Source organism: Cohnella boryungensis, assembly GCF_042651945.1.
In the GTDB taxonomy this organism is placed as follows: Bacteria; Bacillota; Bacilli; order Paenibacillales; family Paenibacillaceae; genus Cohnella; species Cohnella boryungensis.
The window spans coordinates 576,715-619,786 of sequence record NZ_JBHSED010000003.1 but is presented as its reverse complement, the minus strand read 5'-3'; the positions used below and the strand labels follow the sequence as shown (position 1 = coordinate 619,786).

Below are 43,072 nucleotides of genomic sequence, written 5' to 3'. Positions count from 1 at the left end.
TAGGGCTCCTTCTTGGTGGTGTCGCAATCCCGAGGATACCCTACTTTTTTGTGTTCTGGTAAGACTCCAGATGTTGGTACACAGACTATTTTACGTCGCCAGGTGAGGAGAGGAATAGTGCTGCAAAGTCGAACTAACGGCCAGCACGGAGCAGGTGAGGAGAGGAATAGTGCTGTAAAGTCGAACTAACGACCAGCACAGAGCAGGTAACCAGCATACCCGTCGATCGATCCCCGGGAATAGGTGTCTATCGCGCGTTGAAGCGATTCAGGCAATCCTTGCAGACGCAGGCTTTATTCCTCAGCTCCTCCGGGAGCTCGTCGAAGAGCTCCGGCGGGAATACGACGCTGCTGCACCAGCAAGAGCCGTGCGGCGGCAATTCCGCAAGATTGCCGCACGCATTGTTCTGTCCGCACAGCGGACACTTGCCCGGATGAAGCTTTCCGTCCCCCATATCCGCAGCCCCCTGTCGCGTTCTTCCTCTCTCATCCACTTTAACAAATTCCCGCCCGGCAAGCACGCTCAGCCCCGCGCAAAAACGAACGGACCGGATACGGCTCGGCCCGTTCGTTCGCTTTCACGACACAATCCTTTTGGCGTATACAACCAGGCGCTCCTGATGCTCGCGTTTTTTGCGGCTGTACTTTCCCGAACAGGTAATCAGGTTCAGCCGCGATTCTGCGGATGGACCGAAGATTTGGCGAATGGGGGCTTCGGACGGCTTGTAGGACTTCACTTCGTCTACGACGAATGCGATTGCCCGTCCTGCAACGTTCTTGACGACGACTTGATCGCCCTTCTTGAGATAACGCAATCCGTAGAATACGGCCGGGCCTTTGTAATGGTCTACGTGACCTGCCATAACCGCATTGCCCGCCGCGCCCGGCAGCGCTCCCCCTGCAAGATAGCCGACCGACTCCGTATCGGCGGGAACGCCCATTTGCCCATTGTCCAGAACGCCTACGGGCTCAATATCGGCATGCAGATCGAGGGAAGGAATGTACAATCGCGTCGGCACGATGCCTTGCTCATGCGAAGGATTGGCTTCAGGCCGCAAGGGAAGCTTGACTTCCTTGCGGTTGCTTTCCGACGGCAGCAAGCCCGGGTCCGTAGCAAGCTTTGGCGCTTCCGGGCGGACGGGCGCCGTATGCTGTCGGATTTCCTTGTCTTGCTTGATTATAGGCGCGCACCCGGCGCAGGAAAGCGCGACGATGAGCGCGAGTATAAATACGGATCTTTTGGCCATAATCATGAAAGAAAAGAGGAGCCGTTAAAGCTCCTCTTCACCCTTATTCCGTTTGCTCGCTGGCGCCGCCGAAGCCAGTTTTGGGCAATTCCGTAACATCCTTCGCTCTCAGGCTTTTGGCATGCAGGCCTTTGGCCTTCATGCTTTTGCTTTTCGCATGAAGCTTGCTCTTGTGGCCGTGCATGGATTTGGCATGCATTTTCTTCTCATGCATCTTGTGCTCGTGCATTTTGTGCTCATGTTTCTTTTCCGCTACAGGAGCAGCGTAAGCGGCGGAACCGGCAGATACAAGCAAGCAAGCGGAAAGGACGGCCACAGCCATTTTCTTCATGTTTTATTGCCTCCTAGAAATGATGAATGTGTGGGTTGCCCCTTCATCATGATGTCCTTCACACGCCTTCGCTATTAGTGAGAGTTTGTCCCAGTTCCCCTGCCGATTCGGATTAATGACCGTCCCTTCTCAAGCGCAAAGAACTGCACCTCCAATGTTGGATCGTGTCCAACCCTTGGAGGTGCAGTTCAGAAGGGGCGGTCTTCAGCCTTGCATTCTGGCCTTCAGAAATTTCACGGCTGCCGCGATGTCCGCTTCGGGATTCGTGCCGACCTCCCGCTCGATCGTCAAGTATCCGCCATAGCCGATATCGCGCAACGCCTTCAAGTAGGCGTCCCAATCGACTCCGCCCTCGCCTAGCGGCAGCTCGCGGAAAGCATTGCCCGACTCGGCGTCCTGCGCGATCTTGTCGTGATCGAGCGGATCGAAGCCCAACGCGCCATAGATCAGCCGGGGATCGACCTCGCGCAGACGGATGCCGTCCTTCGCGTGCGTGTGGACGATGTAATCCCTCAGGTTGTACACGCCTTGCACAGGATCGTCACCGGTAACCATAACCATATTAGCCGGATCGAAGTTCACGGATACGCCTTTGGTGCCGAGGCCAGCCAGGAAGCTCTTCAAATGCGCCGACGTTTCCGGTCCGGTCTCGATGGCGAAATAAGCATTCATGCTCATCGCATAGCGGCTGAGCTCGTCGCAGGCGAGATGCATCGCCTCGTACACCTCGCCATCCTTGTCCTCCGGCACAATCCCGATGTGCGTCGTGACAACGTTCGTCCCCAGCTCCACAGCCAGATCGAGAATGCGCTTCGACTTCTCGATCTTAGCCGGATTAGCGTGCCTGTCCTGAAATCCGTGACCCCCGAGATCCCCGACCAACGCCGAAACCTCCAGGCCCAGAGAAGCAATGTAAGTTCTCCATTCCTTGCGGGCGGCAGCGGATAGATTGTCCGGGTCCATCTCGCCCGATACGGCATAGATTTGTACGCCGTCCGCGCCTGCGTCGCGCGCTTTTCCCAATCCCGCTCGAACCCCTGCTCTAAAACTGTCCACGATCACTCCGATTTTCCAAGGCTTTACGATACCCGACATGCTCTCCACTCTCCTTATTCCATCTCTGCCCACATTCGTCGAACGTTATCGAGCGCGATCTTCGTCGCTTGCATGCACGGCTCCATGCCTTCGATCTCGATAGAAACATAGCCGTTAAAGCCGGCGTCCCGTATAGCGCGCAGCGCCGCCCGGATGTCGAGATCCCCGTGACCCGCAATCGCTCCGCGCAAATACGTCCCGCCCGAGGACCTGAACCAGCCCTCTCCCGGATCGGCGGATTCCGGTCGGATATAGAAATCCTTGACGTGAACGATGGATGCCAGCTTCGTATTGTTTCGAACGCCGACCAGCGGATTCTCGTCCACGCACAGGAAGTTGCCGATATCGAGCGTCGTTCGGAAGTTGTCCCTCCCCACTTCGTTCACGAGGGCCTGCACGCGATCGCTGGCCTGCACGTAATATCCGTGGTTCTCGACGCTAGTCGTGATGCCGTATTGCGCTGCATAATCCGCAATCTCTCGGCAGGCTTTCGCAAGCGCGGGCAGATCCGCCATGAAGCGCCGAATCGACGTATCTTCCGAGCTTGCCGCATCATGCCGCATCAGTTTGACGCCAAGCGCAGCCGCGACATCCACCTCCCGCTTCACGCGCTCAATCTCCATCTCGAAGGATGCCGGGTCCAATCCGGCAAAATTCGCTCCGATCGCATAGTTGGAAATTTCGATGCCCGCTTCCTCGGCTTTCCTCCTGATCGCCGTCACCAGCTCAGGATGGCCGACGAGCTCGAAGCCCAGCGGCACGATCTCCACGTGCTCGCCTCCCAATTCCGCTATTCGGCCGACAGCCTCGACGATGTCCATGTCCCCGCTTTGCATCGCCTGCCACAAGCTATATGAGCTGACCCCGAGCTTCACAGCCGAATCTCCATGCCTTTCGTCGCCGATTCATAGATGCCGCACAGAATTTTCATCATTTCAACGCCGTCCTCGACCGGACTGATCGGCTTCGTTCCGTTCGTGATGCATTCGATGAAATGATCGATCTCATTCTGGAATGCCGCTTCTCCTGAAAATCCGGCCTTGCTGTCCGTCTGAGGCTGAATGTTCAGGATCGTATTGTGCTTCTCGGCTACCATGAGCACCTCCGGATCTATCTCGAACCCGCCCTTTTCTCCGTAAAGCCTGACGCTGCCTTCGTCTTTCTTCGCATGCAGAGAGAAGCTGACGTCCACCAGCAAGGAAGAGCCGTTCTCGAAACGGATCAATGCATTCGCCATATCCTCCACCGTGTTCTTGGAAGCGTCGTAATCCGCCGCCTTGTAGAAGGACAGATGCTGAATATGAGAGCGATTGCCCAGCCGCCGGTAGGTGTTCGCGCTTACCGATACCGTTTTTGGCTTGCCCATCAAATACCAGCATAGGTCGATAACATGGACGCCGATGTCGATCAAGGGGCCTCCGCCGGAGCGTTCGATATCGGCAAACCATCCGCCCGGATTGCCAAGACGGCGAATCGTCGAAGCCTTCGCATAATACAAGGGGCCGAACTCGTCTTGATCGACGAATTCCCGCAGCATCCTGACATTCGGATCGTATCGCCGCACATAGCCCACCTGAAGCAGCTTGCCGGTCTCGCGAACGGTCCGTTCGATCTCAAGCGCCTCCTCCACGGTTCGGCAGAGCGGCTTCTCCACCAGCACGTGCTTGCCCGCTTTCAGCGCGGCGATGCTGATCTCCGCATGAGTGTTATTCCAGGTGCAGATGCTCACCGCATCGATGTCCGAACTCGCCAGCAGCTCGCGATAATCGGTGTACGACTTGTCCGCCCCGTATTTCTCCGCCACCTGAAGCGCTCTTGCGCCGTTCACGTCGCAGATGGCCGCAAGAGATACGGCGGGGTTTTTCTTGTACGCATTCAAATGCATTTCCGAGATCGATCCCGTGCCGATGACGCCGATACGAATGTTCCGCACTTCCCCAACACTCCCTATGCTCACATTTATTCTCAATTCGTATTATAATGGGATTACTCGGCGACACCATGTAAAAGCATGCTCATTATTTGCACAATCGTGCGGTCTTGGAGGGACATCTATGGACAAGCAAGCTGCATTTCTAGAACCGATGCCCATGCCTAATCCCGCTTTCCCGATCAAGGTCCATCCTCGACATGTCCATAAGATGGTTGTAGGAGAGACGTTGTTTCCCCATCATTGGCACGAGCACTTGGAGTTTTTGTACTTCGAGTCCGGAAGCGCCGTTATCGAATGCGGCTCCCAATCGTTCCATTGTCAAACGGGCGACCTGTGCGTCGTGAACAGCAACGAGCTTCACTACGGCGTCAGCGCATCCGAGGATTTATCCTATTATGCGATGATCTTAGATATCTCCCTGTTGCATAGCCATGCCGTCGATGCGGTGGAGACCAAGTTCATCACGCCCATTACCCGAAATCGCATCCTGTTTCAGAACCGCATCTCCAAAGACGACAGCGTCAATCGCTGCATGCTGGCCATCATTCACGAATTAGAGCGTCAGGAGCTGGGCTACGAGCTTTCCGTCAAGTCTCATCTTTACGGCTTGCTCACCCAGCTTGTGCGCAAATATGTCGCAACGCCGACCGAGTTGGACGAATACCGCCACAGGCTGAAGGAGCTTGAGCGGCTTGCGCCGGTGTTCTCCTATATTAACGAGCATTATCGGGAGAAGCTGACCGTTCAGAGGCTGGCGAATATCGCGGGACTGAGCCGGTTCCACTTCAGCCGATTGTTCAAGCAATTGACGGACAAGTCGCTTGTGGAGTACGTCAACCTGATCCGCATCAACAAATCCGAAAACATGCTGCGCAACAAAGCGCTGAATATTTCGGAGATTGCCCTCTCTACGGGGTTTAGCGACATCTACTATTTCAGCCGCACATTCAAGAAGCTGAAGAACGTGTCGCCCTCGGAATGGAGAAGCCGGGACGGCTGGCATTGAGAGCTAGGGAAACGTGTCGGACGAATGATCGCGATGCGTGTTTGAATAAGGACAGATGCGGTTAAGGATACGTTAAAAAGGAAAAGGAGCGGATGCTATGGACACAACGACGACCGTTATTCTCGTTATCGGAGCCTTTTCCCTCGCGACTGCCGCAATTATTATCACGAAGGCGTTCGGCGCAATCTCGCTCCATAGAGCAGAGCTGCGCGAAAAAAATTCGATCATAGAAAACGGGCTGCCCGGCAAAGCCGTCATCGAATCCATTCAGCCGACCAACGCCCAGCTGGACGACCACCCGATCGTGACGATGGAGGTGACCGTCACGGCGGAGAACGGGGAAGTCTTCCGCGCTCCGCTCCGCACGGCAGTGCCGATCATAAGGGTTCCCGAATTTCAGCAGGGGCGGACAATTGATGTGAAATACGCTGTCGTCGAAGGTCGAATGAAGGTCGTGGCCGTCGGCGCCTATCATCCTTAAGTGAGCTTCGGATGGGATAAGGCGGGCGCCTTCGCCGGTTCCATTCATTGCTTCGTGTAACGGTTCGCATAGGATGAAGCCACGCAGGCCTCCGGCTTGACTCGCGGAGCATACAGGCCCATCGACTCGACCCGCTCCACCATCTCTTCCACGTATGCGGCCGTCTTGTTGCTCGCGGGCTTTATGCCCGCGTCGATGTCGATGAAGGTATCCAGCAGCGAGCCTTGCCTCGCATAAGGCAGCAGGATTTGCTCCATGCGCCTCAGCGCGGTCTCGTCGAAATAAGTGGCCACCCGCTGGGAGAAGGACGTTTCCAGCAGCAGCTTTTCTCTGATCGAAGTCAGCTGTCTGGGAACGGCCATCTGCCGATAACAGGCCCACGCGCCTCTTCCGACGCGATGAATGACGATGCCCGTTACGAATTTCGTATGCTGCCGGTGGACCTGACTGTCCGTTCCGATAATAAATTGATAGACGCCTTGGGGGTCCTTCGCGATGAAACGAAGTATTCGCTCTTCTACCTGATCGAGATACAGGCCGCTCTCCGTCAAGTTCTGAAAGCATAGATCATCCCACTTGGAGATGGCCCTCATCATAGCCATTATACGTTCACCTCTGCGCCGCTTGCTGCGATTCCATAAGCTATTGTATGGCGCGATCTGCCGGACTCGAACCCCAAACGGCGAAAAGCCTCCAAACCCGCGAATCAATTCCGCCATTCGGCTCCGCCCGATTTTACTCCCTGACCGACGAGGACTATAATAAGTGAAACGATAACTGCCCACCCGAAGGGAATAGCCTATGAATAAAATTCTGATCCTGACCGCCGTCGAGGCGGAAAAAGAAGCTGTGCTGAAGGGGTTGCAAGGAAATGCCCGATTTGAGGTGCGGGCTGGGGGCGTCGGCCCGGTGGAGGCTGCTGTAAGCGCGACAGCGGCGCTATGCTCGGAAGCCGCATCCTATGACTTGGTCGTAAGCGCGGGAATCGGCGGCGGCTTCCCCGGCGTGGCGGAGATCGGCTCGATCGTCATAGCCGACTCCGTCGCGCTTGCGGATTTGGGCGCGGAGACGCCCGACGGGTTTGTCGGCGTGGACAAGCTCGGATTCGGGTCCAATCGCCTTCCCGTTGAGGAGGCATTGTCCGTACGGCTGGTCGAAGCCCTTCGCGCACGCGGACAATCCGTTCATTACGGGCCGATCCTCACCCTGTCTACGGTTACGGGCTCCGCTCAATCCGCGGCCGAGTTGATCCGGCGGGTTCCGGGGGCTGCCGCGGAAGCCATGGAGGGCTATGGCGTCGCATCGGCGGCCCGCCGCAGCGGCATTCCTTTTCTCGAAATTCGCGGAATATCGAACACGGTAGGTCCCCGCGATCGCGCCGCTTGGCGAATCGGAGACGCGCTCGCCGCGCTTGAGACAGCAGCAACACGATTATCGGAGGTTGTTCCAACATGAAGATCGCTTATTCGCCATGCCCCAATGATACGTTTACTTTCCATGCTCTGGTTCATGGACTTATTCCGGGAGCTCCTTCATTCGACGTCAAATATGCGGATATCGATGTCACGAACAATTTGGCTGTCAACGCCGGAGAGCTCGACATTTTGAAAATTTCCTACGCCGCGCTGCCCTGGATCTCACCCGAGTATAAGCTCGTTCCCTGCGGCGGCGCGCTTGGCAGAGGCTGCGGTCCTCTGGTGCTTCAAGCGGGCGGCAGCCTTCGAGACGACGGCGCTCAAGCGGAGCCTGCTGCATTGTCAGGAAAACGGGTCGCCGTTCCGAGCGAGCGGTCGACCGCTTATTTGCTGTTCCGGCTTTGGGCCGCGCAGAACGTGCCGGGGGGCGTAGGCGAGATCGTCGTCATGCCGTTTCACGAGATTATGCCCGCCGTTCGAGACGGCCTCATAGATGCGGGACTCGTCATTCACGAAGCCCGCTTTACCTACCGCAATTATGGCCTCTCGCAGGTGGTCGACCTTGGACAATGGTGGGAAAGCGATACGGGCTTGCCTATTCCGCTCGGAGCGATCATCGCGCGTCGCTCTCTCGATCTGGCGCAAATCCGCGAATGGATTCAGGCATCCGTCGCTTATGCCTGGAAGCATCCGGAGGCTTCCAGAGCCTACGTGCTGGAGCATGCCCAGGAGATGGATCCCGGCGTAGCCCAATCGCATATCGACCTGTATGTGAACGAATTTACGGCCGAATTGGGCGAAGACGGCTTTGCGGCTATCGAAACCTTGCTGCAGCGAGCTATGGACGAAGAACTTGTTCCAAGAATGGATCTGGCTTCTCTCCGCTAGTAAGCCCCCCCAAACCAGACAGGGGCAGCCCCGTATCGCTTACGGGACTGCCTCTGCTTCTGCTTCGCGCTTCAATTGCTCAGATAGGCTTTGACGACTTCCAACGATTCGTGCTGCACGCAGCGCTCCGCCCGAAACGCTCTCAGCATGTTCTCCACCTGATCGGCGGTCAAGCTCTCGAATATTTTGACGTATGAGGGCAATAGCAACACCTGCAAATAGTTTTCGCGGATGCTCATCTCCAGAAAGTAGCGATTGAGATCCCGATCGATCTCCCCGTCGCCGATGGTCTCCTGCATGCGGTCCGCCATCGCGGCGACTTGTTGCCTTCCCCAGCCGTCATCCCGGTTAAAGGCATACTCGGCCTGAAGAAGAGGGGCGACCTTCTTGGCGTAATCCGAGGCCGGGTCAACCTGGACCAGCCCCATATGGCCGATATCCTTAAACGTCCATACCGTCCAGTGGGCTCCGAACTCCTCGAACGCCTCAATCATGTCCCCCAGCGCGCGGCTGCGGGATTCCGTTTCGTCGGAATGGGCATATAACGCCCCGAACTCCCCTACGAGCAGCGGCACATTATGCTTGCGCGCGAAAGCGGCTCCCTCCGATTCGAAGAAGGTTTGCCGCAGCTTCTCCTTGTCCCATTCTTCTCCGTCGATCTTCCCCGGATAGGTACCTTCCTTGACCGCCGGCGGAGGATAGAGATGGCTGCTGTATACCAGATGCTCGGCGAACGGCGCTTCGAAGCCTTCGAAGTAGAAGCCCAGGTAGTCCCCTTCCAGAATGAGAATCCGTTCCGCGTCGATCGCCCGAATCGCTTCCACCGTTCTCCGGTACACCCCGTTGATCTTGCTCCAATCGCTGCGGTAGGGAGCAGGGAATCGTCCGTACGCGGAATTCGACACCGGTTCGTTCAGCAGATCGAACGCCGCCACGACGGAGCGCCCGCGATATCTGACAGCGAATTGCTCCCACAGCGCAACAAAGCGGTCCTGGAACTGAATATGCTCCCAGAAATAAGCCCTTTGCGAGGAGTTGTCGCAGTGCCAATCCGGGCTTTGAAAGCCGGGAGCGGTATGCATGTCCAGAATGACGTACATCTCGTGCTTCTCGCACCACTTCAAAGCTTCCTCCAGACGCTCGAACCCTTCCTCCTTGTATGCGAAGGGCCGAAGGTCGCTCTCGAAATGACGATAGTTCACCGGAATGCGAACAACGTTCATGCCACTAGTCTTCAGGAAGACAACATCCGCTTCCGAGAACATTCCGTCCAGCAGACAATCGAAGAAATGAGCGGCCCTCGATTCGCCCAATCTCATCGCGAATTCGTTGCGAAGGGCGCTTTCCGATCCGGGATACCCGTTCAGGAAGTTCTCCAGGTTCATCCAGGCCCCGATGTTCGTTCCGCGAAGCTTCAATTCCTTGCCGTCTGCCGTCACGATCTTGTTTCCGTTCACTTTAAGCCCTTGCATTTCCAATCACCCTATCCCGATTCTGTCTGTTATTTCGCTTCGCTCAGATTTTCCTTCGTAATCGCCTTGAACGGTATGTTGATGTTTTCCAGGCTGGAGGCTTCCGTTCCGTCTCTCAGCTTTTTGGCCAGATCGACGATGGCCTGAGCTTGCGCCTTGGCGTCCTGGAATACCGTCATCGTCATTTCGCCCTCTTCGATTGAAGCCAACGCATCGTCGCTGCCGTCGATTCCGATCACGATGACGCCGTCCAGCCGGTTCGCCGCCTTTAACGCTTCTACGGCGCCAAGCGCGGAATCGTCGTTCTGGGCGATGATGGCGTCGAATTCGCCATACGTTTGCAGCCAATCCTCCGTCAGGGACATTCCCTTGTCCTTCTGATTATCCGAGGATTGCTCGGCAAGCAGCTTCACATCCTTGCGCACATCGAACAGCTTGGCGGTAAGGCCGGCTTTGCGGTCGATATACTGTTGATCGTTCGTTTGTCCCGTCATATAGAGCACCTTGGCGTTCTCAGGCAGCACCTTGGCCAAATATTCTCCCTGCACCTCGCCCGCTTGCTTGTTTTCCGAGCCCACATACACATAGCCATCCGCATTGACATGAGTCAGCAGGGAAACGTAAGGGATCTTCGAGTTTAAGCTGTTCTCTACAGCCGGAACGGAGCCGTCCAAGTCTCCGGAAATCGCGGCGATCATATCCACCTTCTGGACGATAAAATTATCGACCTGGTCATTCTGCTGCTTCACGTCACCCGCCGCGTTCGCGACAAGCACCTTGATCCCCTCGGCGTCCGCGATCTGCTTGATATAGTCCCGAACCTTCACGCAGTAAGGATAGACGTCGTTGATGTTGGCGAAGCCGATTGTGAACGCATTCGAACCGTCTCCCGTTTCCTCCTTGCTTTTGCTTTGGCATCCCGTGAATACCAGCACGGCGATCAACAGCATCGCAATCGCTTGCCATGTCCCTGTTTTTTTCATTTTCATCTGAAATAGCCTCCCATAGATGTTCTGCATACCTTGACCCTTCCCCGACGCTCCGCTTCGATTGCCCAGACGCATCACCAGTCGCATGCGTTCTTCCGGCATCACCTCCTCAACTACCGCCCTGAGATCAGGATCGCGCAGATTTGGTTCGCAGGTCGATAATGACCGCCGCCGCGATCAGTACGCCTTTGATAATGAGCTGATATTGGGTCGAGACGTTCATCAAGTTCAGAATGTTGTTAATCATGCCGACGATCAGCGCTCCGATCAGCGTGCCGAATACGTTGCCGATTCCGCCGTTGAAGCTCGTCCCCCCGACGATCGCGGCCGTGATCGCATCGAACTCGTACCCCGCGCCGACGGAAGGCTGTCCGGAATTCAGGCGGGCCATGAGCACTACGCCGGCCAGTCCGACGAACAATCCGCTGAGACCGAATATTCTCCGTTTCGCGCGGTTCACCGGTATTCCGGAGGCGATCGTCGCTTTCTCGTTGCCGCCGATTGCATAGATGTAAAGCCCGAAGCGAGTATACTTCATGATGAACCAAGTCAGGGCAACGATGAACAGCATAATGACGATGGGAAGCGGCACGGGACCCAGATACCCCTGTCCTACGTATTTCAAGTCGCCGATTCTGGAAATGGCGCTGCCCCCCGTGTAGACCTGGGTAATCCCGCTCGCCACGTTCGCCATAGCCAGCGTTGCGATAAAGGGCTGCAATCCAAACCTCGTCACGAGAAAGCCGTTGACCCATCCGCACAATCCCCCCACGATAATCCCGGTTCCCAGCGCAAGCGGGAGAGAGCCCGTATTGACCATGACGCCGCAGGCCAGACAGCCGGAAAGCGTAAGAACGAAGCCTGCGGACAAATCGATCATGCCGCTTACGATCAGAATCGTCTGCGCGCACGCGATGATGGCGATGACCGAATTTTGACGCAGAATATTCAGGAGATTGGCAGGCTCCAGAAAATTCGGATTGAGAAGAGCCGAAATAATCATGATAGCCACGAAAATAAGCAGAATTCCGTACTTCCGATAAAGCAGTTTCCAATCGACGGAGCTTCCTTTGGTCACCGCATCCGCCGTCAATGCGCTTCCTTGATTGCCTGATTTGAAGCCCATGCTGTCCATCCCCCTTAAATAAAACGCTTACATTTTGCCATTACGCTTCCTTCTTGGCATTTACAATCAGCTTCATGATGCTCTCTTGAGTCGCTTCCCCGCGCTGCAGCTCCCCCTGGATTCGCCCCTCCGCCATGACCAGCACCCTGTGGCTCATTCCGATGACTTCAGGCAGCTCCGAGGAGATCATAAGAATCGGAATTCCCTGCCGGGCCAGATCGCGCATCAGCTTGTAAATCTCCGCCTTGGCGCCGATATCAATGCCTCTCGTCGGTTCGTCCAGGATCAGAAGCTTGATCTGACGAACAAGCCACTTGGCCAATACGACCTTCTGCTGATTGCCCCCGCTGAGCTGGCTGACCGGCATATCCAGCGAGGAGGCTTTAACCGCAAGCGATCCGCTGATCGCTTTGGCTTGATCGTTCAGTTTGTTCTTCAAGATAAACGCCCAGCGCGAGAAAATATCCATGTTGGGCAAAGCGATGTTGTCCTTGATCGATCTGACTCCGACGAAGCCCAGGTTTTTGCGGTCCTCCGAAGCCATCGCGATGCCCAGCCGAATCGCTTGCTCGGGATTGCGAATGGTTACTTCCCGCCCCATAAGGATTAGGCTTCCGGCATCCGGGCGATCCAATCCGAAGATCGACCGCGCGACCTCCGTTCGTCCAGCCCCCATAATGCCGGCAATGCCGACAATTTCCCCTTGCCGCACCCGAAAGCTGACATCCTCATACTCGCCGCGTCGCGTCAGGCTGCGAACCTCGAACGCCACCGGCTCGTCCGGCTCCCCCAGCGGCGGATAAATATCGGTAATCTCCCGGCCGACCATCATGGCCACAATCTTGTCCTCGGTAAGCTCGCCGATAGCATGGGTTCCGATAAATTTGCCGTCGCGAAGCACTGTAACGGTATCGCAGATGCGGAAAATCTCGTCAAACTTATGCGAGATGAACACGATTGCAATGCCTTGCTCCTTCAAGGCGTCGATCTGGCGGAACAGGTATTCCGTCTCCGTGTTCGTCAACGCCGACGTAGGCTCGTCCATGACGATGATCTTGCTCTGACGAGATATCGCTTTAATGATTTCAACCATCTGGGTTTCCGCGACGCTGAGCTCCTTCATCTTGGTGCGGGGGTCGTACCCGAGCCCCAGCGCAGACATCAGCTCCTTCGTCTGATCGAACAGCCGACGGTAGGAGATGACGCCCTTCAGCCGGGATTGAGGCTCGCGGCCCAGAAAAATATTTTCCGCGATCGTCAGCTCCGTGATCGGCGTCAGCTCCTGGGCCACAATGGCGATGCCTGTTTGAAGGGCGTCTCTCTCGCTGCCGAATCGAACCTCTTTCCCTTCCAGCACGATCTTCCCGCCGTAATCCGCATACATTCCGGTCAGAATTTTCATCAGTGTCGATTTTCCCGCGCCATTCTCGCCGACCAAGGCGTGAACGGACCCTTTGCGCAGCCTCAGATCGACCCCGTTCAGCACGGTTACGCCCGAGAACGCCTTTGATATGCCGAGCATTTCAACCACGTAATTTTCGTTCATTTGTTCCCCCCTTTATTTGATAAAGCGTTTTACCAAATCTTAAAAAAAATTAAACGCGAAGACGAACGCTGCTGCCTCTGACCATTAGCGTAGGAGGAAATAAGCTCCCCTCGTAAGAGGCCTCTCCTCTAATGAGACTCAGCATGCGCTTCGCGCTCTCCTTGCCCAAGCTATCGGCCGGATGCGTAACCGAAGTCAAAGGAACCTCCAAAATCTCGTTAAGGAAGGTGTCATCGAAGCCGACAATGGACAGATCGGTTGGGATTTTTAGTTTGTATTGCCTTGCGGCTTTGTATACGCCCAGCGCCATCATATCGTTAAACGTGAACAACGCCGTGACGCCCTGGCCCAGCAGATGCGGCAACGCTTCTATCCCGCTTTGAACAGCGAAATCCCCTTCATAGAGGAGGGTTGGATCGAAGGGAATGCCGGCTTCGGCGAGCGCTCTCTTATAACCTTCTCTACGCGCCACCGAGGAGATCATGTTATCCGGTCCCGTCAGACAGCCGATACGGCGATGCCCCAGATCGATCAGATGCTTGGACGCCAAATAGCCGCCCGCCTCGTAGTCGTAGCTGACTACGCCGACGGTCGCTTGAACCTCGACCGGCTCGAAGGTTACGACCGGAATGCTCGCGCTTTCAGCCAGTGCGAAGCATTGCCGATCCTTCTCGGACAGCTCGACCAGCATCGGCTTGGCGAAAATGATGCCTTCGACGCCTTTGTCTATAAATTCCTTGAAATAAGCGTAGGCCTGCTCGTCCGACTCTCCGTAGCTGCCGAGAATGACGATATAGCCGTTGTTTCGGCATTCCTGCTCAATCGCTTTGCTCATCTCGGCAAAGTGGAAGTTGCCGACATCCGGCACGATCAAGCCGATCGTATGGGTTTTCCTTGTCACGAGCCCTACCGCAAAATGATTGGGCCTGTAGTTCATCTCAGCCGCTATTCTAAGAATTTTCGCGCGCGTCGCTTCGGAAACGCGGCACTCCTTGTCATTCAGCACGAGCGATACCGTAGCTGCCGATATCCCGCATTCTCTTGCCACGTCCTTAATCGTAACTCGCAACGAAAACCCCTCCTTTCACACCGTTTGCACTTTTGATAAATCGTTTTATCAATGTCATATTAACACTCGTAAGCGTTTTCGTCAATGCCGCAACTCACTTTTTTGTCATTGTGCTGTGATAATGTCATCACCCTATAACTGTTCTGAGATCAGGATACCATGAGCCAGGAGACATTGACATTGAGCAGAGTAGAGATGAAGAAGGCTGTCGTGATGGAGAAGATCATGAGTGGACATAGGACTAATGCGGAAGGAGAAGAGTAGTGCTGCAAAGTCGAACTACCGACCAGCACGGAGCAGGTGAGGAGCAGAATAGTGCTGCATAGTCGAACTAACGACCAGCACGGAGCAGGTGAGGAGCAGGATAGTGCTGCATAGTCGAACTAACGGCCAGCACGGAGCAGGTGAGGAGCAGAATAGTGCTGCATAGTCGAACTAACGACCAGCACGGAGCAGGTGAGGAGCAGGATAGTGCTGCAAAGTGGAACTAATGGCCAGCACGGAGCAGGTGAGGAGAAGAGTAGTGCTGCAAAGTCGAACTAACGGCCAGCACGGAGCAGGTGGGGAGAAGAGTAGTGCTGCAAAGTCGAACTAACGGCCAGCACGGAGCAGGTGAGGAGAGGAATAGTGCTGCAAAGTCGAACTACCGACCAGCACGGAGCAGGTATCCAGCATACCACAAGCAAGGGCAATTCTCATGGCGTCCTGTATTCTCAACATAATCGCTATGTCGATGCGCTTTAGCGAATCGCCTCGGTACCACTTGAACATGACTTTTTCTCGGATGAGTTAAGGTGACATTTTCTCCGACGTTTGACTTGCCGCAACTCCACTTTTTTTGGGGTCGCAGAGTCGATAAAGCACAGAACAAACGCCGGTAGTTAAACCGGCGCCGTGTAACGATAACCTTCCAAGACGGAGCGGAACTTCGTCTTCTGCTGCTGCAGAACCTCCAGCGAGGAGCCTTCTGCTCCGAACCATTCGTAAGCCAGAGAATAGCCCGCATCCGATGCCGTTACGAACAGGATACGGAAGTCCTGCGCGGAGATTTCGCCGCCGTCGTCCACGCGCCAAGTCGAATACTCGTCCTCGGTTCCGACGAAATCTTGGAACAAAAGCCCTTGCTCCGTCTTCAGAAGCAGGCTCGCCAGCGGCTTCTCTCCCTTCACTCTCTCGAACTCCACCAGCGCGATTCGAACGCCCGAAGGCGCGCTGCCTAGAAGGCCTTGCTTTACAACCTTGCGTTTTTTGGCCTTTTCCACCGCGGCAATGACATCGTCCTCCAGCTTTCCGTCCTTGACCGCTTGATATTTCAGGAACCGGTGCCCTTGAAAGGCATCCTTCTCCGCAAGCAGCACGCTGGAATTGTGCAGAATCTTGCCCGCGGCCAGCTTGAACAGCCCGCCCTCATCCTGATTGAAATTCCATTCGTTCTGCCGTCCGTTGCTCTTCTCCGTCGCTTTCTGCTGCTTGACGAAAATGGCCTGCTTCTGCATCCCCGGCGCATGAATCGCTTGAGTGAATCGCTGCGGACTGGTTACGCCCGCCGCCAACAGCCGCTTCCCGGTTTTGTCCGCGTAGGCGAAGGCCAGCTTCTTCGCTTGCAGCTCTCCGCTTGCCGCCTTCGCTTGAGCGGACATCGGCGCGGCTGCGCTGAACGTCAATAACGCCAGCGACAGCATGATTGTGACATAACGGTTTATTTTGCTCATTCCGGCACCCTGACCTTGTTCAGATTTTTAAGGAATATCCTTATTATCCAATAGTTCTTTAATCACGTCCACTACCAGCTCGGGCTCGTCATGAATGACCATGTGCCCGCTTTTCTCCGCGACGATCAGCCGACTATTGTCTGAGATGTCCAGCATCCCTCTCTGCCCTTGCTGCCAGATTTCCTCCAGTTGACGGCCGCCTTCTTCCGATATGCCGCTCAATGCATAATCCTGAGGGAGCCCGCGCGCGATAATCCGTACCGGCAGATTTCCCAGATCCTGCTCCCGTATGACGTCCTCCACGGAATCGGTCAAGCTTCCCTCCTCGTCAACCGCATCGAAATAATTCGGCGTGGCTATGACGTTAACGAATGTTTGGCGCTCCTCCTTGGGAACAAGACCGTTTAGGAGAGGATCGCGAAGCAGACGAAGCCATCCCGAGCGCTTCAGCAGCGTGGAAACCCATGCGGGCGGCTTGCCGCTGACGGATTCGCGAGCATAGATGTCCGCCGTATCCCGCGCATCGTTTTCGGGACGGGCATCGATCAGCACCAGACCCGCAACCTCGTCCCGATACGTCTGGGCGAACAGCCGGGCGTACATCCCTCCGAGAGAATGTCCGACCAGAAGATAGGGTCCCGGAATGCCTTCGTTTTCCAATGCCGTATGCAGCTCCTTCACGATATTCGCGCCCGTTCTCGGCGTATTCGCTTCATCGCTCCAGGCGTAACCGCCCCTGTCGTAGCACACGACCGTCGCATATTGCGAAAGCTCTTGGGGAATGTCCTTCCACGACAGACTGGTCTCCCCGCTCCCGGCCTCCAGTATAATCGTCGGCGAGCCTTGGCCCATGCGATCCACATGCAACCGGTATCCTCCAACATCCACCAGCTTGCCTGTCGGGGGATACTGCCGTTTGGCCAGCGATGATGCTCCCCATTCGTATACAAAACCTGAACCGACAAGAAGGAGCAGCAGCGATAAGCCGCCGATCAGTCCCTTTTTCCATCTTCCCATTCGTGGCTTCTTGCTTCTGTCTACAATTGGATTCATCGTTTCTCTGTTTCTCTCCTTATTTAATACATCGTGTTAAATAACAATTTTAATATAGCACACTGTATTATAAAAGAGAAGAGTGTATAATGGGAGCATGCCGAAAATCGTAGATCACGAGAAACAACGACGTATTGTTGCCGAAGCCGCCTTACGAGTGATTCAAGACTCGGGTCTTGAGCATGCTACCGTACGCAAGATCGCCGCAGAAGCCAAGGTGTCTGCCGGCGCCCTTCGTCATTATTTCGCCACGCAGGCAGAACTTTTGGTCTTCTGCATGAACGAATTCCGCGCCCGAATCGAACGAAGACTCGAAAGCATTGACATCGCCTCCGAGCCTCCGCTCATCGCCTTTAGAAACTTGCTCTTGCAATTCATCCCCCTGGATGCGGAGAGAAAAATGGAAATGGAGGTTTGGCTGACCTTTACCTCGAAAACGTTCGTATATCCGGAATTGAAGCAGCTGAGCGCGCAAATGGATGACAGTCTCTACGCGGTGTCCGACTATGTCATTCGCGCCTTGGCACGTAAGGAAGGAACGCAGCTATCCTGGGATCCCGGGACAGAGACGGACAAGCTCCACGCGCTAGTGGACGGGCTTGCCCTGCATCGTATGCTGCGCCCGGAACGGCTTGGGCAAGAACGGATTGAGCGGATGCTGGATCAGCACCTTGCTTCACTGTACCGTGGAGACCCGTCGGGGGAGTCCCTCTAACGGGTCTGTTTATTACTCCGGGTTAACGGCTTTAATGGAGAAGAGCAGCGGCAGCGCCGGCTCGTCCCTCAGCCTCCACCAGCCGTCCTCGTCCCGGACCATGCACCCCGGATACTTCTCGTACATGCAGTAGGGAAATTCATGCAGATGGACGATCCGCAGCCCCGCCTCGATCAGCGCGGTCACGATCTTGCCCATCGGATGCTGCCATTCATAGGTTACCTTATGATTTAACGGAGGCTCCGTCCCGTCGCTCGCATAGGTCGTATCCGATTCGAAACGCAACGCTTTGTCCTCGAAGTAGGAATAGCAGGGGCGCAGCACCCCCTCATCGGCTTCATAGCGATCCGCGACCGGATGCTGCTCGGCGATATAGAACAAGCCGCCAGGCTTGAGCTTCTGCCGGATGATACGAGCCCATTGGGTTAAATCCGGGAGCCAGCACAGCACGCCGTAAGAGGTGTATACCACGTCGAAGCGCTCATCGGGCAGCGCTTCCGGGATCGCATAAACATCCGAGCACACGAATCTCGCATCCAGACCGAGGTCGTCGTTCAGTGAACGCGCCAGCCGAATCGCTTCCTCGGAAAAATCCACCCCGGTAACCTTCACGCCTCTTCTGGCCCAAGACAAGGAATCCTGTCCGAAATGACACTGCAGATGCAGCATCGTGCGGCCCGACAGATCTCCCAGCTCCTGCTTCTCCAGCGGCAGCAGAGAGCATCTTCCCTTCAGGAAGGATTGGACATCGTAGAAGGAGGATTTCTCGTGGATTTTCGTGCGGTCATCCCAGTTTTTCCGATTTTCGTTCTTTTCCATCTCCATGGTTCTCATCTCCGGGCTCTCAACCTCTGTGGTCTTGTTTCTCCTTAACCTTGCGCTCAACTTATCGTTATTCCGGCTTCATTTTAGCACAATCGTACTATAAAACAAACAAAAGAAAGAGCCGCCTCTTAACCTCCACAAGGCTGGCCCTCGCATGTTAGATCCGGTTGTTCAGAAGTATCCCTGCCGAGGGCAGCTGCCAGGAAGCGTCCATCGTCGATTGATACGCGGCAAGCTGCTGCAGCGCCTGAACCTTCTTGTTGAGCATATGGCTGGCAGGCGCCTCATTCAGACGGCGAGCTTCCCTCGCCAGACTGGCGGCCAAGCCCTGGGCGAGCGCGCTGGAGGTTCTCTCGTATCGGGAGTCCAAGGCCTGCTTGAAGCGCAGCTCGTCGAACAGCAGCAGTCCGTTCCGCGACAGGCCGATTCCAAGCTGCTCGTACTCGAAGGAACGAACGGCTCGCTCGAAGCGTACCGCAATCTCCGAGCTGACATAGATTCGCGCCTCGTCCAGCAGCCCCTGCACCTCATTGTAGGCGCCGACCATCCGTCGAACCGGCCCAAGAATGTCCTGTTCCTCCGGACGAGCCGCCTTGTCTGCGAACAACTGTGTGACGGCATCGGCGGAGGCTTGCAATTGCCTTATCGCGTTCAGAATGTCTGTAATTCGGGAAGCGGCCTTCCTGGCGTATTGCTCGTAAGGCGTCGGGTAAGACAACAGCCAGGCGCCGTCGTGCCGCCGATTGGCCGTCTGTCCGAATTGCGGATAAGAAACGGATGACACAGCCGTAACTCCTCTGCGCTCATTCGCAACGGGATAGATCATAGGCAATCGCCTCCTTATCCGGTTATTACCCAAAAACCGCTATCCTCTCACCCGAATTTCGAGCTTTTTTCAAGTCTATTCGGACGGGAGGATAAAAAAGCCAACCAGATTTGCTCTGGTTGACTTGAGGATTGGATATGAACTCTTTCGAGGTCTTGCCGTCAATTTCCTGCATATTCCCAGCTCCGACCGCTGCTCGTATCTAGAACGACCAGAAACCAGGGCTCCTCCGTATCAATGACAGAACAGATAACGCTTGCCCGACCAAACGAGCAAAGCTCTGTCTCTGCCTCCAGAAGCTCCGATCCAACCCACGCCAGATTAGATGTCCGCAGCCGGTAGCATTGAGCATTCGTGCCTGTCATATAGATACGAATGCCTTCTTCGCAGGGCTCAGCCGTTATCGACAGCTCCGTCGCGCGGTTCGCGCTCGAAGGGCCGGCGCCGCTATCGGACCTTGCCGACGTCTCGCCCGCTTCCGCGCCATACAGATCCTCCATCAGCCACAACCAACGAGAAGAGGGATGAACCCAGACCTCCTTGTAGTTGTAGCAATTTTGCATTGGCCAGTACGGAATATCGTAATTCTCTCGCGTCTGAACGCCAACGGGCAGCGAGCCGCAAAGATCGCCCGAGACAGCCGTATACTGCGGCGCATAATCGTAGCCTTCGCCGTACATCAGACTTTGCGCGAAGGGATTGGCGCCAACCGTCCACTCCAATTGCCGCCGAGCCAGATTCAGCAGAGATCGGCTTCCGCGGACTTTGGCCGCAACCGTCAGCGCTTTGGTCTGGGACAATACCGTGCCGCTGTTTCCTCTCATTCCGAACCACACCGGGAACAAGCGCAAGGAATAGCGATCGGACAAGGCTATGCCATGCTGCACCTGCTCCTGATAATCCGGGTCGTCTGATTCTTCACGGTCGTAGATCCCTGCAGGGAGCATGCCATACGGCCGCGTGAACTCAGACATCCGCGCCAGATATTCGGAGTGCAGCGCAATCGCCGAATACCAGCGCCCCCAGTTCTCATGCTCCGGAAACAGCGTCAACAGCTCGGCAAGCCCTACGACAGGAGCCTGCTCATGACCGCGGTGAGAATAGTGGAGCAGCTTTGTTCGCGAGCTCGACGTATAGAAAAATCCCCGCAGCGGAACAGGCCAATCCGGCAGCGTCCGCTGCTGACAGCCCGTCACATCGTCGGCCAGCGCGATCGCCCTTTCTCGATAAGCCTCTTCTCCCGTCAGCCGATAGAGCTCCGTCGACGCCAGAATCCCCTGCGCCGCAACGGTTAAGGGGGCGACGTAGTGATCATCCTCTACTCCTCCGGCATCAAGCTGTGCGTTGGCGAACGCCCAGTCCTCCCCGGCTGCCTGCAAGCACTGCGCCGCGAAGATCGGATCGTCCCGCTCCCATTCCCGCGTCGCCAGCGCTTCGGCCGCAGCAGCCGCATAGTTGGCGAGCGGATCGTTGCCCGCCTGGCAAATCTCGTCATCCTCGGTTCCCAGAATTCCGTCGGTCCACAGGTCCATCGTCGCCCATGTGGTTCGGTAGCCGTCGCCGAATCTCGTCTTGAGCAGCCATTTCAGCCCCCAGCGGGCTTCCTGTCGAAGCTGCGCGAACAGCTCCGGCTGCTCCGCTTTGACGGAGGCAGCCAGCTTAAGCATTGCATAGACGGCTTCCGCCGTGTTGACCGCCCCCTGGGACAGATCTCCCGCATCATGCCATCCGCCATTGATGACAATGCGCTTGCCTTCATGCTCGCACAGAAAATCGCGATGGCATTCCCCGTGTATGCCCGGCACCTCCTCTCCGCAGCGCAGACCGCTGAAGAAATTCAATGTTTTGCGAATGCTGGGCTCCCACACCTGTCTCCCGATAGGGAACGGCTCGCTCCGGCAAGGCCCGGCTTCGAGAAGATATGTGCCCGGCTCCGTCCACGCGGAAAAATCGAGCACGCTGAAGGTGCCGATGGCCGACGCCTCGGTTCGCACCGGGCCGCTGAGCACCGTCTTCTCCGTCGCCGCGTCGATCAATCGGAAAACCTCGCCGCCGTTATCGCGGAGGAAGGCTTTCTTCTCCGAAAGAGGGGTGTAGCCCGAATGACTGTAAGCCATCCGTCCGGGCGCCACGCCCCAGCCCTCGTAGTAATCCGCCTCCACCTTCTGCAGGCGAACATCGCCGATGTCGTAGCTGACCGTCCGGGCCGCCCCTTCGTCGCTGCCCTGCAGCCGATAAACGAATTCAAGCCCGGTCACCCGATCGCGAGGCAAGTGGGCGATTTCCCATACGACTTCATTCCAGCAATCCGGCTTGAGCAGGAAATAATGAATGCCCTCGCGCAAGTACTTGTCGGGAATCGGCCGCCCGCCTTCGTTATGCAGAACGACCGACATCGAAATGGTTCGAAAGCCCGGCAGCATCGGATACACCTTGAACGCCACCCGATTATAGCTCTCCCAGCTCTCGCCGGGAATTTTTCTGAGAACGGAGCATTTGCCGTGCGGTCGCCCCGGCGCCTCCGTCTGGTAGGATTTATCGGAAGTCGTCGGCGAGGTCATGCGGACGGCCCGTCTGCCGTGGCCCGCAAGCTCCCCGACCAGCGTCATCTCTCCCTGCTCCACAAGCCGCCAGCTTCCTTCATCCGTCGCGTCGTCCAATTGCACCGATTCAAGAACGGCTTTATTCAGCCAACGCGAGGCGGCGGAGCGGCCTTCGTCAGGCTTCATCAGCTTGGTATAGCCAGACATGCGCTTTCACCCCTTCCCGGAATTCGCGACCGGGTCAGGCAAGCCATTCTCCCGCATCACATTTCTGTACCAATAGGCGCTTTCCTTGGGCGTGCGCGCCTGCGTGTCAAAATCCACATGGACGATGCCGAATCGCTTGTCGTATCCGAACGCCCATTCAAAATTATCGAAGAACGACCACAGATAGTAGCCCTGCAGATTGCCGCCTTCGCGAATGAAGCGCAGCGCCTCCGCAAGATGCCCGCTCACATACGCGATCCGCTCCACGTCGTTCACTCTGCCGTCCTTGACCTCATCGGCTTGAGCGGAGCCGTTTTCCGTAATATAGAGCGGAAGCGAGCCGTATTCGTCGCGAATGCGGCAGAGCAGCCTGTAGAGCGACTCCGGACGAACCTCCCAGCCCATATCCGTCTTCACGCAATCCTCCGGCAGAATTTGCTCGAGCCGCAGCACCGGATGCTCGTTCCCTTCGCGAACGATCGCCCGCGTGTAATAGTTGATTCCAAGAAAATCCCCCGGATCGCGAATGATCTCCAGGTCTCCCGAAGCAATGAAGTCCCATTCTCCGACAAGCGGACGATACCAAGCCTTCATGTCCTCCGGATAGTCGCCCTTGAACAGCGGATCGAGAAACCATCGGTTCAAATGCCCGTCATGCCGGCTGCGAGCCGCTTCGTCCCGCTCCTCGTTCGTTGCGCTTTCGTTGTCGTCCAGATTAAGCGTAATGCCGATTCGGCCCTTCAGGCCCCGGCTGCGATAGTCCCTGATCGCTTCGCCGCTCGCCAATAGCAGATGATGGGCGGCCGCCAGCGCCTCCCGCCAGTCGGTATGGCCCGGAGCGTGAACGCCTAGGCCGTATCCGAGTATGGACGCGCACCATGGCTCGTTAATCGTCACCCACATCGGAATATCGTATCCGAAGCGCTCGAACAAGACCCGGGCGAACTCCAGATAGTAGCCGACGGACGAGCGATGAGCCCATCCTCCCTCGTCCTGCATCCATTGGGGCAAATCCCAATGGTAGATCGTTGCCATCGGCTGAATGCCGTGCGCCTCCATCTGTTCGAGCAGCTTTCGGTAGAAGGCGATGCCGCGTTCGTTAAGCACGCCCTTCTCCGGAAAGATTCTCGACCATGAGACCGAGAAGCGATAATGCTTCGCTCCCAGCTCGGCCATCAGCCGTATATCGTCGGAATAACGATGATAATGGTCGCAAGCTTCCGCGCCCGTATGCCCGCCGAACACCTTGCCCGGAGTTCCCGAGAAAGTGTCCCATATGGATGGCGTTCTGTCGTCCGCAGTCGCCGCCCCTTCTATTTGATAGGAGGAGGTGGAGATGCCCCATCGAAAATCGTTCGGAAATTTCAAGCCGTCGCTCATGGACTTCCTCTCTTCCCGCATTAGAATTTGACCGAACCGGCGAGCGCGCCGCTAACGAGAAACCGCTGCACGAAGGTGTACAGCACGATCAGCGGGCCAGCCACGATGATGATGCCGCAAGCCAGCAGCGGCCAATCGTTCAAATACTGGCCATAGAAGGCGAACAGCCCTCTTGTAATAGGCTGATAGTTATTGTCGGACAAGTAGATCGTCGGCCCGATAATGTCGTTCCATACCCCGATCGCCGTCAGCAGCACTCCGGTCGCCATTACCGGCTTAACGAGAGGCACGACGATCTGGAACAAATACCTCAGGTAGCCGCAGCCGTCCATCGCCGCAGCCTCGTCCATTTCCCTTGAGATAGACTTCAAATATCCGACAAACATAAGAAAGGCAATGCCTGTGCCGCCTGTCCGCAGCAAAATATAGCCCCATTGCGTGTTGTACATGCCGAGCTCGTTCACGAGCCAAAATTGCGGTACGAGCGGGTTAGGCAAAAACATCGACATGACGAAGAAGAGATAGATCAGGTTGGAAAACTTCACGTAACGACGGGCGATGGGGAAAGCCGCGAACAACGACAGCAGAATGGACAGCCCCGTGGAAACCGCCGTATAGAGCAGACTGTTGCCGATGTACTTGGAGAAATCCCCTTTGTCCCAGGCGGTCGAGAAGTTGCCGAACCGAAATTGCTCGAACAGGCTTACCGGAGCCTTCAAGTGCTCCATCTGCGTCTTCATCGACACGTTGAACAAATAAAATAGAGGAACGAGATAAATGACGAGAAAAAGCAGTACGATTAAATACCGTGAGGACAGCAGCCATTTGGACTCCCGGATCACAGATCCACCTCTCTTCTTCTCAGCGCGACCATGGACACGACTGCGATGACAAAGACGAACAGGAACAGCACCATCGCGCCTGCCGAAGCCAAGCCATAATCCGCCGTCGTGTTGTTCGCGATGGCATCTCTATAGATATCGAAGGCCAGCGTACGCGTATTGAAGCCCCCGTTGGTGAGCACGTAAATAATGTCGAATGTCTGCAGCGCGCCGATAATGGCTAGCAGCATATTAACCGTCGTTGAAGGCGCGATCATCGGGAACGTCACATGCCGGAATGCTTGCCAGCGGCTAGTACCGTCGATGTGGGCCGCGTCGTACAGATCCTTCGGAATCGATTGCAGCCCCGCAAGAAAGATCGTCATCGAGTAGCCCATGTACATCCAGATCTGCACGAAAATAACCCACTCGAACGCCGCGCCGTAGCTGGACAAAAATCCGGTCGGCCAGCCCAGCCACTTAAACAGCTCTGAGAGCGGTCCGCCCAGCGGATTCATCATCATCCGCCATACGAGACCCGATACGGTGACCCCAAGCACAACGGGAAGAAAATATGTCGCCCGAAAGAAGGAATCGCCCTTGAGCTTGCGGTTGACCAGCAGCGCCACGAACAAGCCGAGCACGTTCTGCAGCACGACGACAAGCAGCGCGAACTGGAGCGAATTCAGAACAGAACGAATCCGCTCGGCCTGATCCGAAGAATTGAACAACCTGTCGTAATTGTCAAAGCCGACGAATTGCCACTCCATCCCGGGCAGCCCCGTCGCGTTCGTGAAGGAGAAAAACACCGTCGCGACGGACGGACCGAACGAAAATACAAGGTAGAGAAGAAGGGGAATCATCAACAGCGCCATAGGTAAATGCCTCGCCATTCCTCTTCCGAACGGGTACATGCCATACACTCCTCTATGTCAGATTCGAAAGGCAAAGCGGAAGGCTTCCTCAATTGCAGAAGCCCTCCGCCCGCTTTTCTTACCGCTATCGCGGATTCGCTTATTTCGCCGCGTCCCATTCCTTCTGCGAAATCTCGGCCAGCTCCTGCGGCGTTTTGATCGGGCCTGCCGGCGCCAGGAATTCCGCATGGACGCTGGAGCCGCTGACGTGCTCGCCGGCATTCTGACGGTTAATGAACAATTGATCCCACGACAGCTTAAACGCGGACAGATACGGGCTGACTTCCTGAATGAACGCGTCCTCCACCTTCACGTCCTGCGTCGGCAGGAATCCGGATGCCTTGACGAATTCAGTGTAGTGCTCCGGCTCGGATTGCATCGCCAGCCATTTCAGCGCGGCGTCTTTGTTCTTGGCTTTCTCAAGAACCATCCAGGACATGTCGTACTTGCCTGCAAGGGCGCTGTTCTTCGCGGCGTCGTTGCTGCCAGGAATCGGGAAGTAGCCGAATTCCAGATTCGGGTCAAGACTCTTGAACGTCGGCGCGTTCCATGTGCCGTCCGCGATCATTGCGACTTTGCCGCTGGCGAACAAGCTCGGCAGCGAGCCGTAATCGATGCCCATGACGCCTTCGATGCTGTTCTCCAGCAAATACTGCGCTTTCTCCAGCACCTCCACGGCTTGCGGGTCCGTGAACTTCGTCGATCCCGTCCACAGCCCTTTGATGAACTCGTTCTGATTGTCGATCACCGAAGCCGACAGCCCTTGCACCGCCAGATTAAACGGCCAGACGTCCTTGCCTGCGAAGCCCAGCGGGCTTTGGCCTTTGGCCTTCAACGTGTCCACGACCGTCTTGAACTGATCCCACGTCGTCGGCACCTTAAGCTGATTGTCCGCGAAAATCTTCTTATTGTAATAAAGCCCGCTGAAGGCCACCTTCCCCATGTTGATGCCGTACACCTTGCCGTTATAGGTCGTGGAGTTCTCCACGTCTACCGCGTTGTAGTTTTTGACGAAATCCTGACCGCTCAGATCCGCAACGAGCCCGGCGTCGATCCACTGCTTCCACAGCGGGTCCTGCGCCCCGACCGCCCACTCCTGAGGAATCGGCGCAAAGCCGCTCTTCAGCGCCAGCAAATCCGTATCGTTCGCTTTGATTCGGGTTTGCTGAAGCTGGTCATAGGTGGCATCGGACGGCACGACCTGATAATCGACCTTAATGTTCGGGTAACGTTCCGTAAATTTCTTATTGAATTCCTCGTAATATTTGTTGACCGGCTCGTTGATCCAGTGAATGATTTTCAAGGTTACCTTTTCGTTGGACGAGCCTGAGCCCGAACTCTCCGGCGAGCCGGAAGCCCCCTCCTTGTTGCCTCCTCCGCAAGCGGCCAATACGAAAATCAGAACTGTCGCAAGGATGAATCCAGCACTCTTTCTCAACATTTCATTTCCCCCTAGCTCAAGATTGGACAAACACTACGAAAGCGAATTCCGTCAATGGGTGTCTTTTGCTAGCGAGTTACGAAATCGGTTTCGTAAATTTACTCTTATTATTCCCGAATAGCTTACCATTTGTAAAGAGGAAATTGATAAAATTAGAAAAATCCTTAGATAATAGACATTAAACCTTGTGTTTACAGGGTTTTGTTGACGGAATAATCGAAAAAAACTAAACTACTATTAGACTATTCCTTTAATTTTACCGAAAACGGTTTCGTATAAAGCCAAGTAAACCGGCTTCGCCGTCCTTAGGTACGGCGGCAGACGTTTTGTATCGAGCTATCAGATAGGGTGAAAAAGTCCCCTTATAAGGAGTCGGAACGGATGAATATCAAGACCATAGCCAAGATGGCCGGGGTGTCCGTGGCCACGGTTTCCAAGATTATGAACAACTACTCCGACGTCGGGGAGGACACCAAGCAGCGCGTCCTCAGAATCATGGAGGAAACCGGCTACAGACCTTCCTCCTCGGCCAAGACGCTGGCCACCAAGAAGTCCAATCTGATCGGGGTCGTGTTCGCCGGAGAGCTGAACTCCGATTTAAGCCATCCCTTTTTCGTCAGCGTTCTGGATTCGTTCAAGAAGCAGATCGGCTTGCTCGGATACGACCTGCTCTTTTTCTCCAACGAGAAGTTTTTCGAGGAGAAGGAGGATTATTTGGCCCGTTGCCGGCATTTCCAGGTCGAGGGGTGCATCATCATCGCCGGCGATCAGGTGGAGCCGAGCGTCCATAGGCTGGCGCAGAGCAGCATCCCCTGCATCGGCATCGACATCAAGCTGGCCGGGGACAACTCCTCCTTCCTGATGTCCGACAATGACAAAATCTCGTCGCGGGTCGTGGAGCATTTCTATATGACCGGCTATCGCAATATCGGATTTCTAGGCATTGATCGGGTTACGGAAATTACGACAACGAGGGAGATCGCCTTTAAGCAATCTCTTCAGTCGTTCGGCTTGACCGTGGATCTGGACAAGTTCATCTACAGCGAGGATTTCGAAGAGGAAAACGGTTATCAGGCGATGAAGAAGATGATTCAACGAGGCAATCTGCCGCAGGCGATGTTTGCGGTCACGGACGTGCTGGCCTTCGGGGCGCTTCGGGCGATGCGCGAGCACGGCCTCAGCGTTCCTCGGGACATGGCGCTGATCGGGTGCGACGATCTCATGGCTTGCCGGTATACGAATCCTCCTCTGACCTCCATTAAGCAGGATAAAGAGAAGATGGGAAAGCTGGCGGCCATGATGCTGTTCGATATCATCAACAAGCAGTTGGAGCCGACCTCCGTCATCGTGGAGGCCGAGCTTGTCGTACGACAATCGTGCGGAGCAACCTGAGCCTGAGTCCAGCCTGCCCTCCCCCCTTCTTCCATTGACAGAAAAAATTGAAAAAATAGCGCGGAAATCACGGTTCAAATGGCCCGGGATAGCGCAATCTAATCAAATATCGAGGGGAATTGCGGATCGATCTATTATATAGATCATTCCTATGCATAATAATGTCTATTTCCGAACATAAAAATGCATTAGAATGGAAATAGGTGCGTTATTACATCAAGGCGCCCGGTTTTACTAACATGAATGCAGAGGGATGCGCAATGTCAGTGGACAATGAAAAAATGCAAGAATTATGGCAGCAGTTTTTCGGCCCCAATCTTGGTTACGTCCAAGAGCAATACGACATCTACCTAAACGATGCGGAAGCGGTAAGTCCCCAATATCGCGAGCTGTTCGCCCAATACGGCGCACCGCCGCGCATCGAAGCCGATCTCTCCGTTTCGACCGCGACCCGTATGTCGCCCCAGTCCGGCGGATCGATCACCACCGATACCAACCTGCTTAAAAAAGCAATCGCTGTAGGCCAATTGGCTTGGAATATACGTTCGTTCGGCCACCTGGCCGCCGACATCGACCCGCTGGGGCTGAGCCCGAAAGCCAGCACGAAGATGATCGAGATCGCGACTTACGGCTTAACGGAAGCCGACCTGAAGCAGTTGCCTCCCGAGACCGCCTGGGAGGATGCACCCTACGCCTTCAATAATGCTTGGGATGCCGTAGAGAAGCTTCGTCAGATTTACACCGGGCCGATCGCTTTCGAATTCGGTCATGTTCATGTGGAAGAAGAACGTCAGTGGCTGAATAAGCAGGCCGAGGCGGTTATTCCTTCGACGAAGCTCCTTAACTCCGAGCGGGAAACCCTATTGAGAAAGCTGCTGGAAGCGGAGCAATTCGAAGATTTCCTGCAGCGTACATTCGTTGGACAGAAGCGCTTTTCCTCCGAAGGGATCGAAGCGCTTATTCCGCTGACCGACGAGATCGTTCACGAGCTCACGAACGACGGCGCCCGCCACATCGCCATGGGTATGGCGCATCGCGGACGCCTTAACGTGCTTGCCCACGTTCTGGGCAAGCCTTACGGCAATATCTTCTCGGAGTTCCACCATTCTCCGAACAAGAAGCTGATCCCTTCCGAAGGGTCGATCGGCATCAATTACGGCTGGACGGGCGATGTGAAATACCACCTCGGCGCCAACCGTTCGATTTCCACCGGCCAGACGGCGGAAACCCGCATTATGCTCGCGAACAATCCGAGCCATCTGGAATACGTCAACCCGGTTGTCGGCGGCTTCGCCCGCGCAGCCCAGGAGGATCGCAGCAAGCCCGGATATCCCGAGCAGAATTTCGATCTTGCCGCTTCCATCATCATTCACGGCGACGCGGCGTTCATCGGCGAAGGCGTCGTTGCCGAGACGCTTAACTTCAACAACATCAAAGGCTACACCTGCGGCGGCACGATTCATATTATCGCCAACAACCGCATCGGATTTACGACGGAGAGCCATGACTCCCGCTCGACGCATTATGCAAGCGATCTGGCCAAGGGCTTCGAAATCCCGGTCATTCACGTCAATGCCGACGAGCCGGACGCCATCATCGCCGCAGCGCGCATGGCCAGCGAATATCGCACTTTATTCAAAAAGGATTTCGTCATCGACTTGATCGGTTACCGCCGTTACGGACACAACGAGACGGACGATCCGGAAACGACGCAGCCTCTCATTTACAAGAAGGTAAAGGCTCACCCGACGGTCGCCCGTCTGTACGGAGACAAGCTCGTGCGCGAGGGAGTGCTCTCTGCGGAAGCCGTCGAGCAAATCAAGCGCGATGTGCAGAACAAGCTGAAGGATGCCTACGAGGAAGTTAAGGGGAAGGAAAGCAAGAACCCCATCCATCAGTCCCAACCGACCGTATTTTCGCCGGATGCGCCCAAGCCCGTTACGGCTGTACCTCTGGATACGCTGCGCAGCATAAACAAAGGCTTGCTGCAATGGCCCGAGTCGTTTAACGTCTACGGCAAGCTCAAGCGGATTCTGGAGCGCCGGGCTGATGCCCTTAACGATGGGGAGAAGGTCGACTGGAGCCATGCCGAGACGCTTGCGTTCGCCTCGATTCTGGCGGACGGCACTCCGATTCGTCTAAGCGGCCAGGATGCGGAGCGCGCCACGTTCGCTCACCGCAATCTCGTTCTGCACGATAACGAGACGGGAGACACCTTCTGCCCGCTGCATGCTCTGCCGGAAGCGAAGGCTTCCTTCGCGGTTCATAACAGCCCGCTTTCCGAGGCCGGAGTGCTTGGCCTGGAGTACGGCTATAACGTATTCGCTCCCGAGACGATGGTCATCTGGGAGGCTCAATTCGGCGACTTCGCCAACGCCGCGCAAGTGCTGATCGATCAGTTCATCTCTGCCGGCCAATCCAAGTGGTCGCAGCGCTCCGGATTGACGATGCTGCTTCCGCACGGCTACGAGGGCCAAGGTCCCGAGCATTCCAGCGCAAGACTGGAGCGTTTCCTGCAGCTGTCGGGCGAAGAAAACTGGACGGTTGCCTACGTGTCCAGCGCGGCGCAATACTTCCACCTGCTGCGCCGTCAAGCGTCCAATCTGAATACGGTAGACGTTCGCCCTCTGGTCGTCATGGCGCCGAAGAGCATGATTCGGAACCCTTACGTCGCTTCTTCCGCTTCCGAGCTGAGCGAAGGCACATTCCGGACAGTCGTCGAGCAGCCTGGACTGGGAGAACAGCCGGCGCGCGTGGAAAGAATCGTTCTCTGCACCGGCAAGGTGGCCATCGATCTCGCCGAGGAGCTGGACAAAACGCCGGATGCGGATCGCGACTGGATTCATATTATCCGGGTCGAGCAATTGTACCCGTTCCCGCGTCAAGAGCTCAAAGCGATTATCGACCGCTATCCTAACGTCGCCGAGATTTTATGGGTTCAGGAAGAACCGAAGAACATGGGCGCCTGGGGCTTCATCGAGCCTCGCATTCGCGAGATCGTCGACGTGTCCAAGACATCCGTCACCTATAACGGCCGTCCGAAACGGTCGAGTCCGGCAAGCGGCTATCAGCAGATCCATACGTTCGAACAGCAATTCATTATTAATCAGACGCTGGTTCAAAAAAAGAAATCGGCAGTTAAATCCGGGAGGTAACTTAAATGCATGACATTCTTGTTCCGGCGATGGGCGAATCCATTACGGAGGGAACGATATCGAAATGGATCGTCAAAGTAGGAGACAGCGTCAAGCAAGGCGATCTTCTGCTCGAGCTCGAAACCGACAAAGTCAATCTGGAAATTAGCGCAGAGCAAGACGGCGTGATCTCCGAGATTATTGCAGCCGAAGGCGATACCGTCAAAATCGGCGAGGCCGTCGGCCGCATCGGAGCCGCCGGTCAAGCAGCGGCAGCCCCTTCCGCTCCAGCGGCCGCGCCTGCCGCACCGGCTCAAGAAGCGCCGAAAAAGGAGAGCGCCCCTGCGCCTGCGCCGACATCTGCTCCGACCTCAAGCGACAGCTCGACGCTGGCGACTCCTGCCGCCCGCAAGCTGGCCCGCGAGAAAGGCATCGACCTGAACGCCGTGCCTGCCCGCGATCCGATCGGACGCATTCACTCCAGCGACGTCGCTTCGGCGGGATCGGCTCCTGCTCCGCAAGCGCCCGTTTCCAAGCCGGCTGTTGACAAGCCGACCTCGAACGCGAACAAGCCGGAAGAGCGCAAGCGGATGTCCCGCCGCCGCTTGACCATCGCCAAGCGGTTAGTTGAAGCGCAGCACACCGCCGCCATGCTGACGACCTTTAACGAAGTCGATATGACCGCGATTCTGGAAATCCGCAAGCGCCGCAAGGATTCCTTCAAGGAGAAGCATGACGTCGGCCTCGGCTTCATGTCCTTCTTCACCAAAGCGGTCGTCGGCGCGCTTAAGGCTTTCCCGCATCTGAACGCGGAAATCAACGGCGAAGACATTATCGTCAAGAAATACTACGACATCGGCATCGCCGTATCCGCCAAGGAAGGGCTCGTCGTACCGGTGCTTCGCGATGCGGACCGTCTCGGGTTCGCCGAAATCGAGCGCTCTATCGTTCAGCTCGCCGGCAAAGCCCGCAACAACACGCTTGAGCTGTCCGAGCTGCAAGGCGGCACGTTCACGATTACGAACGGCGGCGTGTTCGGCTCCCTGCTGTCGACGCCGATTCTGAATGCCCCGCAAGTCGGCATTCTCGGCATGCACAAGATCCAGCTTCGTCCGGTGGCTATCGATGCGGAACGCATGGAGAACCGTCCGATGATGTACATCGCTCTTTCCTACGACCACAGAATCGTCGATGGCGCGGAAGCCGTGCAATTCCTCGTCAAGATCAAGGACATGCTGGAAGACCCGGAAACGCTGCTGCTTGAAGGCTGATTGACCGGATTTCGCATATAGAAGAAACAAGCGGCTGCTACCGCCCAAGACGTCCCGCAGGGACGCGCTTCGGCGAGAAGCAGCCGCTTGTTTTTTCGGGTATTCGGATTTTGTGGTGGAAAAGGGCGTCCTGCTTAATATGAAAATTAGCCTTTGAAGGCTTTTAACACGATCACTGCATTGTGCCCTCCAAAGCCAAATGAATTAGATAACCCCACGTTCAATGTGGCTTCACGAGCTTTATTGGGTACATAGTCTAAATCACACCCAAGATCTTTCTGCTCCTGGTTAATTGTCGGGGGAATGATGTTTTGCTGAAGGCTTTTAACTAAAGCGATGGCTTCTACTGCACTAGAAGCTCCCAACAGATGGCCAGTCATGGACTTATTTGCTGTAACCGGAATCCGATAAGCATTTTCTCCAAACAGCTTTTTAATCGCTAAAGTTTCCGACCTATCGCCGATTTCTGTGCTAGTAGCGTGTGCACTGATCACATCCACTTCGTCGGGGCCTATACCGGCTTCTTGAATCGCCAGTTTCATGGCCATATAAGCGCCTTTCCCCTCCGGATGTGTTGCCACCATATGGTAAGCATCGGAACTGGCTCCATAGCCAATTACTTCAGCATAAATTCGGGCATTTCTTCGCAAAGCATGCGTAAGCGACTCCAGAACCAAGATTCCTGCGCCTTCAGCCATAACGAATCCATCTCGGCCTGTATCGAACGGACGACTGGCTCGGGTAGGATCATCGTTTCTAGTAGATAAAGCCGTTGCATTACCAAAACTCGCCAAAGATATTTCTGTGACAGCGGCTTCGGCCCCTCCTGTAAAAACGATATCAGTGAGTCCTGAACGGATGATTCGGTATGCCTCTCCAACCGCCGTATTTCCGATTGAACACGCCGTTACAGGAGATAAGGTTGGTCCTAGTGCACCGTATTTCATACTAATGAAAGCAGCCGCCATATTCGATATCATCATGGGCACTAAAGTCGGGCTTACCCGTTCTGGACCACGTTCTCGAATAATCGCAGTTTGATCGAACAAGGTCTGAATGCCCCCAGTACCAGAACCTACATATACACCCATACGTTCCTGATTAACCTGCTCAAGAGAAAGCCCCGAATCCTCCCAAGCCTGCTCGGCAGCAGCCAAAGCAAATTGACAAAACCGATCCATGCGCCGTGCTTCTTTTCGCCCGAATAGTCCATCTGCATCAAAATCCCGAACCAATCCGGCTATTTTTGATTTATGTCTAGAAACGTCAAATGTATCAATCAGGGAAACTCCAGATTCACCTCTTATCAATCGATTCCAAAAGCTTTGTATCGTGTTCCCAAGCGGCGAAACCACACCCATACCCGTAATAACAACCCTTTCCATACCCATGTGCCTCCTTTATCCTAACTCAAGTTAAAATTATTTTGTCCTATTTGTTATCCTATTACAAGTAATGATATATCATAGTATAATAAGTACCATAATAAACGTAATAAAAAGGTGAATCGATAACATGGACCGTGCAACAAGACTCCAAACACTGTCTGCTTTTTTGAAGTCAAAGAGGGCGAAGATTCTCCCTGAATCTATTGGGCTCGCCCCAGGCAGTCGCAGAAGAACTCCAGGCCTCCGAAGAGAAGAAGTTGCCCAACTGGCAGGGGTCAGCACCACTTGGTATACGTGGCTTGAACAGGGGCGAGATATAAGAATGTCCGCATCGGTTTTGGATTGTATCGCAAATGCGCTACAGTTGACCGCTGATGAACGTAAATATGTATATGCGTTAGCACTGGAGTCGGGTTTAGGAGCCGCATCATTGAAGGAAGAACAGACGGAAGTCAGTCCGTCTTTAAAGAAGATTATGAACGAGCTGCGATTTTGCCCCACCATCATAACAGATAGGCGTTATTTTATTGTCGGTTGGAATGAGGCGGCATCCCATGTTTTTTTAGACTTTGAACAAGTCCCAATCGAGCAGCGCAATATGATTCGTTTGTTGTTCACAAGGAAGGAGCTTCAAAGATTGGCGGTTAACTGGGACCATTTTATCAGGGGATTTCTTGCTATCTTTCGTGCTTATTATGGCCAATATATGGAGGATGAATGGTACGATAGGTTTCTTGAGGAAATGAAGCTTGTTCACCCCGATTTCGACAGTCTTTGGCAACAAAGCGAGGTGAAATCGGCTCCGGAGGTTTTGATCGAATTTCGTCATGCAAAAGTAGGAAAGATGCTGTTTAACTTGACATCCCTACAGGTTCAAGGTGATTCAGATTTGCGTTGTAGCATCTATACTCCCGCCGCTGATTCAACAACAGAAAATAAGTTACAAAAATTAATGGGCCATAAATAATTCTCGACTTTTCCACCACAAAATCCGAATACCCTTTTTTTCATGAGCCAAAGCTCCCTTCCTGCAGTCGGCGGAAGCCTGTTTCTTAGGCTAGTCGGATACCAAAAATACGTACGTGTATACTCCCCCATCCTCGTTGGGAACGTCTCCCTTGCCGATCGGAAGTCCGGTCAAGGTCGTCCGATATCCGAGCTTCAGCTCTTTGTCCGGTTTTCTGATGCCCAGCACATCCACGTACGTCCCATCCCTCGTCTCCAGCACAATCTCCGAACGCAAGCCTCCGATCGGTTCGAACTGATCCAGATAGACGATGGTTCCCGTGACGGTTACCGCTTGCCCGTAGTACTTCCGGGGGTCCCGGAATAGATCCGCGGGCTTGACCTTCATTCCGTTGCTCAAGCTCCGATACGTGCTCAGCTCCGCGATTGCCAGCGCTTGATTCCCGTTCGTAGACAGATTCAAATCCCGGACGTTCCAGGCGCTTTCCGGCATAGACTTGAACTCGATCGACTCCGTTGTTTTCCGAATCGCGTGCAGCTTCTTGGCTTCGTAAGCCTCCTTCGAGCAGGAATAGGTCAAGAGATACAGCTTCTTCTCCAAAGGAACGAGCAGATTGTACAGAACTCTCGTTTCTCCCGTTTGTCCGTCATCGTACTCCTGGTAGTTGATCAGCGCGCGGACTCCCGACGCCGTAGCCGTATGCGCATAGTATCCGTCCCGTTTGTTGACTATGAACTGGTTCAACAGCTCTGCCATTTGCTCTGTATGGTATCCGACCAACCGGTTTGTGTAAGGCGCATGCTCCTCGTAGGTCTTCACGGATATCGTCAATCGCTCCTGCGCGCTTCCTTCCTCGGCCCGGCTCTCGAAGGCAACGAGCCCGCCTTCCTCCTCCGCTTCAGCCTGATGGAGATTGGCGGGATACAGAATCGAGAAGTCGTCGTTCTCATACCGCTCCAAGCGAGGCTCCTCCCGATCGGCGCGAGCTTCTGTCTCCACGACGGCCGCAGTCTCGACAGCCGTCCCGGCATTTGCCGCGCGAGCACCCTCCTGCTCTTGCGAATTGTTTGCGCCGCAGCCGAACAGCCCTCCCAGCAAAACAACCAGACTGATTCCTCTGGCGACCCTTGATGCTTTGCACATGCCAATAACTCCTTTACCGCCCATCTACGATGCTTGCCCACCTCCACTATATCGTCATCCTCGGGCGGTTCCTTAAATACCAAGAAGCTGTTCCCCAACTGCGAGGGGAACAGCTTTCTGTCGGCAGGGCTGCGCTTCAGCCCTCGTTCGCCGTTTGTATGGATGACGGTCGCTCATAAGGCTTCCATTGCGACCGTTCGGACACCGACGGCTGAAGGGACCAGGGATTCAAGGTGACCCATTGCTCGACGCGCTGCAAAAGCTGCTGCCAGATCGCTTCGATCTCCGAATACGGAATTCTCGGGCGCGTCTGTGACCTTCGGTTCTCTTCGGCAACACCGCCGTCTCCCCGAGCCCTCTCTTCTTCCGTCTCTCGCCGCTCCTCCTCGGCCTCCCGCTTCAGCCGCGCCGCTTCGGCCGACATCCTTGCCAGGCACGCTTCCATAATTCGCCGTCCCAGCTCGGCGTTCGCCTCTGTCGCGTCGGCGCCCAGCGCGAGCCGTCCCCCCGAATCCGGCCGGTCTCCCCAATCGGCCATGTCCATGTCCACTAAATCGGGACGTATATACATCAGCTGAGAGATTTCATATTTGCCTGCGTGGTCTCCCTCGTATTCTCCTTCTACCAGCTCGGGATCGCTGCGCACCCATACCGTTACCGGATAACGGTCCATGAATGCTTGCGCTGCCATGCGCAGGTCCCGCTGATTGCCGCCGCTATGTCCGGACAGCACCATGATTTTACGGAAGCCCGCATTCGCGAAAGCCCGGAGCTGGTACAGAAACAAGTAGAGAAAAGCCCCGGGAGGAATGCCCGTCATAAGCGGATTATTCTCGCCGACCTCGTCCTCCAGCCAGCGCGCGTGATAGCCCGTTTCATGGATGTGATAGCCCATGGACGGCGCGACGACTCCGCCGACGAGCTCCGCCGTTCTGAGACACAGCCATTCGGCCTTAAGGGTGTCCAGACCGAATGCGCTGACTTGGCCGTGCGGCTCGCACAGACCGAGCGGCAAATAGACGATCGGACAATCGTCCAACCGTCTATTGAACTCGTACGGCAGAAGCTCCGACCATAACGTCTTATTGCCAGTACTTCGTTTCATAGAAGTTTCTCACCCATCTGTGATGTTGTCTGATTTCCTCGAATACGTCCTCCGGCAGCGGCTCGCGATCCACGGCCGCGATATTCTCGTCCGCATACCGGGGAATGTGCATCGAGCTGATTGCCGCGGTTACGCCCGGATGATGCAGCACGAACTTGACGGCCAGCTCCGCCAGGCTGTTCGCGTACTTCGGCACGTAAGCCTCCTTCAGCCGATTGACGCGTTCCATGTACAGGCTGCGAGGCAAGTATTCAAAATACGATTTGCGGAAATCCCCTTCCCCGAATTCCGTCTCCTCCCGCAAAAATCCCGTCAGCCCGCCTTCATCCAGAATGCACCTGGCAATGACCGCAACGCTGTTTTCCTGACAGATCGGGATCAGACAATCCAGAGGCAGCGGGTCGAAAATATGAAATACCGTCTGCACGGAATCGATCTTCCCGCTTTGAACGAGCGACAGCGCAAGATCATGACGTTGATCGGGCAGCGACACGCCGATGCCGCGGATTTTGCCCTCGTGCTTGAGCTGCAGCAATTCCTCCATCCAATAATCGACGCTATCCCATTGCGGCCAGTATTGGTGCAGCTGCATCAAGTCGATCGTTTCCACGCCCAGCTCGCGCAGCGAGATTTCCGTGCTCTCCCGCAGCCAGCCTTGCGGAAACGCAGTCTCGATCGGAATCGGCTTGCCCCAGCCTAAATTCCCGGGTCCCTTCGATTGAATCTTCGAGGCGATAAAGGGCTTCTCGCCCTTCCACTCCCGCAAAGCCAAGCCCAATATCCGTTCCGACTCCCCATAGTTTCTCGCCGTATCGATGAAGCTGACGCCTTGCTCCAGACTATGCAGCACCGAGCGGATCAACTCCTTCTCGTCATGCGCTCCGAAGACGCCGCCCAATCCCATCGCCCCGAAGCCCAATCGGGATACCTCGGTGCCCAGCTTGCCGAATGCATTATATTTCACGTTGTCTCTCCCTTCGAATCTCGCCTCGCCGTTTGTACGCGAGCAATCAGGCTCGCAAGAGCTCCTTCAGCTTCCGTCCCGGATCGGACAGCGCCGCAGGCTCCGGCCTCGCGCGTCTCTCGATCAGCATCTCCGCCAGCCGGAATTCCTTCGCGAAGGCGCCCGCAGGTCCCATCCCGCTGACCGCCGCGACGCTTCCGTCGCCTGCGATATGGAAGAACAGCTTGCCCGCTTCTCCCAAATCCCGCGTTACGGTCGTATCGGCTCCGTCCGACAGTCCGGCAACCTGCAAGGTCTGATCGTACTGGTCGGACCAGAACCACGGCAGCGCCTCGTAAGGCAGCCCTGCTCCAAGCATATTGCCTGCCGCATGGGTGCCCTGATCCTGTGCATTGCGCCAAGCCTCCAGCCGGATTCTTCTTCCTCCGTAGAGAGGATGAGGGAAGGAGCAGCAATCTCCCGCCGCATAAATATCGGGATCGCTTGTCGCCAGAGTGGCGTCGACCTTCACTCCGTTCTCGATGTCCAACCCGCATTCCTCGGCCAACGCCGCAGCGGGGATCGCCCCAATGCCCGTGACGATCGCGTCGCACCGAATCGCCGTGCCGTCGGCGAGCTTCAGGACTAGTTCCTCTCCTTCTTTCTCCACGCGGTCAATCAGGACCCCCGTCTTGAAGCGCACTCCCGCGGCGCGATGTCGCTCTTCGACCATAACCGCGATTTCCGCGGGAACGCCGCGCATCAGAATTCGGGCGGCGATCTCGACGAGCGTTACCTCGCAGCCGAGCGCTACGGCGCTAGCCGCAACCTCCAGCCCGATGAAGCCGCCGCCGATGACGGCGATCCGGTTGCCCGGCTTCAGACGCGTCCGCAGCCGAAGCGCATCCGCGAACGTGCGCAGATAAAGCATCTCCTGCGCCCCGTCCCCGTTCGCCGCCAGCCTGCGCGGGCCTGCCCCCGTTGCCAGAAGCAGCTTCGCGTAAGACACCCGGGCACCGCTGGCCAATTCAACCGCATGCCCTTCCCGATCTATTCGAACCGCCTTGTCCCCGGCTAACAATTGTATGTCCAGTTCCCGAAGCCGCGCCTCGTCCACAATCGTCACCGGCTGCGGCGCTTCCTCTCCGTTTAACTGCTGCTTAGACAGCGGAGGCCGCTCATACGGGTATCGGTTCTCGTCTCCGATAATCGTAATCGCGCCCTTCCAGCCTTGCGTCCGCAGTTCGACCGCCGCCCGCGCGCCAGCCTCGCCCGCGCCGACGATTACCATGCCGTTGTCCCTCATGCCGTGCCCGCTCCTTCGCCGTCAGATCTGAATGTATACCTTATCGTTGTCCAGCTTGACCGGATACGTCTTCAGGTCCACGCACACCGGCGCTCTCTTCGCCTGACCGGTAGGAATGTCGAAGCGTCCGTTATGCTTGGGACATTCGATCACGCTGCCCATGACAAGCCCGTTGGACAAATGAAATCTCTCATGCGTGCAATAGCCGTCGGATGCGTAGAAATCTCCCTTCTCCGTACGATAGATCGCGAATGTCCTGTCCCCGTGGTCGAAGCGAATCACGTCTTCCGCCTCGATATCGTCCACATCGCATGCCTCAATCCACTCTCCGCTGCTCATGCTTCCTTCCCTCCTTGTCCGACTCTAGTTGGCTTCCGTATTCAGATTAAGATTGTGCTCGATTCCGTACATATAAGGACGCGCTGTGCTCGGGAGCGGCTTGACGACCACGTAGGCCGGATCGTCCTTCTGCTTCCGCAGCGCCTTGATGACTTCTTTAAGCGCCGCCCACAGGCCGGGACGCGCCGCCGGGCAGTCGTCCTTCATCTCTGCGTGCAGCTTGGCCAGCGCATGGTAGGGTACCATCGGGAACATGTGATGCTCGACGTGGTAGTTCATATTCCAATAGAGAAACCGGCAGAGCCGATTCATGTAGATCGTGCGCGAGTTAAGCCGATGATCCAGCACATCCTCGTAGAGACCAAGATGCTGCGTAATGCCGAAAATAATCACGACGAACGCGCCGTAAAACGAAGGCAGAAATACGAACATCGCCGGCAATATGCTCCCTGCGTAGACGCAAGCGCCGACGATGCCGAGGAGAATAAGCAGATAGACGCGCGCTTCCCAGAACGTCTTCCGATATTGAGACTCCGGAATATATTCCTTCTCCTGCGCTTCCATCTTGCCGAACGCATGCATGAAAAACCTCTTGATCTCTACCGGACCGCCGTATAGATGAAAGATTTGCATGAGCAGGATTTTCCAGACGGGCGGACGCTCCGTAATGATCTCGGGATCGCGCCCGACGATAATCGTGTCCGTGTGGTGGCGGGCGTGACTCCATCGCCACGGCGTCGCGGAGCGAAGCACCATGAACGAAGCGACCTGGTACAGAACCTCGTTCATCCACGGCGTCTTGAAGGCGGTTCCGTGTCCGCATTCATGCCAGCGCGAGTCTCCAGGGGTCGCATACAGTATTCCGTAGGCGAGAAAGGCGGGAATCGCCCACCAGGTGCCCCACGAGAGATACGCCAGATAACCGAGAACGACCAGTCCCCCGAACCAGATTGCCGTATCCCGAATCGCCGGCCCGTTCCTTCGCTTCATCAATTCCTTCATCCTCGCGCGCGGAATCGGGCAGGTGTACCACTCCGCCGTCGCCAGCCCTTTCTCTTGCGCTCTCCGGCTTTCCGGACCCGTAATGCTGTAATCCCGTTTTTGCACCACGATCGCCATGCTCCCAACCCCTCCGTACCTCAATATAATTCGGACAGACAAGCGCGACCGCGTCCCGGATGCGGGTTTCGCCTGCTCGTACTTGTCTGCCGGATTCCGGCTATTGGCGCCCTGTGCAACTGCGCCGCTAAGCGCTTGCGTTTATACGCCCGCCTGCTTCAGCTTGCCGTCCAGAAATTTTTTCGCGCGGGGGATGTCCGCCTCGTCCAGATGCTCGATGATGATCGGAATATTCGGATGCAGCTTGCCCAATCGCTGCAGGTACAGGTCGTAATTCAGGTTGCCGAGCCCCGGAGCCGGAAGCTCCACCGCGCCTGCGCCGCGGAACGTATGCGATTCTGTCGCATCGATGTCGGCATGCTTCTCCGAGGTATCCTCCGCCGGCTTGCAATCCTTCGCATGAGCGATCTTGATCTTGTCTCCGAGCGTATTGAAGATCCGGTTCAGCTCTTCGTCGATGTGGTTAATGTTATGATCCGTGAAGTAGTTGGTCGGGTCCATCAGCAAGCCCAGGCCCGGATGGTTGACATCGGAAAACAGGCGTGTCAGATGGTCGACCGAGCCGATGACGTTGTTCACGTAATTCTCCACCAGGAACATCGAGCCATGATCGTACGCGAACTTGGCGAGGTCCTCCAGCTGCCTGCAGATCGCCTCATAGGCTTCCTCCGTGCCGTTCTTCGGGTCCCACACCCAATCGCTCTCCACGTTGTAGGTGCCCGTCTCGCTGATGACGTAAGGCGTGCCCAGATCCCGCGCGAATCTCAGCAGGTTTTTCAAGCCGTGCAGGTTCTTCTCTCTAATCTCCGGGTTCGGATGAATAATATTCGTATACCCCGAGATGCAGACGATCGGCAGATTGGCGTCCCGGAACGCGTCGCGAATGACGTGCGCCTTCTCGCGGGTCAGATTGTCGGGACTCACGTCCATGTCCTTGAACGACAGGTCTAATTGCACACAATTAAAGCCGTCCTTCTTGATGCGGCTGATCGATTCCGCGAGCGTGTAAGGATAGTATCCGTTGAAAATGCCTACTGAGATCATGCGGGTGTTCCTCCCTTAATGGTTTGTGGTAGATTGGGCAGCCGCGACCTCGGAAAAGGAAACGGTGCGGCCTTCGGCAATGGAGCGGTAGCAAGCGTCGACTGCGGCCATCGTTTTGAGATTGTCGCGGCCGCCGATCTCCGGCTCGGAATTCGTCTCGACGGCTCGAAGCAGCTGAGCCATCGTCCCTTGAAAGGCGTCCGGGAACCATACGCGGTCCCAGGTCGGGCGAAACCACCGGTTCGGTGCCCGCTTCGTCGTGAACGCAATCGTGCTGGGCGCGCGCTCCGGGTAAGAGGGCCAGCCGATCGTCCCCTGAGCCAGGCCATCCAGGCCCACGACCCTCCATTTGATATAGATGTCCCGTTCGGCTCCTTCGCCCGGCCAAGCCCACACATCGTCCAGACTAGTCGCCATCAGCTCGTTCTCGTATTGGAACGTGTACTGGGAAATGCCGTCGATGTGCTTGAAGGTCGTCCTCGGGTCTCTTCGCGCCACTGCCGTCACCTTCTGCGGATCGCCGAACAGATAGCGGAAGGCGTCAATGTGATGGATGCCCATATTCAGAATTTCAACGCTTTCGTACTGGTGAAGGAAATCCTGCCAGTGCGGAATTGCCCGCATTTCGATCGTCGCCAGCACAGGCTCCCCGAGATAGCCCCGGTCGAGAACCGTCTTGAGCGCCCGAATCGACTGATCGTAACGCATGTTGGAGTTGACTCCGATCTTCACGCCGGCATGCTCGCACAGCTCGACGATCTCTCTCGCCTCCCGCGAATTCATCGCAAGCGGCTTTTGACAGAGAATGCCTTTGATGTGCTTTTGCCGAACCGCCTGACGGACGATCTCCAATTGTTTGTCCGGGGGAACGGCGATGTCCAGAATCT

At 55.8% G+C, this 43,072-nt stretch carries 39 protein-coding genes (1 of these 39 cut by a window edge); 9 read left to right on the top strand and 30 right to left on the bottom strand.

Annotated features, from left to right (window positions below; translation table 11 throughout):
* Positions 1 to 247: 247 nt before the first annotated feature.
* From ACFO1S_RS03880 to ACFO1S_RS03855, 6 genes are all read right to left on the bottom strand, one after another.
* The gene (locus ACFO1S_RS03880; RefSeq protein WP_204600492.1) at positions 248 to 454 is read right to left on the bottom strand and encodes a cysteine-rich CWC family protein; all 207 of its coding nucleotides are present in this window, start codon (positions 452 to 454) and stop codon (positions 248 to 250) included.
* Positions 455 to 577: 123 nt separating this feature from the next.
* Positions 578 to 1,246 carry a class F sortase gene (locus ACFO1S_RS03875; protein WP_204600493.1) on the bottom strand — a complete coding sequence of 223 codons (669 nt, stop codon included), beginning with the start codon at positions 1,244 to 1,246 and terminating at the stop codon, positions 578 to 580.
* A 43-nt stretch (positions 1,247 to 1,289) separates the two neighbouring features.
* Positions 1,290 to 1,577, bottom strand: coding sequence for a hypothetical protein (locus ACFO1S_RS03870; protein WP_204600497.1), 288 nt, complete (start codon positions 1,575 to 1,577; stop codon positions 1,290 to 1,292).
* Positions 1,578 to 1,781: 204 nt separating this feature from the next.
* The gene (locus ACFO1S_RS03865) at positions 1,782 to 2,672 is read right to left on the bottom strand and encodes a sugar phosphate isomerase/epimerase family protein (protein ID WP_204600499.1); all 891 of its coding nucleotides are present in this window, start codon (positions 2,670 to 2,672) and stop codon (positions 1,782 to 1,784) included.
* A 14-nt stretch (positions 2,673 to 2,686) separates the two neighbouring features.
* Positions 2,687 to 3,547, bottom strand: coding sequence for a sugar phosphate isomerase/epimerase family protein (locus ACFO1S_RS03860; protein ID WP_204600501.1), 861 nt, complete (start codon positions 3,545 to 3,547; stop codon positions 2,687 to 2,689).
* Positions 3,544 to 4,605, bottom strand: a complete 1,062-nt coding sequence (locus ACFO1S_RS03855) for a Gfo/Idh/MocA family protein (RefSeq protein WP_204600503.1) — start codon at positions 4,603 to 4,605, stop codon at positions 3,544 to 3,546. The genes ACFO1S_RS03860 and ACFO1S_RS03855 overlap by 4 nt, the downstream gene beginning before the upstream one ends.
* A 121-nt stretch (positions 4,606 to 4,726) precedes the next feature.
* Between ACFO1S_RS03855 and ACFO1S_RS03850 the strand changes: the two genes are divergently transcribed.
* Both ACFO1S_RS03850 and ACFO1S_RS03845 read left to right on the top strand, forming a co-directional pair.
* Positions 4,727 to 5,611, top strand: a complete 885-nt coding sequence (locus ACFO1S_RS03850; protein ID WP_204600505.1) for an AraC family transcriptional regulator — start codon at positions 4,727 to 4,729, stop codon at positions 5,609 to 5,611.
* A gap of 97 nt (positions 5,612 to 5,708) precedes the next feature.
* Positions 5,709 to 6,092: a hypothetical protein gene (locus tag ACFO1S_RS03845; RefSeq protein ID WP_204600507.1), complete on the top strand. Its 384-nt coding sequence runs from the start codon at positions 5,709 to 5,711 to the stop codon at positions 6,090 to 6,092.
* A gap of 44 nt (positions 6,093 to 6,136) precedes the next feature.
* Here the strand turns inward: ACFO1S_RS03845 and ACFO1S_RS03840 are convergent, their stop codons facing one another.
* Complete coding sequence (locus ACFO1S_RS03840) at positions 6,137 to 6,694, bottom strand: ribonuclease H-like YkuK family protein (RefSeq protein ID WP_204600509.1); 558 nt, start codon at positions 6,692 to 6,694, stop codon at positions 6,137 to 6,139.
* 199 nt (positions 6,695 to 6,893) lie between these two features.
* On the opposite strand from ACFO1S_RS03840, the gene ACFO1S_RS03835 reads away from it, so the two are divergent.
* Together ACFO1S_RS03835 and ACFO1S_RS03830 are read left to right on the top strand one after the other, a co-directional pair.
* On the top strand, positions 6,894 to 7,547 hold the full coding sequence (locus tag ACFO1S_RS03835) for a futalosine hydrolase (RefSeq protein WP_204600510.1): 654 nt from the start codon (positions 6,894 to 6,896) through the stop codon (positions 7,545 to 7,547).
* Positions 7,544 to 8,395, top strand: a complete 852-nt coding sequence (locus ACFO1S_RS03830; protein WP_204600512.1) for a 1,4-dihydroxy-6-naphthoate synthase — start codon at positions 7,544 to 7,546, stop codon at positions 8,393 to 8,395. Before ACFO1S_RS03835 ends, ACFO1S_RS03830 begins: the two co-directional genes overlap by 4 nt.
* Before the next feature lie 71 nt (positions 8,396 to 8,466).
* Here ACFO1S_RS03830 and ACFO1S_RS03825 read toward each other — a convergent pair whose 3' ends face one another.
* The 7 genes from ACFO1S_RS03825 to ACFO1S_RS03795 form a co-directional block, all read right to left on the bottom strand.
* Positions 8,467 to 9,867 (bottom strand): glycoside hydrolase family 5 protein, encoded by a 1,401-nt coding sequence (locus ACFO1S_RS03825; RefSeq protein ID WP_204600514.1) that lies wholly within the window; start codon positions 9,865 to 9,867, stop codon positions 8,467 to 8,469.
* Between the two features lie 29 nt (positions 9,868 to 9,896).
* Entirely contained in the window at positions 9,897 to 10,856 is a 960-nt protein-coding gene (locus ACFO1S_RS03820) for a sugar ABC transporter substrate-binding protein (protein ID WP_204600516.1), read from the bottom strand.
* A gap of 127 nt (positions 10,857 to 10,983) precedes the next feature.
* On the bottom strand, positions 10,984 to 11,982 hold the full coding sequence (locus tag ACFO1S_RS03815) for an ABC transporter permease (protein ID WP_204600518.1): 999 nt from the start codon (positions 11,980 to 11,982) through the stop codon (positions 10,984 to 10,986).
* A 40-nt stretch (positions 11,983 to 12,022) separates the two neighbouring features.
* Positions 12,023 to 13,528 carry a sugar ABC transporter ATP-binding protein gene (locus ACFO1S_RS03810; protein ID WP_204600520.1) on the bottom strand — a complete coding sequence of 502 codons (1,506 nt, stop codon included), beginning with the start codon at positions 13,526 to 13,528 and terminating at the stop codon, positions 12,023 to 12,025.
* 49 nt (positions 13,529 to 13,577) lie between these two features.
* Positions 13,578 to 14,597 carry a LacI family DNA-binding transcriptional regulator gene (locus ACFO1S_RS03805; protein WP_204600521.1) on the bottom strand — a complete coding sequence of 340 codons (1,020 nt, stop codon included), beginning with the start codon at positions 14,595 to 14,597 and terminating at the stop codon, positions 13,578 to 13,580.
* 881 nt (positions 14,598 to 15,478) lie between these two features.
* Positions 15,479 to 16,309, bottom strand: a complete 831-nt coding sequence (locus ACFO1S_RS03800; protein WP_204600523.1) for a hypothetical protein — start codon at positions 16,307 to 16,309, stop codon at positions 15,479 to 15,481.
* Between the two features lie 27 nt (positions 16,310 to 16,336).
* Positions 16,337 to 17,326 carry an alpha/beta fold hydrolase gene (locus ACFO1S_RS03795; protein WP_378126271.1) on the bottom strand — a complete coding sequence of 330 codons (990 nt, stop codon included), beginning with the start codon at positions 17,324 to 17,326 and terminating at the stop codon, positions 16,337 to 16,339.
* 133 nt (positions 17,327 to 17,459) lie between these two features.
* Between ACFO1S_RS03795 and ACFO1S_RS03790 the strand changes: the two genes are divergently transcribed.
* Complete coding sequence (locus tag ACFO1S_RS03790; protein WP_204600527.1) at positions 17,460 to 18,077, top strand: TetR/AcrR family transcriptional regulator; 618 nt, start codon at positions 17,460 to 17,462, stop codon at positions 18,075 to 18,077.
* A 12-nt stretch (positions 18,078 to 18,089) separates the two neighbouring features.
* On the opposite strand, the gene ACFO1S_RS03785 is transcribed toward ACFO1S_RS03790, so the two are convergent.
* From ACFO1S_RS03785 to ACFO1S_RS03755, 7 genes are all read right to left on the bottom strand, one after another.
* Positions 18,090 to 18,902 (bottom strand): class I SAM-dependent methyltransferase, encoded by an 813-nt coding sequence (locus ACFO1S_RS03785; protein WP_204600528.1) that lies wholly within the window; start codon positions 18,900 to 18,902, stop codon positions 18,090 to 18,092.
* A gap of 157 nt (positions 18,903 to 19,059) precedes the next feature.
* The gene (locus ACFO1S_RS03780) at positions 19,060 to 19,728 is read right to left on the bottom strand and encodes a hypothetical protein (protein WP_204600530.1); all 669 of its coding nucleotides are present in this window, start codon (positions 19,726 to 19,728) and stop codon (positions 19,060 to 19,062) included.
* Between the two features lie 161 nt (positions 19,729 to 19,889).
* Positions 19,890 to 22,478 carry a glycoside hydrolase family 9 protein gene (locus tag ACFO1S_RS03775; protein ID WP_204600532.1) on the bottom strand — a complete coding sequence of 863 codons (2,589 nt, stop codon included), beginning with the start codon at positions 22,476 to 22,478 and terminating at the stop codon, positions 19,890 to 19,892.
* A gap of 6 nt (positions 22,479 to 22,484) precedes the next feature.
* Entirely contained in the window at positions 22,485 to 23,858 is a 1,374-nt protein-coding gene (locus ACFO1S_RS03770) for a GH1 family beta-glucosidase (protein ID WP_204600534.1), read from the bottom strand.
* A gap of 20 nt (positions 23,859 to 23,878) precedes the next feature.
* The gene (locus tag ACFO1S_RS03765) at positions 23,879 to 24,697 is read right to left on the bottom strand and encodes a carbohydrate ABC transporter permease (RefSeq protein ID WP_378126296.1); all 819 of its coding nucleotides are present in this window, start codon (positions 24,695 to 24,697) and stop codon (positions 23,879 to 23,881) included.
* The gene (locus ACFO1S_RS03760) at positions 24,697 to 25,593 is read right to left on the bottom strand and encodes a carbohydrate ABC transporter permease (protein WP_204600536.1); all 897 of its coding nucleotides are present in this window, start codon (positions 25,591 to 25,593) and stop codon (positions 24,697 to 24,699) included. The genes ACFO1S_RS03765 and ACFO1S_RS03760 overlap by 1 nt, the downstream gene beginning before the upstream one ends.
* Positions 25,594 to 25,693: 100 nt before the next feature.
* Entirely contained in the window at positions 25,694 to 27,034 is a 1,341-nt protein-coding gene (locus tag ACFO1S_RS03755; protein WP_204600544.1) for an ABC transporter substrate-binding protein, read from the bottom strand.
* Between the two features lie 381 nt (positions 27,035 to 27,415).
* On the opposite strand from ACFO1S_RS03755, the gene ACFO1S_RS03750 reads away from it, so the two are divergent.
* The 3 genes from ACFO1S_RS03750 to odhB all read left to right on the top strand — a co-directional run bounded on the left by ACFO1S_RS03750 (position 27,416) and on the right by odhB (position 32,831).
* A complete protein-coding gene (locus ACFO1S_RS03750) occupies positions 27,416 to 28,426 on the top strand; it encodes a LacI family DNA-binding transcriptional regulator (protein ID WP_204600546.1) in 1,011 nt (336 codons plus the stop codon).
* A 260-nt stretch (positions 28,427 to 28,686) separates the two neighbouring features.
* Positions 28,687 to 31,581, top strand: a complete 2,895-nt coding sequence (locus ACFO1S_RS03745; RefSeq protein WP_204600548.1) for a 2-oxoglutarate dehydrogenase E1 component — start codon at positions 28,687 to 28,689, stop codon at positions 31,579 to 31,581.
* A 5-nt stretch (positions 31,582 to 31,586) separates the two neighbouring features.
* Positions 31,587 to 32,831 (top strand): 2-oxoglutarate dehydrogenase complex dihydrolipoyllysine-residue succinyltransferase, encoded by a 1,245-nt coding sequence (odhB, locus tag ACFO1S_RS03740; RefSeq protein ID WP_204600550.1) that lies wholly within the window; start codon positions 31,587 to 31,589, stop codon positions 32,829 to 32,831.
* A 146-nt stretch (positions 32,832 to 32,977) separates the two neighbouring features.
* Here the strand turns inward: odhB and fabF are convergent, their stop codons facing one another.
* Positions 32,978 to 34,216: a beta-ketoacyl-ACP synthase II gene (gene fabF, locus ACFO1S_RS03735; protein ID WP_204600552.1), complete on the bottom strand. Its 1,239-nt coding sequence runs from the start codon at positions 34,214 to 34,216 to the stop codon at positions 32,978 to 32,980.
* A gap of 130 nt (positions 34,217 to 34,346) precedes the next feature.
* Between fabF and ACFO1S_RS03730 the strand changes: the two genes are divergently transcribed.
* Positions 34,347 to 35,186, top strand: a complete 840-nt coding sequence (locus ACFO1S_RS03730; protein ID WP_204600554.1) for a helix-turn-helix transcriptional regulator — start codon at positions 34,347 to 34,349, stop codon at positions 35,184 to 35,186.
* A gap of 90 nt (positions 35,187 to 35,276) precedes the next feature.
* Here the strand turns inward: ACFO1S_RS03730 and ACFO1S_RS03725 are convergent, their stop codons facing one another.
* The 8 genes from ACFO1S_RS03725 to ACFO1S_RS03690 all read right to left on the bottom strand — a co-directional run.
* The gene (locus ACFO1S_RS03725; protein WP_204600555.1) at positions 35,277 to 36,329 is read right to left on the bottom strand and encodes a hypothetical protein; all 1,053 of its coding nucleotides are present in this window, start codon (positions 36,327 to 36,329) and stop codon (positions 35,277 to 35,279) included.
* A 136-nt stretch (positions 36,330 to 36,465) separates the two neighbouring features.
* Positions 36,466 to 37,434 carry a creatininase family protein gene (locus tag ACFO1S_RS03720; protein ID WP_204600556.1) on the bottom strand — a complete coding sequence of 323 codons (969 nt, stop codon included), beginning with the start codon at positions 37,432 to 37,434 and terminating at the stop codon, positions 36,466 to 36,468.
* Positions 37,412 to 38,398 carry an aldo/keto reductase gene (locus ACFO1S_RS03715; RefSeq protein ID WP_204600559.1) on the bottom strand — a complete coding sequence of 329 codons (987 nt, stop codon included), beginning with the start codon at positions 38,396 to 38,398 and terminating at the stop codon, positions 37,412 to 37,414. Before ACFO1S_RS03715 ends, ACFO1S_RS03720 begins: the two co-directional genes overlap by 23 nt.
* A gap of 46 nt (positions 38,399 to 38,444) precedes the next feature.
* Entirely contained in the window at positions 38,445 to 39,683 is a 1,239-nt protein-coding gene (locus tag ACFO1S_RS03710; protein ID WP_204600561.1) for an NAD(P)/FAD-dependent oxidoreductase, read from the bottom strand.
* Between the two features lie 21 nt (positions 39,684 to 39,704).
* A complete protein-coding gene (locus tag ACFO1S_RS03705; protein WP_204600568.1) occupies positions 39,705 to 40,022 on the bottom strand; it encodes a MocE family 2Fe-2S type ferredoxin in 318 nt (105 codons plus the stop codon).
* A 24-nt stretch (positions 40,023 to 40,046) separates the two neighbouring features.
* Positions 40,047 to 41,141, bottom strand: a complete 1,095-nt coding sequence (locus ACFO1S_RS03700) for a fatty acid desaturase family protein (RefSeq protein ID WP_204600570.1) — start codon at positions 41,139 to 41,141, stop codon at positions 40,047 to 40,049.
* A 141-nt stretch (positions 41,142 to 41,282) separates the two neighbouring features.
* Positions 41,283 to 42,185 (bottom strand): sugar phosphate isomerase/epimerase family protein, encoded by a 903-nt coding sequence (locus tag ACFO1S_RS03695; RefSeq protein ID WP_204600571.1) that lies wholly within the window; start codon positions 42,183 to 42,185, stop codon positions 41,283 to 41,285.
* Positions 42,186 to 42,200: 15 nt separating this feature from the next.
* Positions 42,201 to 43,072 carry the 3' portion of a Gfo/Idh/MocA family protein gene (locus tag ACFO1S_RS03690; RefSeq protein ID WP_378126265.1) on the bottom strand. Its footprint extends 253 nt past the window's final position, so only the last 872 of its 1,125 coding nucleotides appear in the window; the start codon falls outside the window, past its right edge; its stop codon occupies positions 42,201 to 42,203.

Excerpts from the sequence above, each read along its gene's own strand:
- ACFO1S_RS03880 (WP_204600492.1), bottom strand. The coding sequence starts at position 454 with ATGGGGGACGGAAAGCTTCATCCGGGCAAGTGTCCGCTGTGCGGACAG.
- ACFO1S_RS03875 (WP_204600493.1), bottom strand. The coding sequence starts at position 1,246 with ATGGCCAAAAGATCCGTATTTATACTCGCGCTCATCGTCGCGCTTTCC.
- ACFO1S_RS03870 (WP_204600497.1), bottom strand. The coding sequence starts at position 1,577 with ATGAAGAAAATGGCTGTGGCCGTCCTTTCCGCTTGCTTGCTTGTATCT.
- ACFO1S_RS03865 (WP_204600499.1), bottom strand. The coding sequence starts at position 2,672 with ATGTCGGGTATCGTAAAGCCTTGGAAAATCGGAGTGATCGTGGACAGT.
- ACFO1S_RS03850 (WP_204600505.1), top strand. The coding sequence starts at position 4,727 with ATGGACAAGCAAGCTGCATTTCTAGAACCGATGCCCATGCCTAATCCC.
- ACFO1S_RS03845 (WP_204600507.1), top strand. The coding sequence starts at position 5,709 with ATGGACACAACGACGACCGTTATTCTCGTTATCGGAGCCTTTTCCCTC.
- ACFO1S_RS03840 (WP_204600509.1), bottom strand. The coding sequence starts at position 6,694 with ATGGCTATGATGAGGGCCATCTCCAAGTGGGATGATCTATGCTTTCAG.
- ACFO1S_RS03835 (WP_204600510.1), top strand. The coding sequence starts at position 6,894 with ATGAATAAAATTCTGATCCTGACCGCCGTCGAGGCGGAAAAAGAAGCT.
- ACFO1S_RS03830 (WP_204600512.1), top strand. The coding sequence starts at position 7,544 with ATGAAGATCGCTTATTCGCCATGCCCCAATGATACGTTTACTTTCCAT.
- ACFO1S_RS03825 (WP_204600514.1), bottom strand. The coding sequence starts at position 9,867 with ATGCAAGGGCTTAAAGTGAACGGAAACAAGATCGTGACGGCAGACGGC.
- ACFO1S_RS03820 (WP_204600516.1), bottom strand. The coding sequence starts at position 10,856 with ATGAAAATGAAAAAAACAGGGACATGGCAAGCGATTGCGATGCTGTTG.
- ACFO1S_RS03815 (WP_204600518.1), bottom strand. The coding sequence starts at position 11,982 with ATGGGCTTCAAATCAGGCAATCAAGGAAGCGCATTGACGGCGGATGCG.
- ACFO1S_RS03810 (WP_204600520.1), bottom strand. The coding sequence starts at position 13,528 with ATGAACGAAAATTACGTGGTTGAAATGCTCGGCATATCAAAGGCGTTC.
- ACFO1S_RS03800 (WP_204600523.1), bottom strand. The coding sequence starts at position 16,309 with ATGAGCAAAATAAACCGTTATGTCACAATCATGCTGTCGCTGGCGTTA.
- ACFO1S_RS03795 (WP_378126271.1), bottom strand. The coding sequence starts at position 17,326 with ATGGGAAGATGGAAAAAGGGACTGATCGGCGGCTTATCGCTGCTGCTC.
- ACFO1S_RS03790 (WP_204600527.1), top strand. The coding sequence starts at position 17,460 with ATGCCGAAAATCGTAGATCACGAGAAACAACGACGTATTGTTGCCGAA.
- ACFO1S_RS03785 (WP_204600528.1), bottom strand. The coding sequence starts at position 18,902 with ATGGAGATGGAAAAGAACGAAAATCGGAAAAACTGGGATGACCGCACG.
- ACFO1S_RS03780 (WP_204600530.1), bottom strand. The coding sequence starts at position 19,728 with ATGATCTATCCCGTTGCGAATGAGCGCAGAGGAGTTACGGCTGTGTCA.
- ACFO1S_RS03775 (WP_204600532.1), bottom strand. The coding sequence starts at position 22,478 with ATGTCTGGCTATACCAAGCTGATGAAGCCTGACGAAGGCCGCTCCGCC.
- ACFO1S_RS03770 (WP_204600534.1), bottom strand. The coding sequence starts at position 23,858 with ATGAGCGACGGCTTGAAATTTCCGAACGATTTTCGATGGGGCATCTCC.
- ACFO1S_RS03760 (WP_204600536.1), bottom strand. The coding sequence starts at position 25,593 with ATGTACCCGTTCGGAAGAGGAATGGCGAGGCATTTACCTATGGCGCTG.
- ACFO1S_RS03755 (WP_204600544.1), bottom strand. The coding sequence starts at position 27,034 with ATGTTGAGAAAGAGTGCTGGATTCATCCTTGCGACAGTTCTGATTTTC.
- ACFO1S_RS03750 (WP_204600546.1), top strand. The coding sequence starts at position 27,416 with ATGAATATCAAGACCATAGCCAAGATGGCCGGGGTGTCCGTGGCCACG.
- ACFO1S_RS03745 (WP_204600548.1), top strand. The coding sequence starts at position 28,687 with ATGTCAGTGGACAATGAAAAAATGCAAGAATTATGGCAGCAGTTTTTC.
- odhB (WP_204600550.1), top strand. The coding sequence starts at position 31,587 with ATGCATGACATTCTTGTTCCGGCGATGGGCGAATCCATTACGGAGGGA.
- fabF (WP_204600552.1), bottom strand. The coding sequence starts at position 34,216 with ATGGAAAGGGTTGTTATTACGGGTATGGGTGTGGTTTCGCCGCTTGGG.
- ACFO1S_RS03730 (WP_204600554.1), top strand. The coding sequence starts at position 34,347 with ATGGACCGTGCAACAAGACTCCAAACACTGTCTGCTTTTTTGAAGTCA.
- ACFO1S_RS03725 (WP_204600555.1), bottom strand. The coding sequence starts at position 36,329 with ATGTGCAAAGCATCAAGGGTCGCCAGAGGAATCAGTCTGGTTGTTTTG.
- ACFO1S_RS03720 (WP_204600556.1), bottom strand. The coding sequence starts at position 37,434 with ATGAAACGAAGTACTGGCAATAAGACGTTATGGTCGGAGCTTCTGCCG.
- ACFO1S_RS03710 (WP_204600561.1), bottom strand. The coding sequence starts at position 39,683 with ATGAGGGACAACGGCATGGTAATCGTCGGCGCGGGCGAGGCTGGCGCG.
- ACFO1S_RS03705 (WP_204600568.1), bottom strand. The coding sequence starts at position 40,022 with ATGAGCAGCGGAGAGTGGATTGAGGCATGCGATGTGGACGATATCGAG.
- ACFO1S_RS03700 (WP_204600570.1), bottom strand. The coding sequence starts at position 41,141 with ATGGCGATCGTGGTGCAAAAACGGGATTACAGCATTACGGGTCCGGAA.
- ACFO1S_RS03695 (WP_204600571.1), bottom strand. The coding sequence starts at position 42,185 with ATGATCTCAGTAGGCATTTTCAACGGATACTATCCTTACACGCTCGCG.